This is a genomic window from Salinimicrobium sp. TH3 (assembly GCF_026676115.1).
Lineage (GTDB): Bacteria > Bacteroidota > Bacteroidia > Flavobacteriales > Flavobacteriaceae > Salinimicrobium.
Window position 1 is genome coordinate 1 of the sequence record NZ_JAPONB010000015.1, and the last position, 53,050, is coordinate 53,050.

The 53,050-nt window shown below is 43.0% G+C and carries 37 protein-coding genes and 1 tRNA gene; 19 read left to right on the forward strand and 19 right to left on the reverse strand.

What is annotated here, in order from left to right; all coding sequences use genetic code 11:
- Positions 1-197: 197 nt before the first annotated feature.
- The gene (surE, locus tag OU683_RS16230) at positions 198-932 is read right to left on the reverse strand and encodes a 5'/3'-nucleotidase SurE (RefSeq protein WP_268140221.1); all 735 of its coding nucleotides are present in this window, start codon (positions 930-932) and stop codon (positions 198-200) included.
- A gap of 134 nt (positions 933-1,066) precedes the next feature.
- Between surE and OU683_RS16235 the strand changes: the two genes are divergently transcribed.
- Together OU683_RS16235 and OU683_RS16240 are read left to right on the forward strand one after the other, a co-directional pair.
- A complete protein-coding gene (locus OU683_RS16235) occupies positions 1,067-1,975 on the forward strand; it encodes a diacylglycerol/lipid kinase family protein (protein ID WP_268140224.1) in 909 nt (302 codons plus the stop codon).
- 96 nt (positions 1,976-2,071) lie between these two features.
- Positions 2,072-2,722, forward strand: a complete 651-nt coding sequence (locus tag OU683_RS16240) for a c-type cytochrome (protein ID WP_268140226.1) — start codon at positions 2,072-2,074, stop codon at positions 2,720-2,722.
- Positions 2,723-2,826: 104 nt separating this feature from the next.
- Here the strand turns inward: OU683_RS16240 and OU683_RS16245 are convergent, their stop codons facing one another.
- From OU683_RS16245 to OU683_RS16310, 14 genes are all read right to left on the reverse strand, one after another.
- Positions 2,827-3,144 (reverse strand): hypothetical protein, encoded by a 318-nt coding sequence (locus OU683_RS16245; protein WP_268140229.1) that lies wholly within the window; start codon positions 3,142-3,144, stop codon positions 2,827-2,829.
- A gap of 6 nt (positions 3,145-3,150) precedes the next feature.
- The gene (locus OU683_RS16250) at positions 3,151-4,578 is read right to left on the reverse strand and encodes an NADH-quinone oxidoreductase subunit N (protein WP_268140231.1); all 1,428 of its coding nucleotides are present in this window, start codon (positions 4,576-4,578) and stop codon (positions 3,151-3,153) included.
- A 16-nt stretch (positions 4,579-4,594) separates the two neighbouring features.
- Complete coding sequence (locus OU683_RS16255; protein ID WP_268140234.1) at positions 4,595-6,082, reverse strand: complex I subunit 4 family protein; 1,488 nt, start codon at positions 6,080-6,082, stop codon at positions 4,595-4,597.
- 6 nt (positions 6,083-6,088) lie between these two features.
- A complete protein-coding gene (gene nuoL / locus OU683_RS16260; RefSeq protein ID WP_268140236.1) occupies positions 6,089-8,008 on the reverse strand; it encodes an NADH-quinone oxidoreductase subunit L in 1,920 nt (639 codons plus the stop codon).
- A gap of 12 nt (positions 8,009-8,020) precedes the next feature.
- A complete protein-coding gene (nuoK, locus tag OU683_RS16265) occupies positions 8,021-8,359 on the reverse strand; it encodes an NADH-quinone oxidoreductase subunit NuoK (RefSeq protein ID WP_228916745.1) in 339 nt (112 codons plus the stop codon).
- Positions 8,360-8,398: 39 nt separating this feature from the next.
- Positions 8,399-9,001, reverse strand: coding sequence for an NADH-quinone oxidoreductase subunit J family protein (locus OU683_RS16270; RefSeq protein WP_268140240.1), 603 nt, complete (start codon positions 8,999-9,001; stop codon positions 8,399-8,401).
- A 3-nt stretch (positions 9,002-9,004) separates the two neighbouring features.
- Complete coding sequence (locus OU683_RS16275) at positions 9,005-9,481, reverse strand: 4Fe-4S binding protein (RefSeq protein ID WP_268140242.1); 477 nt, start codon at positions 9,479-9,481, stop codon at positions 9,005-9,007.
- Between the two features lie 5 nt (positions 9,482-9,486).
- Positions 9,487-10,521 (reverse strand): NADH-quinone oxidoreductase subunit NuoH, encoded by a 1,035-nt coding sequence (gene nuoH / locus OU683_RS16280; protein WP_268140244.1) that lies wholly within the window; start codon positions 10,519-10,521, stop codon positions 9,487-9,489.
- Positions 10,522-10,531: 10 nt separating this feature from the next.
- A complete protein-coding gene (locus tag OU683_RS16285) occupies positions 10,532-11,668 on the reverse strand; it encodes an NADH-quinone oxidoreductase subunit D (protein ID WP_268140247.1) in 1,137 nt (378 codons plus the stop codon).
- A gap of 5 nt (positions 11,669-11,673) precedes the next feature.
- The gene (locus tag OU683_RS16290) at positions 11,674-12,150 is read right to left on the reverse strand and encodes an NADH-quinone oxidoreductase subunit C (RefSeq protein WP_268140249.1); all 477 of its coding nucleotides are present in this window, start codon (positions 12,148-12,150) and stop codon (positions 11,674-11,676) included.
- 12 nt (positions 12,151-12,162) lie between these two features.
- On the reverse strand, positions 12,163-12,744 hold the full coding sequence (locus OU683_RS16295; RefSeq protein ID WP_268140251.1) for an NADH-quinone oxidoreductase subunit B: 582 nt from the start codon (positions 12,742-12,744) through the stop codon (positions 12,163-12,165).
- Positions 12,735-13,085 (reverse strand): NADH-quinone oxidoreductase subunit A, encoded by a 351-nt coding sequence (locus OU683_RS16300; protein WP_228916730.1) that lies wholly within the window; start codon positions 13,083-13,085, stop codon positions 12,735-12,737. The genes OU683_RS16295 and OU683_RS16300 overlap by 10 nt, the downstream gene beginning before the upstream one ends.
- Before the next feature lie 74 nt (positions 13,086-13,159).
- Positions 13,160-14,173 (reverse strand): 2-oxoacid:ferredoxin oxidoreductase subunit beta, encoded by a 1,014-nt coding sequence (locus OU683_RS16305; RefSeq protein WP_268140254.1) that lies wholly within the window; start codon positions 14,171-14,173, stop codon positions 13,160-13,162.
- A 1-nt stretch (position 14,174) separates the two neighbouring features.
- Entirely contained in the window at positions 14,175-16,031 is a 1,857-nt protein-coding gene (locus OU683_RS16310; protein WP_268140256.1) for a 2-oxoacid:acceptor oxidoreductase subunit alpha, read from the reverse strand.
- Between the two features lie 225 nt (positions 16,032-16,256).
- Here OU683_RS16310 and OU683_RS16315 point away from each other — a divergent pair, with 225 nt between their 5' ends.
- From OU683_RS16315 to OU683_RS16385, 15 genes are all read left to right on the forward strand, one after another.
- The gene (locus OU683_RS16315; protein ID WP_228916724.1) at positions 16,257-16,607 is read left to right on the forward strand and encodes a 4Fe-4S binding protein; all 351 of its coding nucleotides are present in this window, start codon (positions 16,257-16,259) and stop codon (positions 16,605-16,607) included.
- 26 nt (positions 16,608-16,633) lie between these two features.
- The gene (nifJ, locus tag OU683_RS16320) at positions 16,634-20,161 is read left to right on the forward strand and encodes a pyruvate:ferredoxin (flavodoxin) oxidoreductase (protein WP_268140261.1); all 3,528 of its coding nucleotides are present in this window, start codon (positions 16,634-16,636) and stop codon (positions 20,159-20,161) included.
- Positions 20,162-20,235: 74 nt separating this feature from the next.
- Positions 20,236-20,613, forward strand: a complete 378-nt coding sequence (locus tag OU683_RS16325) for a hypothetical protein (protein WP_268140264.1) — start codon at positions 20,236-20,238, stop codon at positions 20,611-20,613.
- Positions 20,614-20,802: 189 nt separating this feature from the next.
- Positions 20,803-22,074, forward strand: coding sequence for an alginate export family protein (locus OU683_RS16330; protein ID WP_268140266.1), 1,272 nt, complete (start codon positions 20,803-20,805; stop codon positions 22,072-22,074).
- A 179-nt stretch (positions 22,075-22,253) separates the two neighbouring features.
- Positions 22,254-23,942: a SusR family glycan utilization regulator gene (gene susR / locus OU683_RS16335; protein WP_268140268.1), complete on the forward strand. Its 1,689-nt coding sequence runs from the start codon at positions 22,254-22,256 to the stop codon at positions 23,940-23,942.
- Positions 23,943-24,158: 216 nt separating this feature from the next.
- Positions 24,159-27,197, forward strand: coding sequence for a SusC/RagA family TonB-linked outer membrane protein (locus OU683_RS16340; protein ID WP_268140270.1), 3,039 nt, complete (start codon positions 24,159-24,161; stop codon positions 27,195-27,197).
- Between the two features lie 9 nt (positions 27,198-27,206).
- The gene (locus tag OU683_RS16345) at positions 27,207-28,682 is read left to right on the forward strand and encodes a RagB/SusD family nutrient uptake outer membrane protein (protein ID WP_268140272.1); all 1,476 of its coding nucleotides are present in this window, start codon (positions 27,207-27,209) and stop codon (positions 28,680-28,682) included.
- A 12-nt stretch (positions 28,683-28,694) separates the two neighbouring features.
- Positions 28,695-30,179 (forward strand): SusE domain-containing protein, encoded by a 1,485-nt coding sequence (locus OU683_RS16350; protein WP_268140274.1) that lies wholly within the window; start codon positions 28,695-28,697, stop codon positions 30,177-30,179.
- A 61-nt stretch (positions 30,180-30,240) separates the two neighbouring features.
- Positions 30,241-31,995, forward strand: coding sequence for a glycoside hydrolase family 66 protein (locus OU683_RS16355; protein ID WP_268140275.1), 1,755 nt, complete (start codon positions 30,241-30,243; stop codon positions 31,993-31,995).
- Positions 31,996-32,013: 18 nt separating this feature from the next.
- Complete coding sequence (locus tag OU683_RS16360; RefSeq protein WP_268140277.1) at positions 32,014-33,288, forward strand: PKD domain-containing protein; 1,275 nt, start codon at positions 32,014-32,016, stop codon at positions 33,286-33,288.
- 183 nt (positions 33,289-33,471) lie between these two features.
- Positions 33,472-40,872 carry a T9SS type A sorting domain-containing protein gene (locus OU683_RS16365; protein WP_268140279.1) on the forward strand — a complete coding sequence of 2,467 codons (7,401 nt, stop codon included), beginning with the start codon at positions 33,472-33,474 and terminating at the stop codon, positions 40,870-40,872.
- Positions 40,869-41,579 (forward strand): hypothetical protein, encoded by a 711-nt coding sequence (locus OU683_RS16370; protein ID WP_268140281.1) that lies wholly within the window; start codon positions 40,869-40,871, stop codon positions 41,577-41,579. The genes OU683_RS16365 and OU683_RS16370 overlap by 4 nt, the downstream gene beginning before the upstream one ends.
- 2 nt (positions 41,580-41,581) lie before the next feature.
- Entirely contained in the window at positions 41,582-44,086 is a 2,505-nt protein-coding gene (locus OU683_RS16375; RefSeq protein ID WP_268140283.1) for a glycoside hydrolase family 31 protein, read from the forward strand.
- A gap of 22 nt (positions 44,087-44,108) precedes the next feature.
- Positions 44,109-46,253 (forward strand): glycoside hydrolase family 97 protein, encoded by a 2,145-nt coding sequence (locus tag OU683_RS16380; protein WP_268140299.1) that lies wholly within the window; start codon positions 44,109-44,111, stop codon positions 46,251-46,253.
- Positions 46,254-46,440: 187 nt separating this feature from the next.
- Positions 46,441-46,785, forward strand: a complete 345-nt coding sequence (locus OU683_RS16385; RefSeq protein WP_268140285.1) for a cupin domain-containing protein — start codon at positions 46,441-46,443, stop codon at positions 46,783-46,785.
- Between the two features lie 82 nt (positions 46,786-46,867).
- On the opposite strand, the gene OU683_RS16390 is transcribed toward OU683_RS16385, so the two are convergent.
- Positions 46,868-47,758 (reverse strand): arsenite methyltransferase, encoded by an 891-nt coding sequence (locus tag OU683_RS16390; RefSeq protein ID WP_268140287.1) that lies wholly within the window; start codon positions 47,756-47,758, stop codon positions 46,868-46,870.
- A gap of 203 nt (positions 47,759-47,961) precedes the next feature.
- Here OU683_RS16390 and OU683_RS16395 point away from each other — a divergent pair, with 203 nt between their 5' ends.
- On the forward strand, positions 47,962-48,954 hold the full coding sequence (locus OU683_RS16395; RefSeq protein WP_268140289.1) for a hypothetical protein: 993 nt from the start codon (positions 47,962-47,964) through the stop codon (positions 48,952-48,954).
- Positions 48,955-49,324: 370 nt separating this feature from the next.
- On the opposite strand, the gene OU683_RS16400 is transcribed toward OU683_RS16395, so the two are convergent.
- The 3 genes from OU683_RS16400 to ggt form a co-directional block, all read right to left on the reverse strand.
- On the reverse strand, positions 49,325-49,501 hold the full coding sequence (locus tag OU683_RS16400; RefSeq protein WP_268140291.1) for a hypothetical protein: 177 nt from the start codon (positions 49,499-49,501) through the stop codon (positions 49,325-49,327).
- 396 nt (positions 49,502-49,897) lie between these two features.
- A complete protein-coding gene (locus OU683_RS16405; RefSeq protein WP_268140294.1) occupies positions 49,898-50,518 on the reverse strand; it encodes a hypothetical protein in 621 nt (206 codons plus the stop codon).
- A gap of 317 nt (positions 50,519-50,835) precedes the next feature.
- Positions 50,836-52,542, reverse strand: coding sequence for a gamma-glutamyltransferase (gene ggt / locus OU683_RS16410; protein WP_268140296.1), 1,707 nt, complete (start codon positions 52,540-52,542; stop codon positions 50,836-50,838).
- A 246-nt stretch (positions 52,543-52,788) separates the two neighbouring features.
- Between ggt and OU683_RS16415 the strand changes: the two genes are divergently transcribed.
- Positions 52,789-52,862, forward strand: a tRNA-Pro gene (locus OU683_RS16415).
- Positions 52,863-53,050 lie beyond the last annotated feature (188 nt).

The window sequence follows — 53,050 nt, forward strand, 5'->3', positions numbered from 1 at the left end:
TCTCTTTATTCACCGGGAAATATTTATCCGCAAAGAAACTTATTTTTCACTTTAGACCCAACTTTTGAGATTGATCCGCATTGCTTTAGGTCCACCCCTTCAGGATCACCGACCGCAGGGAGGTAATCCTGAAGGTAGAAGTGGGAATTCAAAAATACGAGGCAACCTTAGAATTTTTTTCCGTAGCCAAACCGGCTTTATTTCGATATGCCATTCTTTTCCTCGTAAACCTTTTTATCTGTTAGATCGAGGATCATAGGGGTAATACTTGTTCTGCCTTGCTTTACCGCCCACCGGTCTGTTCCATCTTCTACATCTTCAATAGGGAAAACAGTGAACCAGTAGTGTTCGCGGCCCATGGGGTCTTCCTGCTGAATTACTTTACCATCATAGTGCCGTACAGACTGGCAGGTCCAGGTTATTTCTCCACTGGGATTTCTCGGGAAATTGATATTGAGAAGTTCCATGCTCGATTCGTGCATTACTTCTTTTAAAGAATCTACAACGAATGGTTCCAGAGCATTAAAATCGGGCTCATTCTGGCCGACTGAAACGCTAAGGGCAATTCCCCGTATTCCAAAAAGTACAGCCTGTCTTGCAGCCGAGAGGGTTCCTGAATGCCAGGCTGAATTTCCAAGGTTGGATCCAATATTAATTCCTGAAAGCACTATGTCAATATCATCAAATAAATGGGCGCCAAGGGCTACACAATCGGCAGGTGTGCCGCTTACTCTGAATGCTTCTATTCCTTCAAAATGAATAGGCGATTTTTTATAAGTGATGGGTTTAGCCGAAGTGATGGCCTGTCCCATGGAAGACTGTTCCACATCTGGTGCCATTACAATCACTTCCCCATATTTTGAGGCGCATTTTGCGAGGCAGGAAAGTCCGGGACTATATATTCCGTCGTCGTTGGTTACAAGAATTTTCATGTCAAAAGTTTTGTTTCAGGTTATAAGTTTAAAATACAAAACTTTGAGATAAGATAAAATGCTACAATTATAAGTCTGTGTTAAGGAGTTCGTTAAACTACCTTCTGCATATTATATTTGAAGAAACCACTATTATGAAACAAGCTGTTCTCATTCATAATCCTACAGCAGGATCTGGTGAACATTCCAAAGAGAGGCTGGTCAAAAAGATTGAGACGGCCGGTTATGAGGTTGAGTATTTTTCCACAGATATTCCGGGTTGGGAACGGTTCATCCAGTATAAAGCGGAAGTCATTTTTCTTGCCGGAGGTGATGGTACCGTACAAAAGCTTGCTGCAGAATTGCTCAAAGCAGGAGATCCTGTGCAGAAGGTTCCTGTTCAAATATTGCCTATGGGAACGGCAAATAATATTGCCTCTACTCTTGGGTTAAATACTTCCGTAGAAAAACTTGTTAAGCTTCAGAAGTGGGAAAGTTTTGATGCGGGAGAGGTGGAATGGACAGGGGATTCTAATTTTTTTATTGAAGGTATTGGCTTCGGAATTTTTCCCAGATTGGTGAAGGTCATGAAAGAAAGGAAAAAGGAGGAAGGTGAACCGGAAGGTCCAGAAGTAGAACTTAAACAGTCCTTGCAGCAATTGCTTCAAATTGTAAGGAACTACGAAGCTTGTGAAGCAATAATTATTACTGATGGAGAAGAAATTACCGGGAAATTTCTTCTTATAGAATTAATGAACATCAGGTTCATTGGACCTAATTTCGATCTTGCACCCACTTCCAGAATCAATGATGGAAAACTTGAATTGGTGGCGATTCCTGAAGAAGCCCGGGAAAACCTGGAGAACTATATTCAGGACCTGTTGAACGATAATAGAAAAGCTTCACTGGAAGATTTCACCTTGTTAAGGAAGATAAGTATGGGGCGCTTAAAATGGTTTGGAGGGGATATGCATATTGATGATGAGAGAATTGAAAATTACCAGGGGGAAGAAGTCAAATTTAAGATCAATGAGGCCGCGTTCAATTTTAGGGTTAGAAGTTGATTTGGGGAATTTCCCCCATTTTTTACCAGATTAACTTTCTTGTTTATAACGAGTTACTTTTTTGATGACATTTGTTAATTCAAAACAATTCTCATTATGAAAAGAACTAATTCAAATCAATCTTACATCCGGCTTTTGATGGGAATAGCCGGTTGGTTCCTGCCGGGGCTTTTAGCGTTATTGTCTTTATTTCTTCTCGGCTGCCAGAACAAGAATTACGCAAAGGTTCCTGAAGAACCCGCGATTGTTGAAGTTACCCCAGAGCAAAAGATCGAAAGAGGAAAATATCTGGTCACGACGATTGGATGTGCAGACTGCCATTCTCCGAAACAACCTGGAGCTCGTGGTCCTGAAGAATTAAAAGGATTGGAATTATCCGGATTTCAGCAGGGGCAGGAGCTTCCTGCAGTTGATATGGCCAGTCTTCCACCGGGCTTCATGGTCTTTAATGGAGACCTCACGGCAGGTATAGGGCCATGGGGAACTTCCTTTGCAGCAAACATAACTTCAGATGAAACAGGGATAGGCAACTGGACAGAAGAACAGTTCAAAACGGCAATGCGCAAGGGAAAATTCAAAGGACTTGAAAATGGAAGAGATCTTTTGCCTCCTATGCCGTGGTTCAACTTCGCTCATCTCACCGATGAAGATCTCGAGGCAATGTTTGCTTATCTAAAGAGTACCAGGCCGGTGGAGAATGTGGTTCCGGCACCAATACCACCAGCCCCTACAGTAGCCATGAAATAAGAGTTGTAAAAATGTCATTTTTGGAAGGTATAAAAAAGGCCCTGCAATTTGCAGGGCCCCAACCGTTTCCGGCCAACCTAAACTTAAACAAAAATCAAAAGGACCTATTTCCAGTATTGCGGTTTGGTATCTTCGGTAAGCTGGTTCCAGTAGCCCGGTGTTACCTTATGACCATCAAAGGTTTTTAGTTTTCTTTCATATACAGCAACTACAGGATTAAAAGTAATATCTGTGACTCCTACCGTAAATAATTGTGGATCTTCGGGAGTTTTCCTCTTTTCTTCCTCTACCAGCACCTCAAATCCGTTGTGCTCGAGAAGTCGGGTGAGAAACTCCTTGCGGTCTTCATCAATTTTCTTCTCAATGAAGCTTACTCTTGTTTCTCCAATGCTTCCGAAGCTATGTTTGCCATCTAATGCCATAAGTTTTTAATTTAAACCTGCACTTAATTGATATATGTAGTCGTACAACGGACTGTATAAGCCAAGAACCACAATTCCGATAACGGTGATCAAAAGCCCCAGTTTCATGTACAATTTATTCTCAAAAAATGGAATTGGAGCTTCCCCTTTTCGAACAAACATTGCTCTTATCACCAACAAGTAATAGTATAGCGAAATGGTCACGTTCACCACAGCCAGAAAGACCAGCAGGTAATAACCTTCGCTGGCTGCTGCCGTAAAGAGGAAGAACTTTCCGAAGAAACCTGCCACCGGCGGAATTCCCGCTAAAGAGAAAAGGGCCAGCATCATCACCAGGCTTAGCTTTGGATTCGTACGGTACAAACCTTCGTAATCTTTCATGTTCTCTTTTCCGGTTTGCGTGGAAATAGCCTGCACCACTCCAAAAGCTGCCAAATTCGAGAAGATGTATATTGTAACAAAATAGACCACTGTAGCTGTTCCTAACTGGCTACCGGTCATAAGACCCAGCAAAATAAAACCTGCCTGGGCAATAGAGGAGTAGGCGAGGAAACGCTTCATATTCTCTTGGCGTAAGGCAAAGATGTTCCCAATAAACATTGTGGCCACTGCCAGCACATAAAGCATAGGCTCCCAAATGTGCATCAAAGGTTTGAGTACAGTGAATAACAGGATCATAAGAATAAATGCAGCAGCACCTTTTGAAATTACCGAAAGGTAAGAGGCAATGCCGATTGGAGCTCCCTCATAAACATCGGCAGTCCAAAAATGGAAAGGCACGAGGGAAATCTTAAACGCCAGTCCGGCAAAGAACAATAAAAACCCGAGAAGTGTAAGATTTTCTGCAGTCAGGGTGATTAATATATCCTCAAAATAGATAGAACCATTTGTAGCATAAAGCATGGTGATCCCAAACAGCGAAACGCCTGAAGCCAAAGCTGCCGAAAGTATGAACTTAATTCCCGCCTCGCCCGATTCTCTTTTGATGATCTCGAAAGCAGCAAGTGCAGCGACCGGAAGGGTGGAAAGTTCCATTCCTATAAAGAACATAAGAAAATCTCCGGCAGAGATCATAAAATACATTCCCAGAAGGGAGGCGAACAACAGGATGAAAAATTCTGTGCCCCTTTCCTGGCTTAGCATATTCTTTTCCAGCCATTCCGCCGACTGAAGTAAAAGGGTGAAAACGCCAATATTTAAAATGCCTTTGAAAAAGTGGATCATGTCATTACTCCTGAACATTCCTCCAAACAGAAAACTTTCCGCTAGCGGCAGGAAACCTACAGCAGTGTGAATTCCGAAGAAAAGCAAAGCCAGGTGGAGAATACTACTCTTTTTATGATCGGGGATGGCGATCTCGGCAATGATAAGCAGCAGGATAATCGCCAGTAGGGAGATCTCGTGCCGCATTAGTAAAAAACTACTCAGTTCCATTTTCTATTCTTTTAATTTATAGCACTCCCTGAATAAAAGGCTGAAGGCTTTCCATGATCAGGTTACTTATCCACAAAGGAGCGATTCCAATTCCTACAATGGGGATCAACAATAGCATAATTCCGGTTTTCTCATACCAGGTGGTTCTTTCCAGATTGTTATAAGCTTCATTCTTCACCGGTCCCATGAGCATTATTCCTACCACCCGCAGTACATATACCGCAGTTACGACTATTGCTGAAATAGAGACAATGGTGGCTACCCTGTAGAACATGCTGTCCTGCTGAAATGCACCCATAAAGATGTTCATCTCAGCGACGAATCCGCTGAAGCCGGGTAGACCCAGTAAAGCCATTCCCGCAATTACATATACCACCGAAATAAAAGGAATCACCTTTAGCAGACCACCAAGTTTTGTGATATCCCGGGTGTGGGTTCTGCCGTAGATCATCCCGATCAAAGCAAAGAAAAGAGCCGTCATGAATCCGTGAGACAGGGATTGTAAAATGGCACCATTCCATGCTGTTTTGTTTAGCATGAGCAGCGCAAAGGTCACCATCCCAAGGTGGCTGACAGATGCATAGGCGTTAATATATTTTAGATCGGTTTGACGCAGGGCAGCAAAGGCCCCATAGATCACTCCGGTAGCCGAAAGTATGATAAAGAACCAGCTCCACTCTAATGCTCCGGCAGGAAGCAGGAACATAGCTACTCTGAAAATTCCGTAGCCTCCAAGCTTCATTAAAACTCCGGCGTGTAGCATGGAAACTGCAGTAGGCGCAGAAGCATGTCCGTCAGGTGACCAAGTATGGAATGGAAATAAGGCTCCTAAAATGGCAAATCCTATGAAGGTTAATGGGAAGAACAGCTTCTGGGCTTCAAAAGGAATATTCACCTTGGCGATCTCGAGGATATTGAAAGTTAGCGCTCCTCCATCGGCATTTGAGTTGAAGTAGATGCCCAGAATTCCCACCATCAAAACTGCGGAAGCTCCCATTAACATCAGGGTGAGCTTCATGGCCGAATACTCTTTGTTTCCGGAACCCCAAATCCCGATAAGCAGGTACATTGGGATCACGGCGATTTCATAGAAAACGAACATGGTAAAGAGATCTATGGAAATAAAGAACCCGTAGACTCCGGTAGCCAGCACGATAAGGGAAATAAAGAACTCCTTTGGCAACTCTTCCATCTTCCAGGAGATGAAGACACCGGCGAGAACAATGATGGAAGTAAGCAGGATCAATGAAACCGAGATCCCGTCCACTCCAATATTATAATGGATGTTGAATTGTTCGAACCACACAAGGTCGCGGGTGAAGAGCATAACCACGTCATTGACTGCCCTTTCCCTGAAGTAGGCGAACAAAAGATTTATTGCCATTCCCAGCTGGACTAAACCGCCAATCATGGAAATGATCCTTGCCTGTTTAAGATCTTTCGTAAACACCAGCGCCAGGATCACCAGTACCGGAACAACGATAAATAGAGTTAGAATATCCATAGCACCTTAATTGTTAAATATATAAATGAAGACCAGGATGAGTACCACCAGGCCTCCCATGAAACCAAAGGCATAATCCTGAACTTTTCCCGATTGCAAGCCTTTTATTTTCCGGGAAATCACAACCGTTTGGTTACCTATACCCTCCATGGTGCCGTCAATGATTTTTTTGTCAAACTTCGCAATCGGCGCCGCGACATTTTTGAAGAAAATATTTCTGGCTACAAAGAGGTAGATTTCATCAAAATAGAATTTATGGGAGGTCCATTTGTATAGAGATCCAAATGCCGTTGCAAATCGGAAAGCCAGGTCGTTCTCTTTTTTGTAAAAGATCCAGGCAAGGAAGATTCCTAATGCTCCCACCGCCACAGCTATTGCTGCAAGGGGTAAATTTAAATGGGCTTCAAAACCCACTTTATCTGCGGTCACCAGTTCACTGAAGGGAACAAAACCTGCTGTTAATGTCAGCACTGCCAGCACGATAAGAGGAATGGTCATGGAAGCGGGAGATTCGTGCGGAGTATGTTTATACTGTTTGTCCTTGCTCCAGAAGATTCCGAAGTAAAGCCTGAACATGTAAAATGCAGTCAATCCTGCCACAAATACACCCACTCCATAAATGAACTGGCTGTTGCTGTAAGCGGCAACAAGGATCTCATCCTTACTCCAGAACCCGGCCAGCGGCGGCACACCGGCAATTGCCAGAGCTGCGATTAGGAAGGTGATGTTGGTAACTGGCATGTATTTTCTAAGTCCGCCCATATCCTGTAGCAAATTACTGTGTACCGCGTGGATCACAGATCCTGCTCCCAGGAATAATAAGGCTTTGAACATCGCGTGAGTGAAGAGGTGGAACATGGAAGCCATATAACCCACACCCTCGTGTCCATCGAATCCTGAAACTCCCAGGGCCATCATCATATAACCTAATTGGGACATGGTTGAGAAGGCGAGTACTCTTTTAATATCGGTTTGAGTAATGGCAATAATAGCTGCAAATAATGCTGAAAATGCTCCGACGTAGGTAACGATCTGTAGCGCAAAACCATCTTCAACCATATAGAACATGGGGAAGAGACGGGCAACGAGATAAACACCGGCTACAACCATGGTTGCGGCGTGAATTAAAGCCGAGACAGGGGTAGGTCCTTCCATCGCATCCGGCAACCAGATATGTAGCGGGAACATAGCCGATTTCCCCGCACCTCCCATAAAAATGAGGATGAGGGCCCAGGTGATCACCGAAAGACCCATAAACGAAGAGGAGGCCCAGGTAAGGATCGCCGGTCCCTGTGGATCATTCAATAATTGAAAATCAAATGTATTGGTATAGAAGCCGATGATAAAGATCCCGATCAAAAATCCGAAGTCGGCAAAACGGGTAACTATAAAGGCTTTTTTGGCAGCTGCAATTGCCGAAGTCTTTGTGTAGTAGTAGCCTATGAGCAGGAAGGAAGAAACCCCCACCAGCTCCCAGAAAATGTAGATCTGAAAGAGATTTGTGGCAAGGACTAATCCATACATTGAAAAAGTGAATAAAGACAAGTAGGCGAAGAAACGGGTATATCCTTCGTCACCTTTCATGTAACCTCTACTGTAGATGTGCACCATCAGGGAGACGGTGGAGACAACGATAAGCATCATTACCGAAATAGGATCCACAAGTACTCCCATATCTATATGCAGCGTATCTGTAAAATTGATCCAAACCGTTTTTTCAATAAAGGTTTGGAAGACGCCATTCACTTTTCCTGCAACAAAGAAGTACTGCCATGCAGTGTAGTAGGAGAGGAAGGTTGAAATGGCAAGTCCCGCAACACCTATAACGCCCGATGCTGCCGGTTTGATCTTATGGCTGAAGATCCCAAGGACCAGGAAGACAGCCAGGGGAATCGCAGGAATTAAAAGAAGGTTGATAAGGTTCATTTCTTTTACGGATTAATGCTTCATGGTTTCAGTTTCGCTAACTTCTACAGAGCCTGTTCGCCTGTAAATGTTGATAATGATCGCCACCGCCAGGGCAGTTTCGGCTGCAGCTACGGCTATGATGAAGATCGAATACACCATTCCCTGCAGGAGCTCGGGATAGAGGTATTTATTGATCACCACAAAATTTATGACCGAAGAATTCAGAATGAGTTCCACCGAGATGAGGATGGAGATGAGGTTCTTTCGGGTAATAAAACCGTACACTCCTATAAAGAACAGGATAGAAGTGAGGGTGAGGATTTCGTTTATGCTTACGCCCGGGATCATAGATTTTATATTTATCGGCAACTGCCGGATGTTTTCAAATTCAGGTTCAAAAATGTCTTTTTAGACACCTATTTCTTCTTCAGGAACTTTTTTTTCCTTGATTTCTTTAGAGATGTTTTGAAGAATCTTTTCAGGATCCACTTTTTCCAGGGGTGGCTGCTTGATCTGTTTTCCGCCTTTGGCGATCACTATTGCTCCTATCATTGCTGAAAGCAGCAGTACACTAATAACTTCAAACGGAAGAATAAATCCTTGTTTTTCGAAGCTGAGAAGCGCTCTGCCGATTTCAGCAGTCGTGGTAGTGGTAGTCACTCCTGCTGCTTCAAAAGGATGAGCATAGATCGTGGCCAGGAAAACACTTAAACCCAGCAGGCAAAGCAAGGACGAGATCGCCCGGCGTGATTTTTTTGCCACCTCCAGTTCCATTTCAATATGATGAATAAGGAGTACTGAAAAGATAATAAGTACTACGACACCTCCCGCGTAAACAGTTAGCTGAATGGCAGCCAGGAAGTTGTAATCCATTTGGAAATATAAACCGGCAGCCCCTATAAGTACAAAAAGGAGATACACTACCGACCGAAGCATCTTTCGGCTACTCACCGCGGCAACGGCCGAAGCCACCATTATTATTGCAAGGATGTAAAAAATTACTTTTTCCATGGCTTATTCTTCTACACCGGCTCTAACCTTTGAACCGGGTTTATTTAATATTCTCGTAAGCTGAGTCCTGTCATAAACAGAGTTCTCAAAGTTTTGCGCCCACTTTATGGCATCAGAAGGACAGGCATCTACACAAAGTCCGCATTGAGTGCACATTCCAAAGTGGTAAATATGTTTATCTATAGCTTTTTTCTTTTTCCCGGTCTCCGGATCAATAACGCGGTCCCAAATGATCTCTATACTTCCGTTAGGGCAGGCCAGTTCACATTTCTGACAACCGGTACAGCTGTGTTCGTTGTTCTCATCATGTGGCATGACCACTTCCCCGCGAAAACGTTCAAACATCTTCAGCGTATCGCGGTTGTCGGGGTATTGTTGCGTAATTGCACCTTTTCGGGCATTCAGGAAATATTTTCCGGTGACCCTCATTCCTGTGAGAAGAGTTCTAATCCCGTGATATATGTTTGAGAAATAACCCATAGCAATTAGATTTGAATGGTAAGGTTAAGCCATACTATTACGGCCATTAGCACCAGGTTCACCAGGTTGATGGGGAGCAGATATTTCCACTCAAGGGTTAACAACTGATCAACTCTTAACCTCGGAAATGTCCAGCGAAACCACATCATTAAGAACACCAGCACAAACGTTTTTGCAAGGAACCAGAAGAGACCCATCCATGGGAGGGATTCGGTTATCCCGAAAGGAGATAACCAGCCTCCGAAAAAGATTGTGGTGGCGATGGCGGCAATGATGAACATATTGATAAATTCTGCCAGGAAGAAGTAAGCGAACTTCATCCCGGAATACTCGGTGTGATACCCTGCCCCAAGTTCAGATTCGGCTTCAACCATATCGAATGGGGCACGGTTAGTTTCGGCTGTACCTGCGATCATATAGATCATAAAGGCAATGATGGCAGGAATATGTCCCTGGACGATCAACCAGCCGCTTTTTTGGACCTCGATGATCTCAGAAAGCTGCAGGCTACCGGTTAGGATCACCATGGTAAGCAGGGAAAGCCCAACAGAAAGTTCATAACTCACGGTTTGTACTCCGCTGCGCATAGCGCCAATCAAAGCAAATTTGTTGTTGCTGCTCCAGCCTCCCAAAAGGATACCAATCACGCCAATAGAGGAAATGGCGATTAAAAAGAAGATTCCGATGTTGATGTCAAAAGCCTGGAGATCTTTGGTGAATGGAAAAACAGCCAGAGCCATTAGGGAGGTGACGATAACGAAGTAAGGCGCGAGGTTATAGAGGAATTTATCGGCTTTTACAGTTCCGGTAAGTTCCTTAGAGACCAGTTTTAAAGCATCGGCAATAGTCTGGAATAAACCCAGGTAACCAACCCGGTTCGGACCGATTCGAAGCTGAAACCATGCAGCTACCTTTCTTTCGAGCAATACAAGGAATAACCCCAGCACTGCGAAGACAGTGAGATAGATCAGTGCGATCATAGCCATGTTCAACACCTCTGTACTTATTAACCAATTAATTATGTTAGAAATGCTGTTCATTTTTTTCAGGTTAACGATCAATATCAGGTACAACAATATCTATAGTGGCCATGGTGGCGACCAGGTCTCCAATCTTCCCGCCCACTGCAATATGGTTGAGGAGGGAAAGGTTGGATAGTCCGGGAGAGCGGAATTTCACCCGGTACGGATTCTTTGTTCCGGCACTTATAATATAAACCCCGAATTCCCCTCTGGCGGTCTCGACTTTTTGATAGAAATCTCCTTTTGGCAATTTTATCACCGCATTGGTTGCAACCTTGAAATCGCCTTCGGGTATGTTGTCAATTAATTGTTCAATAATGGCCAGGGATTCCCACATCTCGGCGATCCTCACCTTATATCTTGCAAAAGAATCCCCTGTGGTATCAAGAGCTTCAGTAAATGTTATTTTATCAAGAGCGCTGTAGGGATGATATTTTCTTACGTCGCAGGAATAGCCCGATGCTCTTGCTACAGGGCCTGAGGCACCAAAATTGATTGCATCTTCTTTAGATAGAATACCTACTCCTTTTGTCCTTTTTTGAAAGATAATGTTGCCGGTGAGGAGCCGGTCGTATTCAGGAAGTTTGGACCTGAAATGAGGTATAAATTCCTTGACCCTTTTTACAAAATTGGGATGTATGTCCTGCATTAGTCCTCCGGGAACGTTGTAGTTCATAGTTAAACGGGCACCACAGGTCTCCTCAAAAATATCATTGATCATTTCGCGGTCTCTAAAACCGTAGAAGTAGGTAGTGAGAGCACCAACGTCCATACCCATAACTCCCCACCACAAGGTGTGTGAAGCAATGCGGGTTAGCTCTCCCAGGATGGTGCGAATGACCTTTACCCTTTCAGGAACTTCGAGTTCCAAGGCGTTTTCAACACAAAGACAAACTGCTTCATTGTTTATATGAGAAGACAGGTAATCAAGTCGGTCTGTAAGATGTACGATCTGCTGGTAGCTGTTGTTCTCGCACATTTTCTCAATTGAGCGGTGGATGTAGCCGAGATCGGGCTCCACTTTTTTAATGATCTCCCCGTCAATGGTGAGCAGCAGTCGCAATACTCCGTGGGTCGCAGGGTGCTGCGGCCCCATGTTGATGAAATATTCTTCGGACTTGAAGTTCGATTTTGATGTCGTGGGTTCTTTTATAGCTGTTTCCATAATTCCTATTTTACAACCATGTTCAGTTCATCCACATAATCCTTTCGCAGTGGGTAACCTTCCCAGTCTTCAGTGAGAAACAGCCTTTTCAAATTGGGATGTTTGCTGAATTTTATTCCGAAGAAATCGAAGACCTCCCGCTCGTGATAATTGGCAGTGGCCCAAATATCCTGTACACTGCCTAAAACAGGATTTTCCCGATCCTCTGTCTGTACTTTTACTACCAGCATGTGCCTGTGAACTGTGGACTCAAGGTGGTATACCACTCCTAATTCTTTACCGTAATCCACCCCGGTGAGACAAAAGAGGTAATCAAAATGGGTTTCAGGGTTGTTTTTTAGCAGTTGCATGAGTTCGTGCAGCTGTTCCGGCTGTGTGCTGAGGTTCAGGAACTGGCTACCTTCTTCAGAGAATTGGGGCTGAGGAAATTCGGGATCTGGGAACCAGCTTAAAATGGTTTTTTGTAGTACGTCGTTGGTCATGGCCATTACTATTTAATTTCCTTCATCAAAACCGTCGATGGGATTCGGTTTTTCCTGTCTTTTTTCCTTCAGAATCTTTTGCTGCAGCATGATCATTCCGTCGAGTAAAGCTTCGGGTCTTGGAGGACATCCGGGAACATAAACATCCACCGGGATCACGTGATCTGCTCCCTTTACGACCGAATAAGAGTTGTAAAAGAAAGGACCTCCGCTAATGGCGCAGGCACCCATGGCAATTACATATTTTGGCTCGGCCATCTGGTCATACAAACGCCGTAGTACCGGAGCCATTTTTGTGGTGATAGTTCCCGCGATAATAATAAGGTCGGCTTGCCTGGGGGACGGGCGTGCAACTTCAAAACCAAAGCGGGAGTAATCATGGCGGGCAGCGCCTGTTTGCATCATTTCTATGGCACAACAACTGGTACCGAAATACAGCGACCATAAGGAATTGGCCCGGCCCCAGTTAATAACCTTATCAAGAGAGGTGACCAGGATATTTCCGCCGTTTCCTGCAGGAATTACGTCTCCGGGAAAATCTGCCGGAATTTCGCCTTTTTGGGCAGCCTGTTCTTTATTGTTTACTATTCCCATTTTAATGCTCCTTTTTTCCATGCATATGCTAATCCCAATCCCAGGATGAAGAGGAAGATGAGGATCTCTACAAGTGCTATACTTCCCATTTCTCCGAAAACTACCGCCCATGGCACCAAAAAGGCAACTTCCACGTCAAAAATCAGAAAGAGAATGGCAAAGAGGTAGTAGCCTACTTTAAACTGAACCCAGGTGGGTCCTATAGTGGTCATTCCACTTTCATAGGGTTCTCTCTTGGCAGGGTTGTCAGATTTTGGAGAAATGAGGTTGGAGAGAAAGTTAGCGCCGGCGACCAATACGATCCCCGCGATAAGAAAAACGATGATTGCTTCTGAACCCATTATGATACAGGTTTATTTGTTAATAAAATTAACGTTTCAGTTGCAGGTAAGAACTGATGAAGATCAGTTCTACGCTACTTTACTTCATAAGTTTCTCCCGAAAAGAACAGGTCATCTGTCTGTTTAAATTTTGACTTTGACTTTATCTGCGCTGTGAGCGCATCTTCTCTCTCTTCAAGGGTAACATCGTCATAACTTCTAATAATTCCGGTTACTAAAGGATATTCCAATCTCACCAGCATTTGGTGCATGGTAGGATCTTTTTCTTTGGCGTCGTGAACCAGGATGTCTTCTTCAGTTACTCCATTTTCACCTATTGTCACTACCTCCAGCTTCAGCTTATTTAGCATCAACCCTTTGTTGCGCTCTTTTCCGAAGATCATTGGCTTTCCGTGCTCCACGAACAACTGCTTATCTTCTCTTACTGACTTGTCTGTGTACTTTACGTAACACCCGTCATTGAAGATCACGCAGTTTTGAAGAACTTCTACAAGAGAGGTGCCTTTGAACTTTTCAGCCTCAATAAAGATATCAGTCATTTCTTTTGGGGCATTTCCCCCAATCCGGGCAAAGAACCTTGCCTGTGCACCTATGGCCAGTTCTCCCGGCGAGAATGGTGGCTGAGTGTTTCCAAAAGGAGAAGATTTGGTTTTTTGACCTACCAGCGAGGTAGGGGAGAATTGTCCTTTTGTAAGTCCGTAGATCTCGTTGTTGAACAGGATAATGTTGAGATTGATGTTCCTTCGGAGTACATGGATAAAGTGATTTCCACCTATTGCCATGCTGTCACCATCGCCGGTGATCACCCATACGCTGAGGTTTGGATTCGCTAATTTCACTCCCGATGCAATTGCCGGAGCCCTTCCGTGAATTCCATGCATTCCATAGGTTCCCATATAATAAGGGAAGCGGGAAGAGCAGCCAATTCCGGAGATGAATACCACATCCTCCTTTTTGACACCCATTTCGGGCAGGGCTTTTTGAACAGACCTCAGAATAACATAGTCGTCACAGCCGGGACACCATCTTACCTCCTGGTCATTTGCAAAATCCTTATACGTGTACTTATTTGCAGTTACTGTTTCCATGTTATTCTACAATTTGTTTGAATTTCTCTAAAAGCTCATTATTGGCAAATGGAAGTCCCTGGACCTTATTGTGTTGAAGGAATTCCCTGCTGAAGTTCATCCTGAGAATGTTGGCGAATTGACCATTGTTCAATTCACACACCACTATTTTTTTGAACTTTTTAAACACCTCTTCGGTGTTTCGCGGAAGCGGATTGATATAGTTAAAATGAGCGAATCCAATATTTCTGGAACCTGCGTCATAAAGTTGTTTGGCAGCAGTGTGAAGAGAACCATATGTACCACCCCATCCCACTATAAGCAGATCACCTTCTGAAGCAAATTCGGGAATGAGATCAGGAATGAAACTCTGTACCCTTTTCACTTTTTCGGCCCTTACCTGCGTCATTACTTCATGGTTTTCGGGCACGTGGGAAACGTTTCCGGTCTTTTGGTCTTTTTCAAGGCCTCCCACGCGATGTTCAAATCCGGGGGTGCCGGGAACAGCCCAATCTCTTGCAAGGGTTATTTCGTCCCTGTTGTACGGATGCCAGTTTTCTTTTACCTCTGTAACTTTTCTGGTTTTGATCTCGGGCAGATCTTCTACTTTTCTAATCCTCCATGGAGCTGAACCGTTAGCGATATAACCGTCTGTCAATAGTACTACCGGAGTCATATGCTCCAGGGCCAGTTTGGCTGCCTGATATGCGTAGGTAAAACAGTTCGCCGGAGTACTTGCTGCGATCACGATCACAGGGCTTTCCCCGTTACGACCGTACATCGCCTGTAGCAGGTCAGATTGTTCGGTTTTAGTCGGTAAACCTGTTGATGGTCCTCCACGCTGCACGTTTACTACAACCAGCGGTAACTCGATCATCATCGCAAGTCCTAATGCTTCTCCTTTAAGTGCAAGCCCCGGCCCTGAAGTAGTTGTAATGGCAAGGTCCCCCGCAAAAGAAGCTCCGATCGCAGAGGTGATTCCTGCTATTTCATCTTCTGCCTGGAAAGCCTTCACTCCAAAATGCTTGTGTTTTACGAGTTCATGCAGGATATCTGTCGCCGGAGTAATAGGATAGGAACCTAAAAATAGTTCCAATCCGGATTTTTCAGCTGCGGCCAGGAATCCCCATGCTGTGGCTGTATTTCCCATAATGATCCTGTATGTGCCACTCTGCATCTTTGCAGGAGATACACTATAGGAGTTAGGGATTAGCTCGATAGTTTCAGCATAGAAATAACCGGCATTAAGAACTTTAGTATTTGCCTCAATAAGATGAGGTTTTGTTTTAAACTTCTTGTTGAAGAATTCTATAGTATGTTCAGGAGAACGGCTGTAAAGCCAGTAAACCATTCCGAGAGCAAACATATTTTTGCTGCGGGTGATCATCTTTTGATCAAGACCTTCAATGTTTTTTAACGCTTCTTTGGTCAAAGAAGACATTGGCACCTGGATCACCCTGTAATTGGAGAGACTTCCGTCTTCCAGAGGATTAGTGGCGTATTGCGCCTTCTCCAGGTTCTTTTTTGTAAAGGAATCTGCATCTACAATAATCGTCTGCCCCGGTTTTACCGCATAAAGGTTTGTCTTAAGGCCTGCAGGGTTCATCGCTACCAGCAGGTCTACATTGTCACCCGGTGTGCTGATCTCCACACTACCAATGTGGACCTGGAATCCTGAAACCCCATAGAGACTACCCTGAGGAGCCCGTATTTCAGAAGGGTAATTAGGGAAAGTTGCCACGTCATTGCCAAACATGGCCGAGGTATCAGAAAATTGAGTTCCCGTGAGCTGCATTCCGTCACCGGAATCTCCCACAAAGCGGATCACTACGGCCTCCAGAGCTTCAGCTTCGGATCTGGGTTTTTCTGCTGCTATCATACATTTTAGTTTAGAGACCTTCCGGATAGACCAAAAGGTGCAGATGTTGTTTCAAATGTATTTTTATTCGGCAGCAGGAAATATGATGCAGGTCATATTGTTTTTAAAATGAGCTTATTAAGAATAATTCTTAGTTAAATAAAATATGACGACCGTCATGTTTGAGCAGGTAAAGCCACAATACTTTTATTGGGAAAATCAAGTAATAATTTAAAATCTTTAGTTATGGCTCTTTTTATAACAGACGAATGTATCAACTGCGACGCATGTATTTCGGAATGTCCGAATAATGCTATTTACGAACCAGATCAGGAATGGTCATTGGCAGATGAAACTGCACTGGAAGGAATTGTAACCACTCCCCGTGGTGAAGAAATGGATGCAAATGAACAACAGGAAGCATTATCTGATGAATTCTACTTTATTGTAGCCGATAAATGTACCGAGTGTAAAGGCTTCCATGATAATCCGCAGTGTGTTTCTGTGTGTCCGGTAGACTGTATTCACCCAAGGGAAGACATGGAAGAGAGTGAAGAGCAATTGTTAGAGAAAAAAGTGTGGCTTCATGGAGCTTAATAAGTGAACCAACAACCGGAAATATCATGGTGAAAAACTTTCCAAAGCTCATTTGTGATGCCAACGAAGCTGTGGCCCGTGTAGCACATAAAACGAATGAAGTATGTGCCATTTATCCTATCACCCCGGCTTCTCCTATGGGAGAGCATGTGGATGTGTATAGTTCAAAAGGCAAAAAGAACATTTGGAATAATGTTCCAAAGATCGTAGAAATGCAGAGTGAAGGTGGCGCTGCGGGTGCTGTTCATGGCTCACTTCAAGCCGGAGCGCTTACTACAACGTTTACGGCCTCGCAGGGATTACTTTTAATGATCCCGAACATGTATAAGATAGCAGGGGAATTGCTGCCCAATGTGATACATGTCGCTGCGCGTACAATTGCAACTCATGCACTTTCAATTTTCGGTGATCATTCAGATGTTATGGCAGCCCGGCAAACGGGCTTTTCTATGCTCTTTGGTGGCTCGGTACAGGAAGCTCAGGATTTTGCTCTTATTTCACAAGTAGCTACTTTAAGATCAAGAGTTCCTTTTCTGAATATTTTTGACGGTTTTAGAACCTCTCATGAAATCTCTAAAATCGACGGAATTCCGGATGAGATCATTAAGGCAATGATGCCCGAGGATAAGATCATGGAGCACAAAAAGCGCTCTCTTGATCCCGATAGCCCCGTAATTCGTGGAACTTCCCAGAATCCCGACGTATTCTTCCAGGCACGCGAAGCGGCTAATCTTTATTATCAACGTGTACCGGAGATCGTGCAGGAGATCATGGACGAGTTCTATATGCATACGGGTCGCAGGTATAACCTTTTTGATTATGAAGGACATCCCGAAGCCGAACGTGTGGTGGTGATCATGGGCTCGGGAGAAGGTGCCGTAAGAGAAACTGTAGATACCCTGCTGAATTCAGATGAAAAAGTTGGGGTCTTGATCGTACGACTCTACAGACCCTTCTCTATCAAGGATTTTATTGCCAAGGTGCCAAAAACTGTAAAAAAGATCGCTGTTCTTGACAGGACTAAAGAACCCGGAAGTACCGGAGATCCTCTTTACCTGGATGTAGTAGCAGCTTTTGCTGAAACCGGAGGCAATATTCCGAAAGTAGTTGGCGGTCGCTATGGATTGTCTTCCAAGGAATTTAATCCTGCCATGGTAAAAGGTATTTTTGATGAGCTGCAAAAACCTCAGCCAAAGAACCATTTTACTATTGGAATCAATGATGACGTCTCCTTTAGCAGCTTACTTTACAACCCCGTCTTCAAGACTAAAAAGTCCACATTTAACTGTATGTTCTACGGTTTGGGATCTGACGGTACAGTGGGTGCGAATAAAAACTCCATTAAGATCATTGGGGAGACCACAGATAATTATGTGCAGGGATATTTTGTTTACGACTCCAAAAAAGCGGGATCACAAACAGTTTCCCACCTGCGATTTGGTCCGCAGCCTATTTTCTCCAGTTACCTTATTAACACTGCTGATTTTATAGCCTGTCACCAGTTCAATTTCGTTGAAAAGTATGACCTGCTGAAAAAGATAAAAAAAGGAGGAACTTTTCTTCTGAATTCCCCTTTCTCCAACGAAGAGGTTTGGGATATGCTTCCCAAGAAAATGCAGGAGGATATTGTAGAGAAGGAACTGAAATTTTATGTGGTAGATGCTACAAAAGTGGCTTTTGAAGCCAAACTAGGAAAACGCACCAACACTGTACTGCAAACCTGTTTCTTTGCGATATCGGGAGTTCTTCCTGAAGACGAAGCTATTCAGAAGATCAAGGATGCGATTGTAAAATCCTACTCTCATAAAGGAGAAAAGATCGTACAGATGAACTTCAATGCAGTGGATAAGTCCCTGGAGTTCCTGCAAAAAGTAGAATATCCTAAGTTGGTTACCAGCAATAAACATCTTAAGCCAATGATGACCGGCGAAGCCGATCCTTTTGTGAAGGATGTGCTCGGTAAGATTCTGGCAGGCCAGGGAGACGAACTTCCTGTGAGTGCGTTCCCAATTGACGGTACTTTTCCTACAGGTACTACTCAGTACGAAAAACGAGGAATTGCCGATTTCGTACCGGTATGGGATGGCGCCGATCTTTGTACCCAGTGTAACAAATGTGTGGCTATTTGTCCTCATGCTGCCATCAGGGCCAAAGTAGTTCCTACCGAAGATCTTGCTGGTGCTCCTGCAAGCCTCACTGCAGTTCCGGCTAAGGGGAGACCTTTCTCCGGAACGGATTCCTACATTCTCCAGGTATCCCCTGAAGATTGTACGGGCTGTGATCTTTGTGTGGCGGTTTGTCCTGCAGAGAGTAAGGAAGTGGAGAATTTCAAGGCCATCAATATGCGTAGCAAACTGGATGTTGCCGAAGCAGAGAACAAAAACTGGGATTATTTTACCGGCCTTCCTTACTACGATCGTACCGAACTGCAGATCACTAACGTAAAAGGATCTCAGTTCCTTGAGCCGTTGTTCGAATTTTCGGGCGCCTGTTCGGGATGTGGTGAAACACCTTATATCAAGATGTTGACCCAGCTTTATGGCGACAGCATCATGATCGCAAATGCAACGGGCTGTTCCTCTATCTACGGCGGAAATCTTCCTACCACGCCATATAAAAAGAACAATTTCGGAAGAGGTCCGGCATGGGCTAACTCCCTTTTCGAAGACAACGCTGAATTCGGACTGGGAATGCGACTTGCCCTTACCAAGAAGCAGGAGATCGCCGTGGATCTATTGAAGGAGCTTGAGCCGGTGATAGGTTCCGAGCTGGTTAACGCAATCCTGGATAATCCGGAAACAAATGAGGTTCAGAAGAAGCAGAAACATGCCGACATTGCTGAATTGAAGAATATCCTGTCTACTGTAGGTTCACCTGAAGCTCTTAAGCTAAATCAGTTAACGGAATACCTGCGGAAAAAGGCAGTATGGATCCTGGGCGGAGACGGCTGGGCTTACGATATAGGGTACGGAGGTGTGGACCACGTGCTGGCCTCGGGAGAAGATATCAATATCCTCGTTATGGATACAGAAGTCTATTCAAATACCGGCGGACAGATGTCTAAAGCCACCCCTCTGGGAGCGAGTGCCAAGTTTGCAGTTTCAGGTAAAAAGACATCTAAGAAGAGTCTGGCGCTACAGGCCGTGTCTTACCAGAACGTTTATGTAGCACAGGTAGCTATTGGAGCCAAGGACATGCAAACCCTCAAGGCATTCGAGGAGGCTACTGCTTACCCCGGTCCTTCGATCATCATTGCCTACTCACATTGCGGGGAGCACGGCTATGATCTTAAGCATGGGCCGCGGCAGCAGGAAAAAGCTGTGGAGACCGGTTACTGGCCACTTTTCAGGTTTGATCCAGCAAAAGATAAGGGCAAGCGCTTTAAACTTGACTCTAAGCCTCCGCAGGCACCTCTAAAAGACTTCATGTACAACGAAACCCGTTTTACCAGGGTCGCCAAGGAAAATGCTGAAATTGGGGCTGCCTTGTTAAAGCAGGCACAGGAAGAAGTGGATTCCAAATGGGAAAGGCTGGAGCTGTATCGTGATATGTAAATCTTTAAAAATGGCTTTTTCGGCAGGTGTTTTTTCTGCCGAAAAAGCCTCAATTAAAACTAAATAGAACTAGTATGGAAAGCAAAGCACCGGCTCTCTTTGATGAAGCTGTTAAGAAGCTTCGGGAAGCCAATGAAGAACTTTGCAAGCCCGAGGAGGATGTTGTATCCTACCTGGTTTGCAAGAACTCCCAGTACGCCATCGAAAATTTTATGATAGGGTATCTGCTGACTAATAACCTTGAACTTTCGGGGAATGAAAATATTAACACGTTGTATAAAAAATGTGTCGCAATAGATGAAAAGTTCCGGGAAATCGACCTAAGGGATTTTTCCTGCAAAGGGTATAGACCCGATACCCGTTCTTGCAGTGATACTGCAAAAGTGAGCAAGTGTTTTGAGATTGCCGATAAAATGGACACTTTTCTGCGGCGGGAGAAGGTGCTTCAGTAAAAGGTTGAAAATTGATTCAAAAATTTGAACCCTGTCCATACGGCAGGGTTTTTCATTCTTTCTTTTTATTTCACCTGTCCTAATCGAAAGTCAATTGGGAGAAATGTGCTTACTATTTTAACAAGTATGAGAGAAATCATATTTTTTTATTCATGGAATAGGTTTTTTTGTTCCCGAAAACTTTTTTAAATGAAAACAATTTACCTTCTCTTCGTTCTTCTTTTTTCTTCAACCTCATTTGCTCAAACCTTTGAAGCCGATCTTCAGGTGCGGCCCAGGTTTGAATTCAGGAATGGTTATAAAACACTTTTACCGGAAAATGCAGATCCTGCTTCTCAAACTTCTCAACGTACCCGTCTTATCCTTGGTTACGGGGATGAATCCCTAAAAGTGAAATTCTCTGGTCAAAGTATTAGTGTTTGGGGAGATTCTCCTACCATGCGATTGGAAGATAACAATGCCTTTTCCCTTTTTGAGGCTTATGGGCAGTATCAAACCAGTCCAAACTTTCTGTTCCGCGTGGGGAGACAGGTACTTTCTTACGACAACCAGAGAATCCTTGGTGAAGTAAATTGGGCTCAGCAGGGGCAAAGTCATGATGCGGCTCTTATATCCTGGAAGCCTGCTGCAAACCACCGGCTCGATGTGGCTGCGGCATATAACGCCGAAGCGGAGACTTTAATTGAGGCACCATACCTTGTAAATTCCTATCAAAATCTGCAAATGGCCTGGTACCACATGGATGTCAATAATGTTGGATTTAGTTTCCTTTTGATGAATACAGGATATGAATTTGATACTGTATCACAAGAAAGGGAAGTTGATTATATCCAAACCTTTGGTGCTTTTCACAACTTTGTTTCCGGCGATTTCTCCGGAAATGTGGGAGCTTACGGGCAGGCCGGTAGCCGAAATAACCGGGATGTTTCTGCCTGGTACACTGGTTTAAATCTTAACTACAAGCTTTCTTTAGCATGGAAAGCAGGATTGGGAGCCGAATATTTTTCGGGGACAGATATGGATGATACTTCGGGAGAGATTAAATCCTTCACTCCACTTTTTGGAACAAATCACGGTTTTAACGGGCATATGGATTATTTCTATGTGGGCAACCACCAGAACTCTGTTGGACTCTTAGATATCTATGGTAAATTCTCTTATACCACCTCAAAATTTGATTTTTCTATAATGCCTCATGTGTTCTCATCTTCCGCCAATATTGTTGATGCGGCCGGAAATGAACAGGACAATTACCTGGGAACAGAAATAGACCTGGCAGCCGGTTACAAATTCCGGAAGGATCTTCAGGTCAATTTTGGCTATTCGCAGATGTTCGGAAGTGAATCCCTTGAGATCCTGAAAGGAGGATATAAAGACGCAACTCAAAACTGGGCCTGGGTGATGCTTAGCTTTAGCCCTAAGTTGTTTAGCTATACCAAACCTGAGGTCACTGCACTCTAATACGGGCACTAGAAGTTACGAAACTGAGTATTTTTGAGTAGCGGATTAAAGTTGGACGTTAGAAGTTGATTGGCATTTAAAAACATTTAAATTTGTCTATCTTGCGGCTCCAGATGACTTCTGGTTAATCTTCAATAGCACAGGCTATTATCGATAATTGTAAAGCTGCAAAAGAATTAATGTTCAAGAGTATTCAAAGCCTTCGCTTTCTTTTCTTCCTACTTCTTTTCCTTATTTCGGGTTTATCAAAGACCTGGGGGCAGGAGGAAGCTCTATTGAAGGAATTGGAAGCTTTTATTAAAATGGCGCCGCAATATGATGCTCAAAAATGGCAAAAAATAGGCAGCTTCCGCAGGCAATTAGATTCGGCACCACATGAGGATCTAAGGCTTAGACACCATCTTAATCAGGAACTGCTGAATGAATACCGGGTCTTTAAACAGGACTCGGCATTTTATTATGGTTTAAGGACCCGGGAACTGGCAGAAAAGCTGCAGGATAAAGACTTGATTGCCACAGCTGTGATCAATCTTGCCGAGATAAGTGTTTCAGCAGGAATGTATAAGGAAGCACTGGAATATCTTTCCCTAATAGAACCCGAAGGACTTCCGGAGAATCTTAGATCCCTGTATTACGGTTTAATGGGACGCTGTTATAGCGAAATGGCCGAATACAGTAATTTAAAGCAATTTTCAGAAAAATATAACCGTCTTGCCAGAGAGTATAGAGAAAAAGCACTTGCGCTCACAGACGAGGGAACTTTTTTTAATGATTTTCTTCAGAGTTATATCCAGTTTAAGGAAGGTAATCTTGAGCAAGCGCGAAACGACTTTTTAAAGTTACTGGGACGGGAGCTAAATTCCCGGGAACTGGCACTAACAAGTTTTATTCTGGGGGAGATCTATGTCGAGATGGGCGAAAAACAAAAAGCCATACCCCACCTTGCAGTGGCCGCAATGGCCGATATTGAAACTTCTGCAAAGGAGAACCTGGCCGTGATAAGACTTTCCGAAATCATGTTTGAAAAAGGAAATACCAGGCTGGCTTCTGTATTTATTCATAAAGCTAATGAAGATGCTTCTTTTTATGGTGCGCAGCAAAGAAAGATCCGGGTGGGTGCAATTCTTCCCCTAATTGAAGAAGAAATAATTGACCGAATTGAAAAGCAGAGGTCTCGCCTGTTAACGCAGAATATAGTCATGAGCTTTTTGTTGATCTTTGTGGTCATACTTGCGGGGGTAATATTTCTTCAGGTAAGAAAACTGAAACGGGCAAGGAAGGTGATTGAAGAGGCTCATGAAAATTTAAAGATTATAAACCGTGAGCTTACCGCCGTCAATGAAAAAATAAATTTGAATAACCTTGAATTGAACAGGGTGAATCATTTACTCCTGGAGGCAAATAAGATAAAGGAAGAATATATTGGATTTTTCTTCACCCAGGATGCAGATATTTTTGAAAAATTCAGGGACTTCAAATCCCGTGTAGAGGTCACTGCCGAAGAGGGGAAACTCGACAAGGTAAAGTACTTATTAAGTACGTACGATCTTAAAAAGGAAAAGGAAAAACTGCTTCGTAATTTTGATGAAGCCTTTATTAAGCTCTTCCCTAATTTTATTGAAGAATTCAATTCGCTTTTGAGGCCCGAGGAACAGATCTATATAAAAAAGGGCAAAATATTGAATAAAGAACTCAGGATTTTTGCTCTTATAAGGTTGGGAATCACCCACAATGAAATCATTGCCCAGATCCTTGGATACTCTGTGAATTCCATTTATGCCTACAAGACCAAATTAAGAAATAAATCCTGGCTTGATAAGAAGGATTTTGACCAGAAATTATTCGAAAACACTACGCTAAAGTTATAAAATAGTCGATATTTCTTTAATATTTTCTATATAAAACCACGCATCATTTTTTGTGCAAGTATCTTAATTACAGTTTATTAACTGTAATTCTCTCATCTTTATTTCTATATGCTTTTCAAAAAAGGTCATAGGAGCCTTTTTATTTAGGAAGTTTGGAGTGTTCATTAATCCACCCGGTTTCCGGTTGGCAATGTTTGTTTATCAAAAAAAATATAAATGCAGAACAAAACGCTATTAAATTCTGGTAAAAAAATGAAGGAGGGCCTCATGCTGCTTTTCTTCTTTATCGGTATTATGTTAACAGCCCAGGAAGTTAATGCCCAGGTAAAAGTACAGGGGCAGGTTCTTGATGACACCGGCCTTCCGCTTCCCGGAGCAACCATCATTGAAACAGGGACTACCAATGGAGTGGTCACAGATTTTGATGGAAATTTCACCATAGAGGTTCCCTCTATATCTTCTATGCTCACCATAAGTTATATGGGCTATGAAACGAAAACGATTGAAGCAGCGGCAGACTTTATGACGGTCACATTAAATACTGATGCAGCTGCTCTTGATGAGGTGGTGGTTATAGGTTACGGTCAATCGCGACAGAGAGATCTTACCGGGTCTGTATCCGCAATCGATTTAGATGATATTGAATCCCAACCCGCTTCCAACATTGGAGAAGCGTTACAGGGGCGTGCTGCCGGGGTTCAGGTTATCACTTCAGGACAACCGGGTAACAATCCTGTGATAAGAATTCGGGGGATTGGAACTATTGGTAATAATGATCCACTTATTGTTGTAGACGGAGTACCTCTTAATGGAGGGCTCAATCAGGTAAACATGCAGGATGTGGCTTCCATGCAGATCTTAAAAGATGCATCGGCTACTGCTATATATGGATCACGCGGAGCTAACGGGGTTGTGATCATTACTACTAAAAGAGGAAAAGCCGGAGTTGGGCAATTAACCCTGGATATATTTTCGGGAATACAGGAGCCAACCGACATGATCAATGTTCTAAATGCGCAACAATTTGCACTGCTTAGTAACGAGATGCTCGCCGCAGGTGGATTTACAACAAATCCCGATTTTGCCGATCCTATTGCTCTTGGAGAAGGGACAGATTGGCTTGATGCCCTTTTTACCACAGGCCATCAAAACAACGTGACCCTCGCATACAGTAATGGGAATGAAGACTCTAATGTATATACTTCCCTTAACTTTTTTGATCAGTCGGGAGTGATTATCAATAATAATTATCGCAGGTACATCTTTCAGTTGAACAGTGATACAGATGTTAATGATCGACTACGCTTTGGGAACTCCCTTAAAGTGAACCACGATATCAAGGAGCAGGGGGAAATGAACATTAACGGAGCCATACTTTCCCTTCCTACCCAACCTATCTATCGTGAAAACGGAGACTTTTCCGGTCCCATTGGTCAGCCTATCTATTCAGGAGACGTTGAAAACCCAATAGGTAAAGCGACTATAGTTGAACAAACTACTAAAGGTTATAACCTTCAAGGGAATGTTTTCGGGGAACTGGATCTTTTCAGGAATTTTACTTTCAAATCCCTTTTTGGAGCAGAAGCGAATTTCTGGTATGAAAGAACGTGGAGCCCGGCTTACAGCTGGGATACCGATATTGCACCAAACGCATATTTATTTGAATCCTCAAACCGGAGCGTAACTATTCTTTGGGATAACACTTTAACTTACAACAAAGAATTTGACAATGGTTCTTCGGTTACAGCGGTGGTGGGAACCAGTGCCCAGGAGAATGAGTTCAAATACCTTAGTGGCTCTGTACAGAATTTCCCAAGTGAATCTACTCAGCAGATCAATAACGGAATTGAATTGCCAACGGTTAACGGAACAGGATCTGAATGGGCGATCTTTTCATACTTCGCCAGGGTGCAGCTCGATTACCTCGACAAGTATTACTTAACCGGAACAGTTAGACGAGACGGCTCTTCTCGATTTGGTGCCGGCAATAAGTACGGAACCTTCCCTTCAGCTTCGGCTGCATGGAGAATTTCAGATGAGGATTTCCTTAGAGAATCGAATACCATTAATGAGCTAAAACTTAGACTTGGATATGGGGTGACAGGAAACCAGGAGATTGGGAACTACGCCTTTGCTTCTGCTTACAACACCAATGTTTATAACTTCAACGGGAATTTTGTAACTGCTGCCGTTCCAACTACTTTACCTAATACAAATGTGCAGTGGGAATCACAGAAACAGTACAATATTGGTCTTGATGCAACTCTTTTCGACAGGGCTGTAGATTTCAAGATCGATCTGTATCGTAAGGATACCGAAGATATGTTGGTGCCTCAATCTGTGCCAGTGACTTCGGGTTACTCTGATATCTATGTACCTTATATTAATGCAGGAGCAATTAGAAACCAGGGTGTGGAAGCCATAGTTACTACCTATAACTATGCAAGAGAGGATTTTAGCTGGAGTACAGATTACGTATTCACCTACAATGATAACGAGGTGATCAATATCAACAGTGATACCCCTCTTACTACAGGTGGAATTGGACTGAATTATAACCTGGCACGCATCCAGCCGGGATATCCAATCAACGTTTTCTACGGATTTGTTCAGGAGGGAATTTTCCAGACGCAGACCGAAGTTGATAATGCGGCAGTACAATCTCCGGGAACGAATCCCGCGACCAGTACAGCACCGGGAGATATAAGGTTTAAGGATCTCAATAACGACGGTAGAATCACAGATGATGATCGTACTTTTATTGGTAATCCAAACCCCGATTTTACTTTCTCTCTTAACAACACCCTGAGGTATAAAAACTTTGACCTTAGCATCTTCTTCCAGGGAGTCTACGGGAATGATATTTTTAACGCGAACAGACTTTACACCGAAAGCATGTCGGTTACCACAAACCAATCAGTAGCTGTACTGGACAGATGGAGAGGTCCGGGAACGAGTAATGATATGCCAAGAGCAGTGTTTGGTGACCCTAACAACAACACCCGTCCTTCTACGCGTTATATAGAAGATGGTTCTTACCTGAGGCTCAGAAATGTGAACCTTGGATATAATTTACCTGTAGAGAAATTCGGAGATGATATTTTTAGTTCAGCTAAAGTTTATCTCGCCGGGCAGAACCTGTTTACGATCACAGACTATTCAGGATTTGATCCTGAAGTAGGACCTAATGGAATTGACAATAACATATATCCTGTGACCCGCAACTTCACAGTAGGAATTAATCTAGGATTTTAAAAAATAGCGATGAAACACTTTAAAATATACATCATGTCCCTGGTTGCCCTGCTCCTTATGAGCTGTAGCGACGACTTTCTTGACAGGCAACCGCTGGATACCATAAACACGGAGAATTATCCCACCACCGCCGAAGAGTTGGTGACTGTGGTGAATGGAGCTTACCAGCCATTACAATGGCCAAAGCTCTACAATTTAAGGATGTGGAGTACAGATATCATGGCCGGTAACAGTATTGTTGGTGCCGGGGGAGGATCTGACGGGATCGAGACCCAGGATATGGCCAACTTTGTAACCAATACAGATAACGCCGGAGTACTTGATCTATGGAGAGGCCCATGGCCGGGGATCCTTATGTCAAACATCGTTCTCGATGCAGCTCCACAAATGGACATTGATGAAGACATAAGGAAAAGAAGCATGGGAGAAGCACATTTTCTAAGAGCCCATTACTATTTCATTCTTGCAAGATTCTTTGGGGATGTGCCTTTGATCACCGAGCCGCAAAGCTCAGACAGTGATCTATTCCCTCCACGTGATCCTGTTGCTCAGGTTTATGAGCTCATTATTAGTGATCTTAATGCTGCTGCAGAACTTTTACCTCCTAAATCTTCTTACGGTTCAGAAAATAAAGGAAGAGTATCAAAAGGAGCTGCCTATGGTTTGCTGGCGAAGGTGCATCTTACTCTTGGAAATTATCAGGAAGTAGTGCAATACGCTAACGAAGTTGAGAGCCTGGGATACGCCCTGAATGAGAATTACGCCGATAATTTCTCCATTACAAATGAGAACTCTGTAGAATCCCTTTTTGAAGTGCAATACGCTTCTAATGGCGGATATGATTTCTGGAGCAATGAAAACCAGGCTTCATGGGCAAGTCCTTTTATGGGGCCCAGAGGTGCCAATTTTGTTGCTGGTGGATTTGGATGGAATCAACCAACAGAAGAATTTGTCAACGCCTATGAACAAGGAGATGAGCGGAAGGATGCCACAGTACTTTATGAAGGAGGACCAGAATTTGACGGAAAAGAGTATGAAAGCCGTTTCTCCTTCACAGGTTATAACACCAGAAAGTTTTTAGTGCCCTTAAGCCAGGTTTCTGCTTATGACAACAGCCCAATGAACTTTCCAATTCTAAGATTTGCAGATGTGTTGCTTATGAAAGCTGAAGCTTTAAATGAATTGGGACAAACAGAACTTGCCGAAGATTACCTGAACATGGTACGTAACCGTGCAGGGCTTGATGATATTGAAAATCTTAGCCAGGCCGATTTTAGAAATGCAGTTTTACATGAGCGTAGAATCGAACTCGCTTTTGAAGGCCAAAGATGGTTTGACCTTATACGTGTTAATGATGGCGAATATGGTCTTAACTTCCTTAGATCCATTGGGAGGAACAATGCTTCACAAAAGCACTTGTTATTTCCTATCCCTCAAATAGAATTAGACAGGAACCCGAACCTGGTTCAAAACCCCGGTTACTAAAAAATGAGAAATATGAATTCAATTTTAAACCTGAAGCGATTTTACGCAATCACGCTCGCCCTTGTCCTGGGAGTGATGAGCGGTTCCTGTGAAACTGATGAGCTGGAAGATCCTTCCATTGAAAATGTTAATAATGAATTGGCACTAACAGTTTCTGAAGAAAACCTGGAACTGGAAGAACGTTTCATGGGAAATGAACTTGGTTTTACCTGGTCTACAGGAACTAACCGGGGCACCGGGGCTGCCATTATGTATACCCTTGAAATAGATCTTGCAGGAAGTGATTTTTCAGATCCCTTAATTACCCTTGTGGAAGGTGAAAAGAATAGATATCTGGCTTCTATAGATCATGGAACCCTCAATCACAGACTGCTAAACAGCGGACTTGATGCCGGAAAGGTTTACGATCTGGAAGCACGATTAACTGCAGAAGTTGCAGATCCTGCTGTGGAAGATCAGGTGTCAAAAAAGGCATTTTCGGTTGCTACTTATAAACCAGTATCAAGCAAGTTGTTCATTGTAGGGGATGCAAGCCCAAACGGATGGGATATCTCTAATGCTACTAAACTGACTGCAGCTAATCAACGTGGGGTTTTTATATATGAAGGAAAACTTACTGAAGGAAATTTCAAATTTGCAGTAAGTCAGGATGATTGTTTCTGCCAGGATTTTTACACGAAAGATGCCGATGATGATAATAAGATAGTGTACAATGAAGGTGGTAGCGGAGAAGATATTCAATGGGCAGTTACAGAAGAAGGTAACTACAGGCTGAGAGTGGATCTGCTAAACAAAACAATAGAAATTACGCCTGTAGAAGACGCACCTTTCGACCGACTCTGGATCGTAGGGGATGCTACTAAAAGCGGATGGGATATCAACAATCCTGCAGCCTTCGAGCGAAGTGAAGAGGACCCATTCGTATTCACTTATGAAGGAAATTTCAACCCTGGTAGCTTTAAGATCCTTGCAGGAGAAACTGGAGATTTCTGCGGAGAGTGGTACAGACCATTAGAAAATGGACAGGCGCCTGTTGATGGTTCTGTAGAGCAAAGAGCAGGCTGTGAGCCCGACTACAACTGGACGGTGACCGAAGAAACTGCGGGTAGATACAGGGTTAGCCTGAACACCGGAAACAACACGATCAAATTCACTCCTGTGGATCTCTATATCGTGGGAGACGGTAGCCCAAGTGATTGGGATATCAATACACCTATGGCGCTTACATACGATAGTGGAGATTTTGTCTTTAACGGGGAATTGGGTGGTATCAATCCAACCGGAGAATTCAAATTTTCCAAATCTGTGGGAGACTGGTGTAATGGCGAATGGATCGTTAGTGCAGAGAATGGTCAGGCGGTAACCAATCCGGAACATATCACTGCGATAGGTTGTGTAGGTCCGGACAATAAATGGAAACTGCAGGAAGGCGACGCCGGTAGTTATGAGATCAGGATCAATCTGGATACAGATAACATGACCATCACTAAACTCTAGGCCCTAAAAAAGAGATTTTTAACACCTCCTGTTTTCGGGCAGGAGGTTCAAAAATAAAAACATGAAAAAAAGTAAATTTTTGCTCCTCGCGCCACTGGCATTATTCATGGCGTTGGTGAGCTGTAATAATGACGATGACGCGCTGTTAAGCCCCATTGATGAAGGGGTGAACATGAGCTACAGCGAAGTTCTCAATTTTAAAAAGGACAAAGCAAAGTACAACCCAGGTGAGGAAGTGAACTTCAGTGTGAACGGGACTCACCAGAACACTACAGTACGATACAAATACCTGGGCGAAGTAATAGAAGAGGCGCCACTTACCGGCACTTCCTGGACCTGGGAACCTCCTTCCGAAGATTTTAGAGGCTACATGGTTGAACTTGTAAAAGAAACCGATGGAGAGGAAACGGTAATTGGAACAGTAGCTGTTGATGTATCTTCAGACTGGACAAAATTTCCCCGCTATGGTTTTCTATCACAGTTTGGTAATATTTCAGCTTCTCAAAGGGCAGATGTCCTTAATAACCTGAAAGATTACCACATAAACGGGCTCCAGTATTATGACTGGCATTTTGAGCACCAAAGACCTCTGCCTCTTGATGAGAATGGTGCGCCGGCAGAGACCTGGAACGACCTTTTTAACCGGGAAATCTACCTGGGCACTGTAGAAGGATTTATTGAACAGGCACAGGAGCGTAATATGGCTTCCATGTTTTATAATCTACTTTTTGGAGCCTGGAAAAAGGATGAAGTACAGCCCGTGCCTGTAGAGTGGTTAATGTATAACGACCGCAATCACAAGGATATTAATCGTCATATACTTTCAGGGTTTGGAGACATTCAGCTAACGGATCCTGCTAATGATGAATGGCAGGAGCACATTTTTGGAGAGACAGCTACTGTCTATGAAAATCTGGAATTTGATGGCTGGCACCTTGATCAACTGGGAAACCGAGGTACGGTTTACAATTATGAAGGTTATAAGATTGACTTGGGAGAGGCTTATAAGGATTTTCTTATTTCTTTAGAGAATCGTTTCCCAGATAAGAAGCTGGTTCTTAATGCCGTTGACCAATACGAGCAGGAAGAGATCCTTGAAGCTCCGGTAGATTTTGCCTATTCAGAAATTTGGAGCAGGTATCAGTATCAGGATCTTGCACGGGTGATCCTCGAGAATTATGAATATTCCAATGGAGAGCTCAATACAGTACTGGCAGCATATATGAACTATAACGCCCAGGATGGAAATTTCAATACTCCTGCTGTTCTGATGACCGATGCTGTGATCTTCGCTTTTGGAGGTGCACATCTTGAACTGGGTGAGCACATGTTATCCAGCGAATACTTCCCTAATGATAAACTGGATATGAGCGCCGATTTGCGTAACACCGTAAGAGAGTATTACGATTTTCACACCGCTTATCAGAACCTTTTACGTGATGGCGGAAGCTTCAACTTCCCTGCAGTACAATCTCAGGATGTAGATGTGAAACTGAACAACTGGCCTCCGGTGGTTGGTCAGGCTGCTGTGGTCGGGAAACAACTGGAAAACAGCCAGGTACTCCACCTTTTAAACTACGACGGCGTTTCTACCCTGCAATGGCGGGATGATAGCAAAATTCAGAGAGAGCCTTTGGTTAAGGATAATTTTAGTATCACTGCAGAGGCAGGAAGAAATGTTTCTAAAGTGTGGTTTGCCTCTCCCGATATTAACGGAGGTGCTTCCCAGGAACTCGAATTTACTCAGAGTGGTAACCAGATCACGCTTGAAGTGCCTTACTTAAAATTCTGGAGCATGCTTGTGCTCGAATACTAACCAGGAAAAAAGAACATTATGAAAAATATCAAAGTTATATCGACTCTTTTCCTTTTCGTCCTCGGGCTTACGGCCTGTAGTTCTGATGATGATATCACGGAAGTCACTCCCGAACCTACAGCCGACTTTACTTCTGAAGCGGTTCCCGATAATCCCCAGCTCATCAGTTTTACAAACCTTGGCACAGATGCCGAGGAATTCTTTTGGGATTTTGGAGATGAATCTGAAGGTTCAACTCAAAAGCACCCTACTCACCTGTATGAAAATGCAGGAATTTACACTGTTAGTCTGACTGCTACCACCGGAGAAGTTGAAAATACAGTTTCCCGGGACATAACTGTTGTGGGCACCCCTACGGCCGACTTCAGTTATGCAGCAGCTCAGGATAACAGCTTCACTATTAGCTTTACAAACTTAAGCCAGAACGTGGACAGCTATGAATGGGATTTTGGAGATGGAACCGGTGTTTCTTCCGAAGAAAACCCGACCTACACTTATACCGAAGCAGGGACATATCCTGTAACTCTTACTGTAACAGGTGCAGGAGGAACTGTAGAAACCACTCAACAGGTCGAAGTAAAAGATGCACAGCCTGCTTTTAATGCAATTTACATTGTAGGAGATGCTTCGGAAAGTGGCTGGAACATTGGTGCTCCTGTAGTTTTTGAACAGAGTTCGACCAATCCTTTTATTTTTACCTATAACGGAGTTCTAAACACCGGTAACCTGAAGTTTTCCACCTTTACCGGTGAATGGTGTGACGGTCAATGGTTAAATGCTCCCGAAGCTGGAATTGCAACTACCGGAACTACAGGTTTTATAGTTACCAATGGCTGCGACGGGCCCGATAATCAATGGACGGTGACAGATGAAACCAGGGGTCGTTATAATATTACTATTGACCTTGAGCAGGAAAATGTAAATTTTGAAAAGCTCAATGCGCCTTATTCCGAACTATATGCAATAGGTGACGCCGCTCCAAATGGCTGGGTTCCTCAAAATCCTTCTGAGGCCTTTGTGCAGGATGCAGTTGATCCTTTCATTTTTACTTATGAAGCCCATTTGAGCCCCGGAGAGCTGAAGTTTTCAACTTTTAAAGGGGAATGGTGTGATGGCGTCTGGATCAACGCGCCACAAGCTGATGCAGATATAGTTAATGCTTCTGAATATTATGTGAGAAATAGTTGTGATGACCCCGACAATAAGTGGAGGGTGACTTCAGAAACCGAAGGTGATTATCTGATTACAGTGGACTTTTACAATGAAACTATACATTTCGAAGCCAAAGAATAATTAATTAAAAAATATAATTAGCCGTGGGCATTCCAGATAAAAAATGGAATGCCCGGCTAATAATTGCCTGAATAATGCCTACAAAAACATTCAACTAAAGGTTTTGATAGCTTCCGCTGGACTATTCAAATAGGATTTTGCTATTGGATCTTTTCATATAACTAACCACCAATACCACACATTATGAAGGAAAAACTACTCAAGATCTTATTTGTAATTCTTTGTATAAGCAGTATTCCTAGCCTGCAAGCCCAGTCATACGACTACCTTGCCCTGGTTGGAGATGCGACTTCTGCCGGCTACAACCCTTACGGAACGATAGATACTAGAATGGAGGAGACCTCTCCTGGTGTTTGGAAATGGGAAGGTACTCTTAAAGGTGCCGGGGTATTTAAAATACATACCGCGCAAGGAGACTGGTGTGATGGTGAATGGTTAGGTCCTGTAAATCCTGGGGATGTCCTGCCTACCTCTCCAAACAACTATAATAGTTGGTCAGGATGTGATAAAGATCTTAAATGGGATGTTCCGGCTGATGGATTTTATTCTATTACTGTGGATACCATTGCCGGGACGATAGTAAGTGAAGAATTACCCTATTATCCAAATCTCTACCTTATTGGTTCTGCGACAGTAAGCGACTGGAGTGCCGACCTTGCCAGGGAAATGACACAGGATCCTTCCAATCCTGCCATCTTCACCTGGGAAGGAACTTTTGATCAGAATTATGAGTCAGGGTTCAGTGATGGTGAGTTCAAGATCCTTAGCGTGCGGAATTTGGAGTCAGGTTGGGATGAAATTAGAGCTACCTCGGCCAATGCAGATCCTTTAAGTTCCAATTCTTTTGTAGTGGAAGAAGGAGGAACCGGCAATGATTTTAAGTGGCAAATTACTGATGCTAATCGTGGCAGTTACCGTATCACATTAAACCTTGACACGCAGTCTATAAATTTTGAAAGACTTGATTATTATCCAAATCTTTATGTTTTTGGAGATGCGACAGCTAAAGGTTGGTATACAGAGTCAGAAGACCAGAAATTCACTCAGGATGAGACAAATCCTGAAGTGTTCAGTTATAGAGGAAATTTTGTTCTGGGAAGCTTTAAAATTCACACATACGTCGGTGGTTTTAGTTGGGGGGATTACATTGTCCCCACCGCGGCAGACCAGGATATTTCAGCTACTGATTATGAGATAAACAGACAGGGACAGGGCAATGACTTTAACTGGTCAATTTCCGAGGCCGGAATTTATACAATTACCTTAAACCAGGCTGCCAATACCATAAACATGATTTTGGATACAGATGGTGATGGCACAAAAGACAGTGAAGATGCTTTCCCTGAAGATCCTGAAGAAGATACCGACACAGATGGGGATGGTACAGGTAATAATGCAGACACAGATGATGACGGAGACAAACAAACAGATGAAGATGAGTTTGCATGTGGCTCTGATCCTTTAGATCCCTCCTCTGTTTCAACTGATACAGATGCTGATAATATTCCAGATTGTGTGGACACAGATGATGACGGGGATGGAGTAAACGATGAAGAAGATGTATTTCCTCTTGATAAAAATGAAACTACTGACACAGATAGTGATGGTACCGGTAATAATGCAGATACAGATGACGACGGCGATGGACAATCAGACGAACATGAGACCGCCTGTGGTTCCGACCTCTTAGACGTTTCTTCTGTTTCAATTGACACTGACTCTGATAATATTCCCGATTGTGTGGACCCGGATGATGACGGGGATGGAGTAAACGATGAAGAGGATGCATTTCCTCTTGATAAGGATGAAACAACCGATACAGATAGAGATGGAACAGGTAACATTGCTGATACTGATGATGATAATGACGGTCAGATCGATGAACATGAAACTTCATGTGGTTCAGATCCCTTAGATGCATCTTCAGTTTCTACTGATACTGACTCTGACGGAATACCCGATTGTGTAGATTCTAATGATGATACCGATACCGACTCCGATGGAATTCCTGATGTGACAGATACCGACGACGATAACGACGGACAATCAGACGAACATGAGATCGCTTGTGGTTCAGATCCATTAGACGCTTCTTCCGTTTCTACTGACACTGATTCTGATAATATTCCTGATTGTGTGGACCCGGATGACGATGGGGATGGCGTGAATGACGAAGAAGATGCATTTCCTCTGAATCCTTCCGAAGATACAGACACCGATAATGATGGAATAGGTAATAACGCAGATATAGATGACGACGGCGACGGGCAGTCAGACGAAGATGAGATCGCCTGTGATTCGGATACCTTAGACCCTTCTTCCATTTCTACTGACACTGATTCTGATAATATTCCTGATTGTGTGGACCCGGATGACGATGGGGATGGCGTGAACGATGAAGAAGATGCATTCCCGCTTGATGCCACCGAAGATACCGATACAGATAACGATGGGATTGGGGACAACACCGATACAGATGATGATGGTGATGGGCAATCAGATGAAGATGAACTTGCATGCGAGTCCGATCCTTTAGATGCTTCCTCTGTTGCAATTGATGCCGACAATGACGGAATCCCCGACTGTGTGGATTCCATTGATGATACTGATACAGATTCTGATGGAATTCCCGATGTGACTGATGCAGATGATGATAATGACGGACAAACAGATGAAGATGAGAACTCCTGTGGTTCTGATCCTTTGAATTCGGCCTCGATCTCCATTGATACAGATTCCAATAACATCCCGAATTGTGTAGATACAGATGATGATGGAGATGGAGTAAACGATGAAGAAGATGCATTCCCGCTTGATGCAACGGAAAATACGGATACCGATAATGATGGAGTAGGAAACAATGCAGATACAGATGATGACGGTGATGGGCAATTTGATGAAGATGAGCTTTCCTGTGGTTCAGATCCTTTAAATTCAGCCTCCACCTCCACAGATACTGATTCTGATAACATCCCAAATTGTATGGACACAGATGACGATGGAGATGGAGTGAACGACGGGGAAGATGCCTTTCCTCTTGATGCAACGGAAATTGCTGATACCGATAATGATGGAATAGGTAATAATGCCGATTTCGATGATGACGGGGACGGGCAGACAGATGAAGATGAACTAGCCTGTGGATCAGATCCTTTAGATGCTTCATCAATGGCTACTGATACAGATGGCGACAGCACACCAGACTGTAAGGAAGAAACTCCCATTCAATATCTTGCTTTGGTTGGAGAAGCGACTTCAACAGGCTGGAACCCTTATGGAACCATAGACAGCAGAATGGAAGAGGCCTCTTCCGGAGTTTGGAAATGGGAAGGCTCCCTTAAAGGATCCGAAGTATTTAAGATTCATACTGTACAGGGAGATTGGTGTGATGGTCAATGGCTGGTTCCTGAAAATGACGGGGATGTTCTATCTACCACTCCATACCCCTATGATGTCTCGTTTGGATGTGCACCCAATGATTACAAATGGGCTGTTCCTGCAGATGGAGTTTATGCTATTACCGTTAACACCAATACCGGAACAATCGTAAGTAAGGAAATTTCTCATTATCCAAATCTATATATAATTGGTACCGCTACAGTGGGTGACTGGAATGCAGATCTTGCAAGGGAAATGACACAGGACCCATCAAATCCCGCCATCTTCACCTGGGAAGGGAACCTGGACCAGGATTTCGAGGAGGAATATAAGGATGCCGAGTTCAAGATCCTTAGTGTTCGAACTTTTGAAAAAGGTTGGGATGAGATCAGGGCTAGTTCTGCCAATGCAGATCCTTTAAGTTCGAATTCTTTTGTAGTGGAAGAAGGCGGAACAGGAAATGATTATAAGTGGCAGATTACCGATGCTAATCGTGGAAGCTACAGAATCATTCTTAATCTGGAAACTAAGTCCATAGATTTTGAAAGACTTGGTTACTACCCAAACCTGTATGTAGTTGGTGATGCTACAACTAAAGGTTGGAACCCGTGGTCTGAAAATCTGCAATTCACTCAGGACCAGACTAATCCTGAACTATTTAGCTTTAGAGGGAACTTTGTTCCGGGAAGCTTTAAAGTCCACACCTACGTTGGAGATTGGAATTGGGGAGATTGCATTGTGCCAACCGAAGCAGACCAGAATATTTCAGCCACCGATTACGAAATAAACCGTCAGGGCCAGGGCAATGACTATAAATGGACAATTTCTGAAGAGGGGATGTATACTATCACTTTAGACCAGGCTGCCAATACCATAAACATCATTCTTGATACAGATGGGGATGGCACTGAAGACAGCGAGGATGCTTTTCCTGAAGATCCTAATGAGGATACTGATACAGATGGGGATGGAATAGGTAATAATGCCGATCCTGATGATGACGAAGACGGTCAAATAGATGAACATGAGCTCACATGTGGTTCAGATCCATTGGATGCTTCTTCAATGGCTCCTGACCTTGATGGGGATAAAATACCTGATTGTGTAGATTCAAATGATGATACAGATACAGATGAGGATGGATCTCCAGATGTTATTGATTCGGATGATGACGGTGACGGACAGTCAGATAAAGACGAACTTGCTTGTGGATCAGATCCTTTAGATACTACTTCATTGTCTGTTGATAAAGACGGTGATGCTATTCCTGATTGTGTGGACACAGATGATGATGGAGATGGAGTAGCGGATGAAGTAGATGCATTTCCTCTTAATTCATCAGAAGATACAGATACCGATGAGGATGGAGTAGGAAACAATGCAGATACAGATGACGACGGAGACGGACAATCTGATGTAGATGAGCTTGCTTGTGGATCAGATCCTTTAGATGCTTCATCAATGGCAACTGATACAGATGGCGACAGCACACCAGATTGTAAAGAAGAATCTGCTTACGAGTATCTTTCTCTTGTGGGAGATGCGACCTCTGCACGCTGGACTCCTCAGGGGAAACCGGACACCAGAATGGAAATGATCTCTTCGGGAGTATGGCAGTGGGAGGGAACCCTTAAAGGTTCCGGATTATTTAAGATACATACTGTAGAAGGTGGCTGGTGTGATGGCCAATGGTTAGTTCCTGTAAATGACGGGGATGTTATGCCAACCACTTCATATTCCTATGATGTTACCTATGGTTGTGAGCCTAATGATTATAAATGGAATGTACCGGCAGATGGATTTTATTCTATAACTGTAAATACCAATACAGGTACGATCATAAGTAAGGAATTATCTTATCAGCCGAATTTATATATTATAGGTTCTGCCACAGTGAGTGACTGGAGTGCCGATCTTGCCAGGGAAATGACGCAGGATCCTCAAAACCCGGCCATCTTCACCTGGGAAGGAACGCTCAATCAGAATTATGACTCAGGATTTAATGATGGCGAATTCAAGATTCTTAGCGCACGTACTTTTGAACCGGGGTGGGATGAAATCAGAGCTACTTCTGCCAATGCAGATCCTCTAAGCTCCACTTCTTTTGTAGTGGAAGAAGGCGGAACAGGGAATGATTATAAGTGGCAAATCACCGATGGTAATCGTGGAAGCTACAGGATCACTCTTAACCTGGAAACTAAGTCTATAGACTTTGAAAGACTTGGTTACTATCCGAACCTGTATGTAGTTGGTGATGCTACAACTAAAGGTTGGAACCCATGGTCTGAAGACCTGAAATTCACTCAGGACGAGGCAAATCCTGAAGTATTTAGCTTTAGAGGGAACTTTGTTCCGGGAAGCTTTAAGATCCACACCTACGTTGGGGATTGGAATTGGGGAGATTACATAGTGGCAACCGAAGCAGATCAGGACATTTCAGCCACCGATTATGAGATTAACCGACAGGGCCAGGGCAATGACTATAAATGGATAATTTCTGAAGAGGGGATGTATACCATCACTTTAGATCAGGCTTCAAACACAATCAATATTATTCATGATACAGATGGAGATGGGACTCCAGATAGCGAAGATGCTTTTCCTGAAGATCAGGAGGAAGATACCGATACAGATGGTGACGGCGTAGGTAATAATGCTGATAAAGATGATGACGGCGACGGGCAATCAGATGAAGATGAAACTGCCTGTGGTTCAGATCCCCTGGACGCCGCTTCAACCGCTATCGATACAGATAAGGATCATACTCCCAACTGTGTGGATCCCGATGATAGTACAGATACAGATTCAGACGGTATTCCCGATGTGACCGATCCTGACGATGATAATGATGGAGTTCCGGATGCCGAAGATGCATTCCCTCTGGATGAAAATGAGGATACTGACACAGATAATGACGGAATAGGAAATAACGCCGATCCTGATGATGATAACGACGGAGTTTTAGATGAAGAAGATGCATTTCCTCTTGATGAGACTGAAACCGTGGATACAGACGAGGACGGGATAGGTGACAACGCCGATACCGATGATGACGGAGACGGACAATCAGATGTACATGAGACTGCATGTGGTTCAGATCCTCTTGAGGCAGCTTCAACCGCTACCGACCCAGATGCTGATAATATTCCAAACTGTGTAGATCTTGATGATGATGGAGATGGGGTGACAGATGATCAGGATGCCTTTCCTCTGGATCCTTCCGAGGATACAGATACCGACAATGACGGTGCCGGAAACAATGCCGATACCGATGATGACGGCGACGGGCAAACAGATGAACATGAAAATGCCTGCGGTTCAGATCCCCTGGATTCAGCCTCCACCTCTTCAGACTTTGATGGAGATAAGATTCCTGATTGTGTGGATGTGGATGATGATGGCGACGGAGTAGAGGATTCTCAGGACGACTGTGCTAGTTCAGATCCTGATAAGCCGGTAAACTTAGATGGTTGCAGCATTTTCTCTTTACCTGCCGATAATTTTACTGTTGAATCAACAAATACAAGTTGTTATGGTGTGACAAATGGAAAAATTCGTGTCAGTGTTGCCGCACCGGGATACAACTACATGGTAAGCATTCCAGATCACGATCCTGTAGCATTGCCCGAAGGTTATTCCCTTGATTATACCTTTACCGGACTAGCTCCCGGCGTATATCCGGTTTGCTTTACCATTGAAGGAGAGGAGGACTACCAACAGTGCTTCGAGGTGAAAATTGAGGAACCTGAAGCAGTCATGGCATCTACACAGATGAACTATAGCAAATCAAGTTTGAAAATTAATTTAGATGGTCCCGATAAGTTCTATCTCTCTATCAATAATCAGGTACAGGTACTTACTGCCGGTACACACGATGTAGCTCTAAAGGCCGGAATGAACGAGATAAGCATAAAAGGGGAGCAGGAATGCCAGGGAGAGTATTTCGAAAGGATCTTTGTTTCAGAAGATGTGAGACTTTACCCTAATCCTACTTCAGGGCCCGTTCAAATGTACATCCCGGGACTCGACACCAATGTTCAAATCAGTGTATTAAATTTTCACGGGGCACAGGTTTGGGCAGAGAAAGTATCTGTTAGTAATTCAAGAGTGGCAGAAATGAACCTTGGGAATCTCGAAGCAGGAACTTATATACTTAAGATTAAAGGTGAGAAAACTAATGAGACACTAAAAGTTATTATAAAATGAAAAACTTAAGAAATATTCTTGGTGTTCTTTTCCTTATTACGATTACAGCATGTGATAAGGAAGATGATAACATAATTGAAGAAGAAGCAAAGGTTCCGGGAGAAGTTCTCCTGATTGCACCACTCCAGAATGAAACCTGTGAAGAAGGTGTGGATGTTTCTGATGAGGTGAGTAAAATTACCTTTGAATGGAATACTGCTGAAAATTCGGAAATGTATGATCTAATTATTACGGATCCTGAGAGCGGTGCTGAAGTAGCCTATTTTAAGAATCTCAATGTTACTTCAAGAAGCGTGGATCTTGTTAAAGACAGATCCTATACCTGGGAGGTGATTTCAAAAAATTCTGAAACTACTGAGACAGGTTCTAGCGAGTCCTGGAATTTTTACCTGGTTGGCGATCCCCAAAGTAATTACGCTCCTTTTCCTGCTGAAATAATTAAGCCCGCAAATTCTTCTTCTGTAGAATTAGCAGATGCTAAGTTGGTGCTGGAATGGCAGGGTGCAGATCCCGACGGGGACGAGTTGACCTACACCATCTTTTTAGATAAAGTCGATGGAAAACAAGAGCCAACAGAAGATTTTCAAAATTTATCCGGTACGTCTCTTGAGGTCGAATTGGATGCCAATGAGACCTACTTCTGGCGAGTTAAATCATTTGACGGGCAGAATAGTAGTTACAGCCCCGTAAATTATTTTAAAACCTAATTATGCTAAACCCTACAAAAATAGTCATCATCTCTGTTTTGAGCATCTTCCTTTCGTTAAAAGGATTTGCTCAGGATACGGCAGCCTTTGCCTGCAATTCCTATGAATTAAGCGGGAATAAAGCAGTATTTGGCTGTGAGAACGGTGCTAAACTATCTCTGGAATTCCTGGATTCAAAGAACATTAAGTTCTGGTATGCTCCCACGGGGGAATTTACCCGCAACAATGAATCCTTTGCCGTTATTAATGAAGAATTTGATCCAAATTTCAACATTAACGTGGAAGAAAATGCTTCAAACTTCGAAATATTCACCGGTGACCTGCGGGTGATGGTACACAAAAAGCCGTTCAAAATTCAGATTTTTGACAGGTATCAACGGCTTGTTTTAGGAGATCTTGATGCGGAAGCTTATGTTACTGAAGGAACACGGACTGAAACACGAAAAGTCCTGCGGGAAGAAGAGCAGTTCTTTGGTCTGGGAGAGAAAACCGGTCCGCTAAACCGCCGGGGACGTTCTTTCACGATGTGGAACAGTGATAAACCCTGTTATTCAGATACCGAGGATCCATTGTACAAGAGCATTCCCTTCTTTTTAAGCACCTATAACTACGGAATCTTCTTCGACAACACTTATAAAACAGAATTTGACTTCGGAGAAAAATCTGAGGAATATTTCTCATTTTCGGCACCCGATGGGGCGTTTATCTATTACTTCATGTACGGCAAAGACCTGAAGGAAGTAATTCAAAGTTTTGTTAACCTTACCGGAAAGCCTATTATGCCACCAAACTGGGCCCTGGGATGGTCCCAAAGCCGCGGTATGCTCGTTAATGAAGAGCTTACCAGAGAAATTGCAACAGAGTACCGAAAAAGGGAAATTCCAATCGACATTATTTACCAGGATATTGGCTGGGTGGAAGGCCTGCAGAACTTCGAATGGAGAAAAGACAGATATGACAATCCAAAAAAGATGCTTTCAGATCTGGCTGAAGATGGATTTAAAGTAATCATTTCTCAGGATCCGGTAATTTCTCAGGCTGTTGAAGATCAGTGGCTAGAGGCGGCAAAAAAGGGATTTTTGGCAACCGATATACGCACCGGAAAACCTTATGACATGCCCTGGCCATGGGGAGGTAATGCCGGAGTTGTAGACTTCACCGATCCCAAAGTAGCCGACTGGTGGGGTGAATTACAACAAAAGCCACTTGATGACGGGGTAAAAGGATTCTGGACAGACATGGGCGAACCTGCATGGAGCAATGAAGAAAGTACCGACAGGCTTTATATGAAGCACCACAAAGGTATGCATGCCGAGATACACAACGTCTATGGACTGGAATGGGACCGCGTGGTAACCCAACAATTTGAAAAGAGAAACCCAAATCAGCGGGTTTTCCAAATGACCAGGGCGGCCTATGCCGGAATGCAACGCTACACTTTTGGCTGGAGCGGCGATAGCGGAAACGGAAGAGATGTTACCGACGGCTGGGAGAATCTTGCCGACCAGGTGCCGATGGGAATGTCTGCAGGCCTGGGACTTATTCCGTTCTGGACTACAGATATTTCCGGTTATTGCGGAGAGATCACAGATTATGAAGAATTTTCAGAATTGTATGTCCGCTGGTTGCAGTTTGGAATTTTTAATCCGTTGAGCCGGGTCCACCACGAAGGAAACAATGCAGTGGAACCCTGGTTATTTGGAGAGGAAGCCGAAAAAATAGCAAAAGAAGCTATTGAACTCAAGTATCAGCTACATCCTTATATCTACACCTATTCAAGGGAAGCATATGACACAGGCTTGCCAATTATGCGACCATTGTTGCTGGAATATCCTTCAGAGGAAGAAACCTATGAATTAGATAATCAGTTCTTGTTTGGAGAGGAACTGCTTATAGCTCCTGTGGTTGAGGAAGGAGTAACTTACCGACAGGTTTACTTGCCAAAAGGAAACTGGAGAGATTATAATGATCCAAAAAGGTCTTTTAAGGGAAAGCAGTTTATTGACTATGACACCCCTCTTGGAGTAATTCCCATATTCGTAAAAGAAGGTGCCATAATTCCGAAAATGCCGGTGATGCCTTATATAGGTGCCATGAAAAATGCGCCTTTGATCCTGGAGATCTTTCCGGGAGCAAAACCTTCAGAATTTACGCTTTATGAGGATGAGGGAACAACAAATGATTATCGAAAAGATCATTTTGTAAAGACGATGATTGAAAGTAAAACAACTTCTTCAGAAGTAGTCGTAACAATTAATGAGCCGCAGGAAAATAACTTCAGCAATAATGAAAAAAGAAATTTTTGGCTGGAGATCTACCTGGAAGAGAAGCCGATAGCAGTGAACCTGAACGGAAAAATTCTGGCGGAGAAGCCTGCAGAGGAGCTTAAGAAAAAATGGAATACTATCTTTGATGTTTCGGGATATCATTATGATACCGAAAACAATCGACTTTTTATAAGGTTTCCTGATAATAAAAAGAAACAATTAATTACCCTTAATAAATAAATACCAAATGAAAAAATTGAAGATGAAGCAGTTACTAATAATCTCCTGCCTTTGGTTAAGTTTTACTGCAGTGGCGGTAGCTCAAAAAGTCTCTTCCCCTAATGGGGAGGTGCAAATGCAGTTTGTGTTACTGGAAGACGGAACTCCTGCTTATAGCCTTTTTTACAAAGGTGAGCCTGTGATCGAAACTAGTAAGCTGGGATTGATCCTAAAAAATGATGAGCATAATCTAATCAATAATTTTGAAGTCATAGAACGTGAAGAGTCTGATTTTGAGGAAACCTGGGAACCGGTTTGGGGAGAAGAAAGCGAGATTCTGAATAAATACAACGAACTGGCAATAGTGCTAAACCAAAAGCCAACAGATCGTCAAATGATCATAAGGTTTAGAGTTTTCAATGACGGACTCGGGTTTAGATATGAATTTCCGCAGCAGCAAAACCTGGGGCATTTCATTATAGAAGATGAAAAAACCCAGTTTGCTATGACAGGGGATCACACCGCTTTCTGGATCCCGGGAGATTACGATACACAGGAATATGATTACATTGAATCAAAACTTTCTGAAATTAGAGGAGAAATGGAAGGTTCTATTACAGATAACCTCTCCCAAACCTCATTTTCGGATACCGGGGTGCAAACTTCCCTTTTGATGAAAACAGATGAAGGACTTTATATTAACCTGCACGAAGCGGCTTTGCTCGATTATTCTGCAATGCACCTGGAGCTGGATGATGAGAACATGATCTTCGAATCATGGCTTACTCCAGATGTTACAGGTAATAAAGCATACATGATCGCACCAGGGAAGACTCCCTGGAGAACAATTATCGTAAGTGACGATGCCAGGGATATCCTTGCCTCAAGAATGACTTACAATTTAAACGATCCTGTGGCTATTGATGATACTTCATGGATCAAACCTATGAAATACGTAGGAGTTTGGTGGGAAATGATCACAGGAAAAAGCAGCTGGCACTACACTAATGATTTTGCCGCAGTAAAACTTGGAGAAACAGATTTTGAAAATGCCACGCCTAATGAAACTCATGGTGCCACTACAGAAAATGTTAAGCGGTATATAGATTTCGCTGCCGAGCACGGTTTTGACGGAGTTCTTGTGGAAGGCTGGAACATTGGCTGGGAAGACTGGTTTGGGAATTCCAAGGATTACGTTTTTGACTTTATGACTCCATATCCCGATTTTGACCTTGAGGAGATAAGAGATTATGCAAAGAGCAAAGGTGTGGAAATGGTAATGCACCATGAAACTTCCTCTTCGGTAAGAAATTATGAGCGCCATTTGGATTCAGCTTATCAATTCATGAAAGATCACGGTTACAATGCTGTGAAGAGTGGATATGTGGGAGACATTCTTCCAAGAGGAGAGAACCACTACAGCCAGTGGCTGGTGGATCACTACCAGTACGCTATTGAAAAAGCGGCAGATTATGAGATCATGGTTAATGCTCACGAAGCCGTTAGGCCTACAGGAGTTGCCCGTACCTGGCCCAACCTTATTGCCAATGAATCGGCAAGAGGGACAGAATACCAGGCTTTTGGAGGTTCCAAGCCTAACCACGTGACAGTACTTCCATTCACCAGGCTTTTAGGAGGGCCAATGGATTATACTCCAGGGATCTTTGAAATGGATATTAGTAAGGTAAATCCTGAAAATGATTCGTGGGTAAACAGTACCATTGCTAATCAACTGGCATTATATGTAACTATGTATAGTCCGCTACAAATGGCTGCCGACCTTCCTGAGAACTACGAAAGGTTTATGGATGCATTTCAGTTTATTAAAGATGTCGGAATGGATTGGGAAGAGAGTGTTTATCTTGAAGCTGAACCGGGAGATTACATTACAATTGCGCGTAAAGAAAAAGGTACTGAAAAATGGTTCGTTGGAAATGTAAACGGGGAAACCCCGAGAACTTCAAAAATATCTTTTGATTTCCTTGAACCCGGACAAAAGTATATTGCTACCATTTATTCCGATGCTAAAGATGCGCATTACAAAAAGAACCCGCAGGCCTATAACATCAGGAAAGTTGTTGTGACCAGCAAGAGTGATCTAAAGCAGTGGAGCGCTCCGGGAGGAGGGTATGCAATTAGCATAGTTCCCGCCGAAAAGAAGGAAACAAAAGGTTTGAAAAAGCTTTAAGCTGAAGAACATTTTTATAATTAACCGCCTGAAAATAGCATTTTCTGGCGGTTTTTTTATGTGCTTTTCTGAAGCTTCAACAAACCAGATCAAATTAAATATTCTAAAACCTTTGTTAGGATTTAGCTGAAACATCCCTATTCTTCTGAAGTTTTTGTACTTTAAATCGAAACTTAAAATATAAATTATGAAAACCGCTTCTATATTAAAGAACCTGGAATATAATGATACAAAACCTGCTGTCCACGTTTTAATGGATACCGATAGCAGTAAAGAGATACGAATAGCTATGAAAAAAGGACAGGTTATGAAAGAACATAAAACACCTTATCCTATTGTTGTAGAATTATTTGAGGGAATAATAACGTTTGGAGTCAATGGAGAGGTACACAAAATAGAAAAAGGGGATATGTTATCTCTTGAAGGAAATATACCGCATGATCTTAAAGCTGAAGAAGACAGTATAGTTCGGTTGTCCCTGTCAAAATCAGATTCTGCCGAGAGGGTGAAAGGAGTAGCTGAAGGTTCTTAATAATTCCTTCATGATAACCTGTTTTGAAATAAAGTAGCTGCTTAAAATCTTGCGATTTTGAGCAGCTACTTTATTTTATATGCTAGCAACATCCGGAATCCGGGGTGCAACATGCTCCCTGTTCCTGTAAATTGGACATTATGAGTTTAGGTTTGTCTTTTTTTGCTCCGGGTTTTTCCGCATAAACTGTGACACTGAAAATTCCCGTTTTTCCCTTTTTAAATTCAGTTATTTCTTGTTCTGAAAGGTACTTTTCCAGAATGTCATCTGGGAGAGTGATAGTTTTTTCCTTCTGAAGAATAAGATTTTGAAAACCTGCATGTTCAATGTACGTCAAGTAATCATCTTTTTGAATTGCTCCTGCCACACATCCTGCATACATCTCTGCGTCTTCGCGTAAAGCTTCGGGCAAATCCCCCACTAAAACAATATCTGAAATGCTGAAGTGTCCTCCGGGTTTAAGAACCCTAAAGATCTCGGCGATCACTTTCTGTTTATTTGGGACCAGGTTTAATACACAGTTGCTCACAATGACATCTGCACTATTGTCGTTTACAGGCATCTCATCAATATCTCCTTCCCGGAATTCCACATTGTTGAATCCAAGTTTTTCGGCATTCGCACGGGCTTTATTGATCATTGTGGGGGTAAAATCAATCCCTATCACTTTACCTTCAGCACCGGTTTCATGGCGGGCTACAAAGCAGTCATTACCGGCTCCCGATCCCAAATCTATAACGGTGTCACCTTTTTTAATTCCTGCATAGTGAGTAGGAAGGCCACAACCAAGACCAAGGTCGGCATCTTCCAGATACCCTTCTGTGCCGGTGTAATCGTCCATCATTATATTATATACCTTGTTGGAAGGCGTAGTGGCACCGCAGCAGGAAGCAGCATTTTCTACTTTCCCCTGCTCCGCGATCTTAGAATACCGCTCTTTAACCGAATCTTTAAGTTCTTGTTCTGTTTTCATCTTTGAAAGTTTGTGTAAAACAAATAACATTATTAATCATTGTAATATTACGATAATAAAATTACAGTAAAAAATGTCCGCTTGTTTTTCATTTAGATTTTTTTTTGCGTTTAAAGTAACCTTCTGTAGTGAGTTTTTTTAGAGTATTTTTTTAAATTTATTAGTGCTAAACTTCTGACGGTTCGTCTACTAAAAAAATGGTTATGAAGTTATTTCTTAGCCTTGCGTTAATTCTGACTTTCCAAAATTGTGTTTCACAAAACCCATTTTCCGAAAGCAGATCAGGGTTCTTTCTTAAGGATACGCTCATTTCCATTGAAGCCAATCCTGCTGCCGGATTTTCACATGAATATTTACTCATGATCCCGAAAGGAACTACAAAAGCTAAAACACGCTTCCTGGTTGTTGAGCCAAATAATTCCGGTTTTACATCAGATTCTATTGAATTACATCGGAAAGGGGCAATTTTTGTGGCCACAAAAAGATCCATAGGGAATATCGTTGCCACCGAACTTGATTTGCCGTTACTTGTACCGGTTTTTCCAAGGACGAGAAAGGAAAATCTGGTTTACACCCACGCCCTGGACAGGGATGCCATGCTTTCCCAAAATGAGGAGCTCGAACGCCTGGACTTGCAGTTGCTGGCGATGGTTAGCGATGCCAGGCGAAGATTACAGGATTTGGGAATTCCGGTAGAGGAAAAAGTAGTAATGACAGGATTCTCGGCATCCGGAAGTTTTGTCAACCGCTTTACATTTTTGCATCCTGGGAAAATTCAGGCCGTAGTTTCCGGTGGCTTGAATGGTATCCTCATGTTGCCAGTAAAGGAGATCAATAATTATACACTTAATTATCCTTTGGGGATCAATGACCTTCAGGAGATCTCGGGCAGCGAAATAGATATTGAAGTATATAAAAAGGTGCCGCAGTTCATTTTTATGGGAAAACTTGATGACAACGACGCAGTGCTTTATGACGATGCCTATAGCGAAGAAGAGCGTACGCTTGTATATGCGACTGTTGGGGAGCAAATGCAACCAGAGCGATGGGAGACCTGTCAAAAGATTTATAAAAACGAAGGCGTAAATGCAGAATTCCATACCTATGAAGAAGTAGGACATTGGTCTACCCCTAAGATCAATGGGGAGGTGATTGAATTTATCAAAGAGCAGATTACCCAGGAAGGGGAGGAGTAATAATATTCAGCAGATCCAGGTTGCGGGAGTTTAAAATATTCGGTTTCAAAAATGGCATTTTCTGCACCTATCCCTGGTTTAGTTTTCTACATTTCTTTTTCCTAAATAAAAGTTAATTATTACATTTGGCCCGCTTCCCTAAGGCAACTACATCAAAACCTAAACATCCAGAGTAATGGAAAAAGTTATTGTTGCTGTCGTTACCGCAATTTTATGCTCTATTTTTAGTGCAAAAGCCCAGAAGAGCGATCTTGGATGCGGAGCCAGGGAGGGAGCTGACTCGGCTACCCCTTGGGATCGAGTTGAAATGGATGATCGTCCCTTAATAAACTACTGGTACAAACCAACCCAATTGGGATAGTTTCCTGTTTTACAGATCCCTTTTCTTTAGTTCGGCTTTGGAAATGCCTTTTTCGAGGGCTTCTTCGCGGCTAAGATCGTGATCGGCATAGTATTCCGAAGCGTACTGCAGCGCCATTGATCTTATATCATCATCAAGGCTGTTAAGCCGCTTTTGAAACTTTTCAAAATCTTTGTAATCTTCCATAATGTATTTTTCAATTGTAAGAAAAAATAGCCTCTTTAAGCAAACTTATTTCGAGGCGGGGGAATATTCTATTTAAGAACAGGAGAGACTAAAATTTAAGCAATTCCCGGGAGGTGACCAAAGATTAAAGCGTAGTTAACAGCTTCTAAAAGTAATCTATTGCAACAAGGGGCAAAAACCGATTCAGATCTTGAAATACAACCGGCTAATACAGCTGGCTTGTAGTTAATGTACTGATATTTTTTGAGTCATTAATTAGATGAGACAGTTCAAATTATAAACAGCCAATAAGGTTAAAAGATCTTTCCTTGAAAATTATCTGGTCGAAAACCACCCATGGAATAGCAAGATTGGTGTGGAATCTAAATTTATTAGCAACCTTATAAATCTTTTACTCTATTTCTCTGAAGTCTCTCTTTCGAGCTCCCCCAGCAGTTCATCGACAGTTAGATTTAAATTCTCCTCTGTTGAATACAATCTGTAATTAATCTTTTTACCCGAGAGCTTTATTTGTCCATGCGAGTTAGAGATCTCCCGCCAGGTTTCGGGCACTCTTATTCTTAAGGCCTCATTGTTGTACAGGCTACTGTCCAAATGAATTATATGATGAGATACAGATAACTCCTTTCCGAAAAGACCTGTTCTTTTAAAGTCAGTCAACGAATTCTCCTTTGAGTCAAAGAGTACTACGAAGTAACTTTTTTCGGTAGTCACATTTAAATCGGTCATGCTTACCGAATAGTAAAAGGAGATAGGTAGAATTAGCAATAGGATAAGTTCACCAACAAACAGTATTCTATAGTTAATTTTTCTTACGATAAACCTTTCGATCCCATAAAGAACAAAAACAAACAGAGAAATTGGAATTGCAATTGCGGCAAGGAATGCAGAAGCTTGGGTTGTTGAAAATATTTCAATAACGGCCCAGAGGAATATGAAAAAAAATATACCGGCAAGAACAACTACCGGGGTTACCGGGAAGAGCATTTTCTTTAAAAGGTTCTTTATTCCGTCCAAAGCCTTATCTTAAAGGTGGGAGTTGCCCGGGAGTAATGCTTAAAAAAACCCTTCTTAAAGATAATTCTTTCCTCCCATTTATCCTGTGTTCAAATTTGGAAATATACTCTGCTTATCTTGTTTTTTTATTGGTTAAAACCTCTTTTAATACGACCATAAGCAGAGATTTGTAAATACATCTTGACCTCATTCATTCGAGATGAACATCAAAGGCAGTTTTTTTTGAAAAACCTTCCTGGTTATCTGAAGAAATCAGGAAAGCAGGAATAAGTTGCTATGGTACACCATTCTATCCTTAAACTAATTATTGATCCCTACTAATATCCTGCCGCAGCGTCATCTCCCCGGGGATCGGCGCCTCCTTCCAGTTTTCCACTGGGAAGGACCAGAATAGCGTTAACTTTTCCTAATATGGTGAATTCTCCCACAGAGACCTCATATCCTTTAAATTGGAGAGAATCCAGGGTAGCTTCAGCAAAAGAATCGGGTTCAAAAAGTACTTCGTCTGGTAACCATTGATGGTGAAACCTGGGTGCGCTCACAGCCTGTTGCATTCCCATTCTGTATTCAGCAACATTTAAAATAGTCTGCATTACTGAGGTGATTATAGTGGATCCGCCCGGGGAACCCAGAACCATCCAAAGTTCACCTTCCTTTTCTACAATCGAAGGAGTCATTGAACTCAACATTCTTTTCCCGGGCTCAATGGCATTGGCTTCACCTCCTATGAGTCCAAACATGTTGGGTACTCCGGGTTTGGCACTAAAGTCATCCATTTCGTTGTTCAGGAAAAAACCTAATTCCTCCATGTAAAGTTTTGAACCGTAAGCTCCATTAAGTGTGGTAGTCACCGAGACCGCATTTCCTTCGGAATCCACAATAGAGTAGTGAGTGGTTTCCATACTTTCATAACCGGGAATGTTGCCGTGACTAATGGCAGAGGAGGGAGTGGCACTGTCAAAGCTGAAGCTGTGCATACGATCCTCCAGATATTCATCGGTGAGTAGTTTTTTCGTTGGAATATCCACAAAATCGGGGTCACCCAGATAGTGGCCGCGATCGGCATAAGCTCTTCTTTCGGCCTCGGTGATCACCTGGATCGACTTTACCGAATTATGGCCATATTCTTCCAGGGGATAGGGTTCGATCATTTTCATTATTTGGGCCATCACAATTCCACCGCTCGATGGGGGAGACATTGAGATGATCCTCAAGTCGTCGTAAGTGAAAGAAATAGGATCCCGCCATTGCGCCTCGTAAGCAGAAAGGTCTTCCAATGAAATAATCCCCCCATTATCCTGAATGAAACTTACCATTTTTTCTGCAGTCTCTCCGGAATAAAATTCGTTCCTCCCCCTGGTTGCAAGCTTTACGAGAGTCGCTGCTAAAGCATGGTTTTTAAGAGTGTCCCCGGGTTCATGAGCTTTTGCAAATAAGACGTCCTCTCCGTTGGCTTTAATAATTGCACTTCTGTGTTTTTTAAGTGAGGCTGCCTGATTTGCGGTGACTACAAATCCTCGTTGTGCCAGAGCAATGACAGGAGCCAGGATCTTCTCCATGGACATACTGCCAAATTTTTCATGGACAGCAAAAATACCGGCTACAGTTCCCGGAACACCCACTGCCAGGCCTCCAAACCTGCTTTTTACAGGATCTGCATTTCCCAAACTATCGAGGTACATGTCAGGATGTGTCCCAAGCGGTGCCTTTTCCCGGTAATCAAGAGCGCCGGTTTCACCTGTGTTAAGCCTGTACACCATGAATCCCCCTCCACCAAGATTGCCGGCATATGGATAAACTACAGCCAGGGCCATCTCTGTAGCTACCATGGCATCAAATGCATTGCCTCCTTGTCTTAGGATCTCTAGCCCAATTTTTGAAGCTTCTTTTCTTGCCGATACCACCATGGCATGTTCTGCTACCAGCCCGCGTTCAGAAAGAGAGGGGTAGATTTTCGGTTCAGTAGGAATTTTGCAGGATTGCTGAAGAAGAATTAGAAGGAAAAAGACAATATATTTCTTCATTTTTGGTCGGCTGTTTTTAGTGCAGAGGCTAAACTAAGGCAAAAAACCGATAGCTATTCAAAAAAAGATCTTAAACCCATATTGATATTAGTAAAATTATGGTTTTAGCGTTTTAAAAAATTCCTTTAGACCTCTGATTTCCTGTTATTTTACGACAGACTTAAATTAGAAAAAAGAGAAAGGCCGGAAAAAGCTATATTTCCCTTTGAAAATTACAAATAAGCTGCTTAATTTGCACTCTCATTTCGGGATGTGGCGCAGTCCGGTAGCGTATACGTCTGGGGGGCGTAGGGTCGCAGGTTCAAATCCTGTCATCCCGACAAGCACAAAAGCGATGCGAGAGCATCGCTTTTCTTGTTTTAGGAGGTGCGCAAAATTTATTTTGCAGTACCGACGAAAACAAGAAAAGCTGACGGTGAAGCCGGCAGAGCTTTTGTATTTCCAGCGATGGATGTAATGAGGATTCTTTAAATCCTGGACCCCTCGGGTAATATTCAAATTACAAGCA

Coding starts and splice junctions, on each gene's coding strand:
- OU683_RS16290 (WP_268140249.1), bottom strand. CDS start 12,150: ATGACCAACGACGTACTACAAAAAACCATTTTAAGCTGGTTCCCAGAT.
- OU683_RS16375 (WP_268140283.1), top strand. CDS start 41,582: ATGCTAAACCCTACAAAAATAGTCATCATCTCTGTTTTGAGCATCTTC.
- OU683_RS16395 (WP_268140289.1), top strand. CDS start 47,962: ATGAAGTTATTTCTTAGCCTTGCGTTAATTCTGACTTTCCAAAATTGT.
- susR (WP_268140268.1), top strand. CDS start 22,254: ATGTTCAAGAGTATTCAAAGCCTTCGCTTTCTTTTCTTCCTACTTCTT.
- OU683_RS16370 (WP_268140281.1), top strand. CDS start 40,869: ATGAAAAACTTAAGAAATATTCTTGGTGTTCTTTTCCTTATTACGATT.
- OU683_RS16255 (WP_268140234.1), bottom strand. CDS start 6,082: ATGGATATTCTAACTCTATTTATCGTTGTTCCGGTACTGGTGATCCTG.
- OU683_RS16365 (WP_268140279.1), top strand. CDS start 33,472: ATGAAGGAAAAACTACTCAAGATCTTATTTGTAATTCTTTGTATAAGC.
- OU683_RS16345 (WP_268140272.1), top strand. CDS start 27,207: ATGAAACACTTTAAAATATACATCATGTCCCTGGTTGCCCTGCTCCTT.
- OU683_RS16355 (WP_268140275.1), top strand. CDS start 30,241: ATGAAAAAAAGTAAATTTTTGCTCCTCGCGCCACTGGCATTATTCATG.
- OU683_RS16295 (WP_268140251.1), bottom strand. CDS start 12,744: ATGGGAATAGTAAACAATAAAGAACAGGCTGCCCAAAAAGGCGAAATT.
- OU683_RS16315 (WP_228916724.1), top strand. CDS start 16,257: ATGGCTCTTTTTATAACAGACGAATGTATCAACTGCGACGCATGTATT.
- nuoH (WP_268140244.1), bottom strand. CDS start 10,521: ATGAACAGCATTTCTAACATAATTAATTGGTTAATAAGTACAGAGGTG.
- OU683_RS16340 (WP_268140270.1), top strand. CDS start 24,159: ATGCAGAACAAAACGCTATTAAATTCTGGTAAAAAAATGAAGGAGGGC.
- OU683_RS16380 (WP_268140299.1), top strand. CDS start 44,109: ATGAAGCAGTTACTAATAATCTCCTGCCTTTGGTTAAGTTTTACTGCA.
- OU683_RS16330 (WP_268140266.1), top strand. CDS start 20,803: ATGAAAACAATTTACCTTCTCTTCGTTCTTCTTTTTTCTTCAACCTCA.
- OU683_RS16350 (WP_268140274.1), top strand. CDS start 28,695: ATGAATTCAATTTTAAACCTGAAGCGATTTTACGCAATCACGCTCGCC.
- OU683_RS16300 (WP_228916730.1), bottom strand. CDS start 13,085: ATGGGTTCAGAAGCAATCATCGTTTTTCTTATCGCGGGGATCGTATTG.
- OU683_RS16245 (WP_268140229.1), bottom strand. CDS start 3,144: ATGGCATTAGATGGCAAACATAGCTTCGGAAGCATTGGAGAAACAAGA.
- ggt (WP_268140296.1), bottom strand. CDS start 52,542: ATGAAGAAATATATTGTCTTTTTCCTTCTAATTCTTCTTCAGCAATCC.
- OU683_RS16310 (WP_268140256.1), bottom strand. CDS start 16,031: ATGATAGCAGCAGAAAAACCCAGATCCGAAGCTGAAGCTCTGGAGGCC.
- OU683_RS16325 (WP_268140264.1), top strand. CDS start 20,236: ATGGAAAGCAAAGCACCGGCTCTCTTTGATGAAGCTGTTAAGAAGCTT.
- OU683_RS16305 (WP_268140254.1), bottom strand. CDS start 14,173: ATGGAAACAGTAACTGCAAATAAGTACACGTATAAGGATTTTGCAAAT.
- OU683_RS16270 (WP_268140240.1), bottom strand. CDS start 9,001: ATGGAAAAAGTAATTTTTTACATCCTTGCAATAATAATGGTGGCTTCG.
- nuoL (WP_268140236.1), bottom strand. CDS start 8,008: ATGAACCTTATCAACCTTCTTTTAATTCCTGCGATTCCCCTGGCTGTC.
- nifJ (WP_268140261.1), top strand. CDS start 16,634: ATGGTGAAAAACTTTCCAAAGCTCATTTGTGATGCCAACGAAGCTGTG.
- OU683_RS16400 (WP_268140291.1), bottom strand. CDS start 49,501: ATGGAAGATTACAAAGATTTTGAAAAGTTTCAAAAGCGGCTTAACAGC.
- OU683_RS16360 (WP_268140277.1), top strand. CDS start 32,014: ATGAAAAATATCAAAGTTATATCGACTCTTTTCCTTTTCGTCCTCGGG.
- OU683_RS16385 (WP_268140285.1), top strand. CDS start 46,441: ATGAAAACCGCTTCTATATTAAAGAACCTGGAATATAATGATACAAAA.
- OU683_RS16390 (WP_268140287.1), bottom strand. CDS start 47,758: ATGAAAACAGAACAAGAACTTAAAGATTCGGTTAAAGAGCGGTATTCT.
- surE (WP_268140221.1), bottom strand. CDS start 932: ATGAAAATTCTTGTAACCAACGACGACGGAATATATAGTCCCGGACTT.
- OU683_RS16285 (WP_268140247.1), bottom strand. CDS start 11,668: ATGGAAACAGCTATAAAAGAACCCACGACATCAAAATCGAACTTCAAG.
- OU683_RS16235 (WP_268140224.1), top strand. CDS start 1,067: ATGAAACAAGCTGTTCTCATTCATAATCCTACAGCAGGATCTGGTGAA.
- OU683_RS16240 (WP_268140226.1), top strand. CDS start 2,072: ATGAAAAGAACTAATTCAAATCAATCTTACATCCGGCTTTTGATGGGA.
- OU683_RS16250 (WP_268140231.1), bottom strand. CDS start 4,578: ATGGAACTGAGTAGTTTTTTACTAATGCGGCACGAGATCTCCCTACTG.
- OU683_RS16275 (WP_268140242.1), bottom strand. CDS start 9,481: ATGGGTTATTTCTCAAACATATATCACGGGATTAGAACTCTTCTCACA.